At 67.0% G+C, this 56,488-nt stretch carries 51 protein-coding genes and 2 pseudogenes (2 of these 53 only partly in view); 19 read left to right on the top strand and 34 right to left on the bottom strand.

From position 1 onward, the window contains the following. From BJ959_RS12415 to BJ959_RS12405, 3 genes are all read left to right on the top strand, one after another. A protein-coding gene (locus BJ959_RS12415; RefSeq protein WP_153982348.1) for a DUF2510 domain-containing protein crosses the window boundary here: on the top strand, positions 1–81 show its end. The gene continues 765 nt to the left of window position 1, outside the view; only the last 81 of its 846 coding nucleotides appear in the window; its start codon lies off the left edge, out of view; it ends in the stop codon at positions 79–81. Positions 82–144: 63 nt separating this feature from the next. Then, positions 145–444: a tryptophan synthase subunit alpha gene (locus tag BJ959_RS12410; RefSeq protein WP_153982349.1), complete on the top strand. Its 300-nt coding sequence runs from the start codon at positions 145–147 to the stop codon at positions 442–444. Between the two features lie 155 nt (positions 445–599). Beyond that, positions 600–1,340, top strand: coding sequence for a DUF2510 domain-containing protein (locus tag BJ959_RS12405; protein ID WP_183322001.1), 741 nt, complete (start codon positions 600–602; stop codon positions 1,338–1,340). On the opposite strand, the gene BJ959_RS12400 is transcribed toward BJ959_RS12405, so the two are convergent. After that, complete coding sequence (locus tag BJ959_RS12400; RefSeq protein WP_153982381.1) at positions 1,337–3,955, bottom strand: DEAD/DEAH box helicase; 2,619 nt, start codon at positions 3,953–3,955, stop codon at positions 1,337–1,339. The two genes, BJ959_RS12405 and BJ959_RS12400, sit on opposite strands and share 4 nt — an antisense overlap. A 231-nt stretch (positions 3,956–4,186) precedes the next feature. Beyond that, a complete protein-coding gene (locus BJ959_RS12395) occupies positions 4,187–5,005 on the bottom strand; it encodes a BtpA/SgcQ family protein (RefSeq protein ID WP_153982350.1) in 819 nt (272 codons plus the stop codon). A gap of 181 nt (positions 5,006–5,186) precedes the next feature. On the opposite strand from BJ959_RS12395, the gene BJ959_RS12390 reads away from it, so the two are divergent. From BJ959_RS12390 to BJ959_RS12360, 7 genes are read left to right on the top strand one after another with little or no spacing between them, the layout of a single operon-like run. Then, on the top strand, positions 5,187–5,987 hold the full coding sequence (locus BJ959_RS12390) for a DeoR/GlpR family DNA-binding transcription regulator (RefSeq protein WP_047565610.1): 801 nt from the start codon (positions 5,187–5,189) through the stop codon (positions 5,985–5,987). Next, complete coding sequence (locus BJ959_RS12385) at positions 5,984–7,471, top strand: FGGY-family carbohydrate kinase (RefSeq protein ID WP_153982351.1); 1,488 nt, start codon at positions 5,984–5,986, stop codon at positions 7,469–7,471. Before BJ959_RS12390 ends, BJ959_RS12385 begins: the two co-directional genes overlap by 4 nt. Beyond that, positions 7,468–8,238 carry an SDR family NAD(P)-dependent oxidoreductase gene (locus BJ959_RS12380; protein WP_153982352.1) on the top strand — a complete coding sequence of 257 codons (771 nt, stop codon included), beginning with the start codon at positions 7,468–7,470 and terminating at the stop codon, positions 8,236–8,238. The genes BJ959_RS12385 and BJ959_RS12380 overlap by 4 nt, the downstream gene beginning before the upstream one ends. Before the next feature lie 58 nt (positions 8,239–8,296). Then, positions 8,297–9,601: an ABC transporter substrate-binding protein gene (locus tag BJ959_RS12375; protein ID WP_153982353.1), complete on the top strand. Its 1,305-nt coding sequence runs from the start codon at positions 8,297–8,299 to the stop codon at positions 9,599–9,601. Between the two features lie 48 nt (positions 9,602–9,649). Further along, complete coding sequence (locus tag BJ959_RS12370; protein ID WP_153982354.1) at positions 9,650–10,501, top strand: carbohydrate ABC transporter permease; 852 nt, start codon at positions 9,650–9,652, stop codon at positions 10,499–10,501. After that, entirely contained in the window at positions 10,498–11,316 is an 819-nt protein-coding gene (locus BJ959_RS12365; RefSeq protein WP_153982355.1) for a carbohydrate ABC transporter permease, read from the top strand. The genes BJ959_RS12370 and BJ959_RS12365 overlap by 4 nt, the downstream gene beginning before the upstream one ends. Before the next feature lie 23 nt (positions 11,317–11,339). Beyond that, entirely contained in the window at positions 11,340–12,401 is a 1,062-nt protein-coding gene (locus BJ959_RS12360) for an ABC transporter ATP-binding protein (protein WP_153982356.1), read from the top strand. A gap of 19 nt (positions 12,402–12,420) precedes the next feature. On the opposite strand, the gene BJ959_RS12355 is transcribed toward BJ959_RS12360, so the two are convergent. Both BJ959_RS12355 and BJ959_RS12350 read right to left on the bottom strand, forming a co-directional pair. Continuing rightward, positions 12,421–13,263 (bottom strand): CPBP family intramembrane glutamic endopeptidase, encoded by an 843-nt coding sequence (locus BJ959_RS12355; RefSeq protein WP_153982357.1) that lies wholly within the window; start codon positions 13,261–13,263, stop codon positions 12,421–12,423. An 82-nt stretch (positions 13,264–13,345) separates the two neighbouring features. Continuing rightward, on the bottom strand, positions 13,346–14,023 hold the full coding sequence (locus BJ959_RS12350) for an alpha/beta hydrolase family protein (protein ID WP_153982358.1): 678 nt from the start codon (positions 14,021–14,023) through the stop codon (positions 13,346–13,348). Positions 14,024–14,185: 162 nt separating this feature from the next. On the opposite strand from BJ959_RS12350, the gene BJ959_RS12345 reads away from it, so the two are divergent. Continuing rightward, positions 14,186–15,478, top strand: a complete 1,293-nt coding sequence (locus BJ959_RS12345) for a DUF2510 domain-containing protein (protein ID WP_153982359.1) — start codon at positions 14,186–14,188, stop codon at positions 15,476–15,478. A gap of 14 nt (positions 15,479–15,492) precedes the next feature. On the opposite strand, the gene BJ959_RS12340 is transcribed toward BJ959_RS12345, so the two are convergent. After that, complete coding sequence (locus BJ959_RS12340) at positions 15,493–19,251, bottom strand: TM0106 family RecB-like putative nuclease (RefSeq protein ID WP_153982360.1); 3,759 nt, start codon at positions 19,249–19,251, stop codon at positions 15,493–15,495. Between the two features lie 374 nt (positions 19,252–19,625). Between BJ959_RS12340 and BJ959_RS12335 the strand changes: the two genes are divergently transcribed. Then, positions 19,626–19,832, top strand: a complete 207-nt coding sequence (locus tag BJ959_RS12335) for a dodecin family protein (protein ID WP_153982361.1) — start codon at positions 19,626–19,628, stop codon at positions 19,830–19,832. Between the two features lie 69 nt (positions 19,833–19,901). Here BJ959_RS12335 and BJ959_RS12330 read toward each other — a convergent pair whose 3' ends face one another. The 5 genes from BJ959_RS12330 to BJ959_RS12310 all read right to left on the bottom strand — a co-directional run bounded on the left by BJ959_RS12330 (position 19,902) and on the right by BJ959_RS12310 (position 22,540). Then, positions 19,902–20,366 carry a hypothetical protein gene (locus BJ959_RS12330; protein ID WP_153982362.1) on the bottom strand — a complete coding sequence of 155 codons (465 nt, stop codon included), beginning with the start codon at positions 20,364–20,366 and terminating at the stop codon, positions 19,902–19,904. Positions 20,367–20,409: 43 nt separating this feature from the next. After that, complete coding sequence (locus tag BJ959_RS12325; protein WP_153982363.1) at positions 20,410–20,802, bottom strand: PIN domain-containing protein; 393 nt, start codon at positions 20,800–20,802, stop codon at positions 20,410–20,412. Then, a complete protein-coding gene (locus BJ959_RS12320) occupies positions 20,799–21,047 on the bottom strand; it encodes a type II toxin-antitoxin system Phd/YefM family antitoxin (RefSeq protein ID WP_153982364.1) in 249 nt (82 codons plus the stop codon). Before BJ959_RS12320 ends, BJ959_RS12325 begins: the two co-directional genes overlap by 4 nt. Before the next feature lie 48 nt (positions 21,048–21,095). Then, positions 21,096–21,611: a hypothetical protein gene (locus BJ959_RS12315; RefSeq protein ID WP_153982365.1), complete on the bottom strand. Its 516-nt coding sequence runs from the start codon at positions 21,609–21,611 to the stop codon at positions 21,096–21,098. A 95-nt stretch (positions 21,612–21,706) separates the two neighbouring features. Continuing rightward, positions 21,707–22,540 (bottom strand): collagen-like domain-containing protein, encoded by an 834-nt coding sequence (locus tag BJ959_RS12310; protein WP_221234923.1) that lies wholly within the window; start codon positions 22,538–22,540, stop codon positions 21,707–21,709. A gap of 76 nt (positions 22,541–22,616) precedes the next feature. Between BJ959_RS12310 and BJ959_RS12305 the strand changes: the two genes are divergently transcribed. Next, positions 22,617–23,528: a M48 family metalloprotease gene (locus tag BJ959_RS12305; RefSeq protein ID WP_153982367.1), complete on the top strand. Its 912-nt coding sequence runs from the start codon at positions 22,617–22,619 to the stop codon at positions 23,526–23,528. Between the two features lie 50 nt (positions 23,529–23,578). Beyond that, positions 23,579–24,568: an NUDIX hydrolase gene (locus BJ959_RS12490; RefSeq protein ID WP_207949210.1), complete on the top strand. Its 990-nt coding sequence runs from the start codon at positions 23,579–23,581 to the stop codon at positions 24,566–24,568. Here the strand turns inward: BJ959_RS12490 and BJ959_RS12295 are convergent. The 3 genes and pseudogenes from BJ959_RS12295 to BJ959_RS13055 form a co-directional block, all read right to left on the bottom strand. Further along, positions 24,565–25,266: a vWA domain-containing protein gene (locus tag BJ959_RS12295; RefSeq protein WP_153982368.1), complete on the bottom strand. Its 702-nt coding sequence runs from the start codon at positions 25,264–25,266 to the stop codon at positions 24,565–24,567. The two genes, BJ959_RS12490 and BJ959_RS12295, sit on opposite strands and share 4 nt — an antisense overlap. After that, positions 25,263–26,834 (bottom strand): ADP-ribosylglycohydrolase family protein, encoded by a 1,572-nt coding sequence (locus tag BJ959_RS12290; protein ID WP_153982369.1) that lies wholly within the window; start codon positions 26,832–26,834, stop codon positions 25,263–25,265. The genes BJ959_RS12295 and BJ959_RS12290 overlap by 4 nt, the downstream gene beginning before the upstream one ends. Before the next feature lie 153 nt (positions 26,835–26,987). Then, positions 26,988–27,908 (bottom strand): annotated as a pseudogene (locus tag BJ959_RS13055) (ARPP-1 family domain-containing protein). 180 nt (positions 27,909–28,088) lie between these two features. On the opposite strand from BJ959_RS13055, the gene BJ959_RS12275 reads away from it, so the two are divergent. Continuing rightward, positions 28,089–28,835, top strand: a complete 747-nt coding sequence (locus tag BJ959_RS12275) for a hypothetical protein (RefSeq protein ID WP_153982372.1) — start codon at positions 28,089–28,091, stop codon at positions 28,833–28,835. Here BJ959_RS12275 and BJ959_RS12270 read toward each other — a convergent pair. Both BJ959_RS12270 and BJ959_RS12265 read right to left on the bottom strand, forming a co-directional pair. Then, on the bottom strand, positions 28,810–28,887 hold the full coding sequence (locus BJ959_RS12270) for a ribbon-helix-helix protein, CopG family (protein ID WP_343997737.1): 78 nt from the start codon (positions 28,885–28,887) through the stop codon (positions 28,810–28,812). The genes BJ959_RS12275 and BJ959_RS12270 overlap by 26 nt on opposite strands. A gap of 26 nt (positions 28,888–28,913) precedes the next feature. Continuing rightward, complete coding sequence (locus BJ959_RS12265) at positions 28,914–29,810, bottom strand: hypothetical protein (RefSeq protein WP_153982373.1); 897 nt, start codon at positions 29,808–29,810, stop codon at positions 28,914–28,916. 212 nt (positions 29,811–30,022) lie between these two features. On the opposite strand from BJ959_RS12265, the gene BJ959_RS12260 reads away from it, so the two are divergent. After that, a complete protein-coding gene (locus BJ959_RS12260) occupies positions 30,023–30,649 on the top strand; it encodes a Fic family protein (protein WP_153982374.1) in 627 nt (208 codons plus the stop codon). A 5-nt stretch (positions 30,650–30,654) separates the two neighbouring features. Here BJ959_RS12260 and BJ959_RS12910 read toward each other — a convergent pair whose 3' ends face one another. The 3 genes and pseudogenes from BJ959_RS12910 to BJ959_RS12755 all read right to left on the bottom strand — a co-directional run bounded on the left by BJ959_RS12910 (position 30,655) and on the right by BJ959_RS12755 (position 31,650). Then, positions 30,655–31,005: a DUF2130 domain-containing protein gene (locus BJ959_RS12910; RefSeq protein WP_341799969.1), complete on the bottom strand. Its 351-nt coding sequence runs from the start codon at positions 31,003–31,005 to the stop codon at positions 30,655–30,657. A 73-nt stretch (positions 31,006–31,078) separates the two neighbouring features. Then, positions 31,079–31,285: pseudogene (locus tag BJ959_RS12905) on the bottom strand (DUF2130 domain-containing protein); the annotation flags it as partial. Beyond that, positions 31,216–31,650, bottom strand: coding sequence for a hypothetical protein (locus BJ959_RS12755; protein WP_243738952.1), 435 nt, complete (start codon positions 31,648–31,650; stop codon positions 31,216–31,218). The gene BJ959_RS12755 and the pseudogene BJ959_RS12905, both read right to left, overlap by 70 nt. Before the next feature lie 225 nt (positions 31,651–31,875). On the opposite strand from BJ959_RS12755, the gene BJ959_RS12250 reads away from it, so the two are divergent. Further along, positions 31,876–33,108, top strand: coding sequence for an IS256 family transposase (locus BJ959_RS12250; protein WP_183321997.1), 1,233 nt, complete (start codon positions 31,876–31,878; stop codon positions 33,106–33,108). Here BJ959_RS12250 and BJ959_RS12245 read toward each other — a convergent pair. From BJ959_RS12245 to pglX, 6 genes are all read right to left on the bottom strand, one after another. Beyond that, positions 33,105–33,311, bottom strand: coding sequence for a hypothetical protein (locus tag BJ959_RS12245; RefSeq protein ID WP_243739089.1), 207 nt, complete (start codon positions 33,309–33,311; stop codon positions 33,105–33,107). The genes BJ959_RS12250 and BJ959_RS12245 overlap by 4 nt on opposite strands. Positions 33,312–33,355: 44 nt before the next feature. Next, a complete protein-coding gene (locus tag BJ959_RS12240) occupies positions 33,356–34,603 on the bottom strand; it encodes a serine/threonine-protein kinase (RefSeq protein WP_165879071.1) in 1,248 nt (415 codons plus the stop codon). Positions 34,604–34,605: 2 nt separating this feature from the next. Next, positions 34,606–36,819 carry a BREX system Lon protease-like protein BrxL gene (brxL, locus tag BJ959_RS12235; RefSeq protein WP_153983147.1) on the bottom strand — a complete coding sequence of 738 codons (2,214 nt, stop codon included), beginning with the start codon at positions 36,817–36,819 and terminating at the stop codon, positions 34,606–34,608. A 12-nt stretch (positions 36,820–36,831) separates the two neighbouring features. After that, positions 36,832–39,360: a BREX-1 system phosphatase PglZ type A gene (gene pglZ, locus BJ959_RS12230; RefSeq protein ID WP_341800064.1), complete on the bottom strand. Its 2,529-nt coding sequence runs from the start codon at positions 39,358–39,360 to the stop codon at positions 36,832–36,834. After that, positions 39,353–40,471 carry a Shedu anti-phage system protein SduA domain-containing protein gene (locus BJ959_RS13050; RefSeq protein WP_153983146.1) on the bottom strand — a complete coding sequence of 373 codons (1,119 nt, stop codon included), beginning with the start codon at positions 40,469–40,471 and terminating at the stop codon, positions 39,353–39,355. Before BJ959_RS13050 ends, pglZ begins: the two co-directional genes overlap by 8 nt. 152 nt (positions 40,472–40,623) lie before the next feature. Then, the gene (gene pglX / locus BJ959_RS12220; protein ID WP_153983145.1) at positions 40,624–42,663 is read right to left on the bottom strand and encodes a BREX-1 system adenine-specific DNA-methyltransferase PglX; all 2,040 of its coding nucleotides are present in this window, start codon (positions 42,661–42,663) and stop codon (positions 40,624–40,626) included. A gap of 126 nt (positions 42,664–42,789) precedes the next feature. On the opposite strand from pglX, the gene BJ959_RS12215 reads away from it, so the two are divergent. Then, the gene (locus BJ959_RS12215) at positions 42,790–44,022 is read left to right on the top strand and encodes an IS256 family transposase (protein WP_183321849.1); all 1,233 of its coding nucleotides are present in this window, start codon (positions 42,790–42,792) and stop codon (positions 44,020–44,022) included. Positions 44,023–44,037: 15 nt separating this feature from the next. On the opposite strand, the gene BJ959_RS12210 is transcribed toward BJ959_RS12215, so the two are convergent. The 9 genes from BJ959_RS12210 to BJ959_RS12170 form a co-directional block, all read right to left on the bottom strand. Continuing rightward, positions 44,038–45,432 carry a BREX-1 system adenine-specific DNA-methyltransferase PglX gene (locus BJ959_RS12210; RefSeq protein ID WP_207949382.1) on the bottom strand — a complete coding sequence of 465 codons (1,395 nt, stop codon included), beginning with the start codon at positions 45,430–45,432 and terminating at the stop codon, positions 44,038–44,040. Continuing rightward, positions 45,432–48,950 (bottom strand): BREX system P-loop protein BrxC, encoded by a 3,519-nt coding sequence (gene brxC / locus BJ959_RS12205; RefSeq protein WP_153983138.1) that lies wholly within the window; start codon positions 48,948–48,950, stop codon positions 45,432–45,434. The genes BJ959_RS12210 and brxC overlap by 1 nt, the downstream gene beginning before the upstream one ends. A 4-nt stretch (positions 48,951–48,954) precedes the next feature. Then, the gene (locus BJ959_RS12200; protein ID WP_153983139.1) at positions 48,955–49,554 is read right to left on the bottom strand and encodes a DUF1788 domain-containing protein; all 600 of its coding nucleotides are present in this window, start codon (positions 49,552–49,554) and stop codon (positions 48,955–48,957) included. Next, entirely contained in the window at positions 49,551–50,159 is a 609-nt protein-coding gene (locus BJ959_RS12195; protein WP_153983140.1) for a BrxA family protein, read from the bottom strand. Before BJ959_RS12195 ends, BJ959_RS12200 begins: the two co-directional genes overlap by 4 nt. A gap of 129 nt (positions 50,160–50,288) precedes the next feature. Further along, entirely contained in the window at positions 50,289–50,852 is a 564-nt protein-coding gene (locus BJ959_RS12190; RefSeq protein ID WP_153983141.1) for a hypothetical protein, read from the bottom strand. Beyond that, complete coding sequence (locus tag BJ959_RS12185; RefSeq protein WP_153983142.1) at positions 50,849–51,880, bottom strand: arginase family protein; 1,032 nt, start codon at positions 51,878–51,880, stop codon at positions 50,849–50,851. Before BJ959_RS12185 ends, BJ959_RS12190 begins: the two co-directional genes overlap by 4 nt. Next, on the bottom strand, positions 51,877–52,926 hold the full coding sequence (locus tag BJ959_RS12180) for a hypothetical protein (RefSeq protein ID WP_153983143.1): 1,050 nt from the start codon (positions 52,924–52,926) through the stop codon (positions 51,877–51,879). The genes BJ959_RS12185 and BJ959_RS12180 overlap by 4 nt, the downstream gene beginning before the upstream one ends. After that, positions 52,923–53,741: a vWA domain-containing protein gene (locus tag BJ959_RS12175; RefSeq protein ID WP_153983144.1), complete on the bottom strand. Its 819-nt coding sequence runs from the start codon at positions 53,739–53,741 to the stop codon at positions 52,923–52,925. The genes BJ959_RS12180 and BJ959_RS12175 overlap by 4 nt, the downstream gene beginning before the upstream one ends. Positions 53,742–54,107: 366 nt before the next feature. Then, a complete protein-coding gene (locus BJ959_RS12170) occupies positions 54,108–55,340 on the bottom strand; it encodes an IS256 family transposase (protein ID WP_183321849.1) in 1,233 nt (410 codons plus the stop codon). A 174-nt stretch (positions 55,341–55,514) separates the two neighbouring features. Here BJ959_RS12170 and BJ959_RS12165 point away from each other — a divergent pair, with 174 nt between their 5' ends. After that, a complete protein-coding gene (locus BJ959_RS12165; RefSeq protein WP_153982466.1) occupies positions 55,515–56,108 on the top strand; it encodes a hypothetical protein in 594 nt (197 codons plus the stop codon). Positions 56,109–56,243: 135 nt separating this feature from the next. Here BJ959_RS12165 and BJ959_RS12160 read toward each other — a convergent pair whose 3' ends face one another. Beyond that, positions 56,244–56,488, bottom strand: partial view of an exonuclease domain-containing protein gene (locus BJ959_RS12160; RefSeq protein WP_153982465.1) — the 3' portion only. Its footprint extends 982 nt past the window's final position; only the last 245 of its 1,227 coding nucleotides appear in the window; the start codon falls outside the window, past its right edge; the stop codon is at positions 56,244–56,246.

Raw genomic sequence — 56,488 nt, 5'->3', positions numbered from 1 at the left:
GCGCAGCTGTCAGTGCTGACCGTCTGGTTCGTGCTCGACCCCGCGACCGTGATCGAGATCGCCCGCACGCTGCTCGGCTGACGGCGCCGCCTCCGGCGCACTCAGGAGCCCGGCGCACTCAGAAGCCCGTCGTAGGCTCGAGGCATGACGGAAGGGCGACGGCGAGGCGCGAGCCTCGAAGTGCTCCGTGCCGAGGCCCACGACGAGCTCCAGACCGTCATCCTCGCCCGCGCCCGCGGTGGGGAGGACCCCTGGGAGTTCATGAGCGAGCTGCCGACCGTCGACGAGCTCGTGGTGTGGATGCTCCGCGCCGAGAGCATCCGTGACGACGACGGCCGGCTGCCTTCGGCGGCCCGCGACTACCGGCTCCTGCGCCAGATCGCGCTCGACCATCCCGCGCTCACGACGACGGTGTGGCGGATGCTGGACCGGCTCTCGGCCTGAGCTCGCGCATCCCGTCCGAAGGTGAATGAGCGAGTCCCCCATATTGGGGACCGCTCAGGTGTCGGACTGTACCCCGATCCTGGCTAGCATGGGCGAACCGGGAGAGCGCTCCACCCCACCCGAACCGCGCTCTCACGCACACCCGAGGACACCCGATGACCGACGCGCACACCCCTGCCGCAGGGTGGTACGACGACCCGGAGATGGCGCTGCGCCTGCGCTGGTGGGACGGCGTGCGCTGGACGACCCACACTCGCCCGAAGCCGGTCGTCGAGCAGCCGACCGACGCCTCCGGTGCCCTCGCCGTGCCGAGCGCCGCGGAGCCGTACAGCTACTCGGCCCCCTACTCGTGGTCTCCGGGCTCCGTCGGTGTGACGCCGGCCTCGCCGCTCGCGCCCGCGAGCGTGGATGCCCCCGTGCAGCCGCTCGGCACCTACGGCGCGCGCTCCCGCACGCCCGACGAGATCTGGAACACGCGCAGCACGACCATGGCGTACACGCCCGAGCGCACCACGACGCCCGCCGCCTGGGCCCTCGCGTTCACGCCGCTCGTCACGGTGCTCGCGCAGGCGGCGGCGGTGTTCCTCAGCGGCGTCGACTCGACGCCCTGGATCTGGCTCGTCGGTGCGGCGATCATCCCCGTGCTGTGGATCATCATCTGGGTGCGGCGCGACCGGCTCACCCTGAACGAGTGGGGGCACCTCCGGCGCGCCCACTGGGGGTGGGCCTTCCTGACCGAGGTCGGCTACCTGACCGCGCGCACCGTCGTCGTGCGGCGGCAGGCAGAGGGCAAGGGCTGGTGGCCGCTCGTGGTGTGCCTGCTGCTCATCGCCGTGCTCATCAACGTCGGAATCTTCACGCCGGTCGTCGGCATCGTGCTCGGCTCGCTCGTCTAGAGGCGGTTCAGTCCGAGGACCCGCACCACGGCGGATCCCTCGGCGATGCTCGCCTCGAGGTCGACGATCGCGTCGATACCCCAGTCGTGGTCGCCGGCCGGGTCGTCGATCACCTGCCGCACGCGCCAGGTGCGCGCCGCATCCGTCGCACCGTCGGCGTCGGGATCGCGGGTCGGATTCTCATCGATCTGAACCAGGGATGCGCTGCGCGCGTCGCCCCCCGTGCGCACCTCCTCGTGCTCGGCGTAGTAGGCGTCGAGCGCCTCGGGCCAGCCCGCATCGGGGTCGAGCGCTACGAGGTCGTCGTCGCGCTGCAGCGCCGCGAGCTGCACGCGACGGAAGAGCTCATTGCGCACGAGCACGAGGAATGCCCGGCGGTTGGTGGTGACGTCCGGCGGCCGGGGCGGCAGTACCGGCGCGCTGTCGGGCCCGGCGGCCGCCGCGCCGGAGGCGAGCTGCTCCCACTCGTCCTGCAGGCTCGAGTCGACCTGCCGCACGAGCTCGCGCAGCCACTCGATGATGTCGCGCAGCTCGTCGGTCTTCGCCTCGTCGGGCACCGTCTGCCGGATCGCGCGGTCGGCGTCGCTGAGGTAGCGCAGCAGCAGGCCCTCGCTGCGGGCGAGGCCGTAGAAGCTGACGTACTCGGTGAAGCTCATCGCGCGCTCGTAGAGGTCGCGCACGACGCTCTTCGGCCGCAGCTCGATGTCGCGCACCCAGGGCTGGCTGGCGGCGAAGGTCTCGAACATGGCGTGCAGAAGCTCGGCGAGCGGCTGCGGGTGCTCGACCTCCTCGAGCGCATCCATGCGCGCCTCGTACTCGACACCGTCGGCCTTCATGGCCGCGACCGCCTCGCCGCGGGCCTTGAACTGCTGCTGGGCGAGCACTGGGCGCGGGTTGTCGAGAGTCGATTCGATGACGCTGATCACGTCGAGCGGGTAATCGGCGTCGGTGTGGTCGAGCACGCCGATGACGGCGAGGGCGAACGGGCTCAGCGGCTGGTTGAGCGCGAAGTTCGGCTGCAGGTCGACCGTGAGCCGCACCCGCGCCGGTCTCCACAATTCAGGAGCCGCTGCCTCGGCAGGGGCATCCGGATGCCCGCTCTGGGCGTGTCGCGGCTCGCCGGTGTCGCCAACTCCTGAATTGTGGAGGCCCGCTCCGGGCTCAGCGCGGTCGATCTCGACGACGCCCGCGCGCACGAGGGTCTTCGCGATGCCGAGCGCACGGCGCACGAGCTCGCGCCGCCGGTGCGGCGGCTCATGGTTCTCGGTGAGCAGGGCGCGCGCGTTGGCGACCACATCTCCCCCGCGCGCGATCAGGTTGATGAGCATCGCCGCCGACACCTGCATGCGGCTCTCGAGCGGTTCGGGTGCCCCGCCGATGAGCCGCTCGAAGCTGCCTTCACCCCAGGTCACGAAGCCGGCGGGTGCCGACTTGCGCACGATCTTCTTGCGCTTCTTCGGGTCATCGCCGGCCTTCGTCGTCGCGAGGTGGTTTTCCACCTCGTGGTCGGGGGCCTGCACCACGACGAGGCCCGCGGTGTCGTAGCCGGCCCGACCCGCTCGCCCGGCGATCTGGTGGAATTCGCGCGCCGTGAGCTGGCGCATCCGTTCGCCGTCGAATTTGCTGAGCGCCGTGAGCAGCACGGTGCGGATCGGCACGTTGATGCCCACCCCGAGGGTGTCGGTGCCGCAGATGACCCGCAGCAGCCCGCGCTGGGCGAGCACCTCGACCAGGCGCCGGTACTTGGGCAGCATGCCCGCGTGGTGCACGCCGATGCCGGCGCGCACGAGGCGGCTGAGGGTCGAGCCGAAGCCGCGCGCGAAGCGGAAGTCGCCGATCGCCTCGGCGATCTCGTCGCGCTGCTCGCGCGTGATGATGCGGATGCTCGTCAGGGCCTGCGCGCGCTCCATCGCGGCCGCCTGGCTGAAGTGCACGATGTAGATCGGCGCTTGGCGCTCGTCGAGCAGCCGCTCGACGGTCTCGTGCACGGGGGTGCGCACGTACTCGAAGGTCAGCGGGATCGGCCGCTCGGTGTGCGTCACCTCGCTGACGGGGTGCCCGGTGCGGCGTTCGAGGTCGGCGGCGATCGGCGTGATGTCGCCGAGCGTCGCGCTCATGAGCAGGAAGCGCGCGTTCGTCAGCGTCAGCAGCGGCACCTGCCACGCCCACCCGCGCTCGGGGTCGGCGTAGTAGTGGAACTCGTCCATGACGACGATGCCCGCCGCCAGCTCGGGGCCTTCGCGCAGCGCCTGATTGGCGAGAATCTCGGCCGTGCAGCAGATGATCGGCGCATCCCCGTTGACGCTCGAGTCGCCCGTCACCATGCCGACGTTCTCCGCGCCGAAGATGTCGACGAGCTGGAAGAACTTCTCGCTCACGAGCGCCTTGATCGGCGCCGTGTAGTACGTGCGCTGCCCCTGCGCGAGGGCGATCGCGTGGGCGGCGACGGCGACGAGGCTCTTGCCGCTTCCCGTGGGGGTCGCGAGCACGACGTGGGCGCCGGCGACGAGCTCGAAGATCGCCTCCTCCTGCGCCGGGTACAGGTTCAGCCCCTGCCCGACGGCCCAGTTCTCGATCGCGTCGAACGCCGCGCCGGCCTCGTAGGGGCGCGGCATCGACTCGAGAAGGCTCACCCCCCGAGTCTGCCCCACCGGACTGTCTCCACCATTCAGAAGCAGCAACCCCGCGCGGCATCTCCACACTTCACGAGATCATGAGCCGACGACAATCTCCACAATTCAGGAGCACTGGCTCAGAAACGGCGGTTCGGGATGCTCGCGCGGTGTGTCGACCGGGCGCGAGCATCCCGAACTCCTGAATTGTGGAGATGCGGAGCGGGGCTCTGGTTAGGAGAGGGTCGCGCGGAACTCGCGGGCGGCCGTCATCAGCGTGACGACCCGATCCGGGTCGACCGCATTCTCGAAGCGGCCGTCGCGCTTGAAGAAGGTGCCGACCACCGCGCCATCGGCGATGGAGAGCTGGTCGCCGATGTTCTCGGCGCGCACACCCGTGTTCACGAACACGGGCACGGCGCCGGCGGCCTTCTTCACGATGGCGAGTGCCTGGCTATCGGTCGGAGCACCCGCGGTCGCACCCGAGACGCAGAGCGCGTCAGGGAGGGTTGCGAAGACGGTGGTCTTGGCGATCGACTCCAGGTCGCGGTCGGCGAGGTAGGTCGCCGATTCAGGAACGATGTTGAACAGCAGCTTCACCCCGGCGGCGCCGACGCGCGCACGATGACGGGCAACCTCGCCGACGTTCGTGTTCCAGAGGCCGAAGTCGCTGGCGTAGACGCCGGTGAAAATCTCCCTCACCCAGCGAGCACCGGTCGCCATGGCCAGGTCGATGGACGCGCGGCCGTCCCACAGCACGTTCACGCCGAACGGCACGGTGATCTCCGAGCGGAGCTCACCGATGATCCGGGCCATGGTGATGGCGGTGATCGGCTCGGTCTGCGTGAGGTACGGCAGGCTGAACTCGTTCGAGAACATGACGCCGTCAACCCCGCCAGCCTGCAGATCATGCAGTTCCTGGCGGGCGCGAGCGATCACCGCGTCAAGGCCGCCCTCCGCGTCGTAGCCGGGGTCACCCGGAAGAGCCGACAGGTGGAGCATCGCGATGACGGGCTTCTCCACCGCGAAGATGTCGTCCAACCAGGTGGTCATAGAGGCTCCTTCTTTCTGCTGCCCGACGGGGTGGTCGGTCGGGGGTATCGAGGGCGCGTGCGCACCATGGCGACGCGAGTGTTGTGAAATGTTCGCACACTTCCCGACCTACTGGGAACTTTTTACACAAATGTAATCAAAGGGGTGTTATCTACTCACACTTTGCCTCTACTGTGGTCGCATGTCAGTTCAAGGGCGACGAGCACTGATCGAGCAGCGTGTGCTCGACAACGGCGAGATCGACTTCGCCACGCTCGCCGCCGAACTGGGCGTCTCTGAGATGACGATTCGCCGTGACGTCGAGGCGCTCGAGCTCAAAGGCGTGTTGCGGCGCGTGATGGGCGGCGCGATCTCCGTCGGCTCTGCCGCCGCCGAACCCTCCTTCGACGCCCGGGCCGCCCTCGCAGCCACCGAGAAGGCGCACATCGCGTCGGCCGTCGTCGACCTGCTTCAGCCGAGCGAGACCGTGATCATCGACAGCGGGTCATCAGCCCTCGCCGTCGCCCGTGAGATCCGCGCCCGGCACCTGCCGCTCACCGTGGTGACGCCCAGCCTGCTCGTGGCCACCGAGCTCAGCAGCGAGTCCGACACAGACGTGTACGTGACCGGCGGTCAGCTGCGGCCCGGCGAACTCAGCCTGATCGGCCCCGGCGCCCAGGAAAGTCTCGAGCGTTTCAACGCGAGCACCTTCGTGATGGGCGTGGCGGGCGTGGACGGCACCGCGGGCGTCACCGATTACCACTATGCGGAAGCGCACGTGAAGCGCGCGGCGGCGCGCTCCGCGCAACGCATCATCGTCGTCGCCGACTCGTCGAAGCTCGGCAAGGTGCAACTCGTGTCGATTGCGGACCTGTCCGAGCTCGACACCCTGGTGACCGACGGCGAGCCGAACCACCCCACCCTTCGCAGTGCGCGCGCCGCTGGCGTGTCTGTGGTGTGCGTGCAGCCCCCGACCGCGACTGAGAAAGAACAACACGCATGACCGCGACCGTCAGCCTCGGCATCGACATCGGAACGACCGGAACGAAAGTGGTCGCCTTCGATGCAGCGGATGGTCGCCTTCTGGCGGTCAGCCGCAGTGTGCGGGCCCACACAGATGGGCCCGGTATCGCCGAGGCCGAGACCGCAGAGTGGATCGAGAACACCATCTCAGCGGTTGCTGACCTCATCGCTCACCACGGTGTCGACCCGAATCGAATCGCGGCGATCTCGACCACAGGCATGGTGCCTGCGGTGGTCGCCCTGGATGAGGCGCACCTGCCCCTCCGACGCGCGATCCTGCAGAGCGACGCCCGAGCGGTCGAGGAGATTGGTGCCGTTGCCCGAAAGCTCGGCTCCTTCGACCCGGTGACGACCACGGGCAGTGCCGTCAGCCAGCAATCGGTCGCGCCGACCCTCCTCTGGCTGCAGGCCAACGAGTCTGAGCTCTGGTCGCGAACCCGTCTGATCGTCGGCAGCTACGACTGGGTTCTCATGCGCCTGGGCGCCCGCCCGCACGTCGAGCGCAACTGGGCTCTCGAGTCGGGGCTGTTCACGGTCGGCGGCGAGCGTTTCGGTGAGGCCTTCGCAGTGGCGCAGATCGACGGCGGCATGATCCCCGAGGTCGTTGAACCGGGCACGATCGTCGGCGCGCTGTCGGGCGAGATGGCGGAGCGGATGGGTCTTCCTTCCGGAATCCCTCTCGTGGTCGGCGGGGCCGATCACGTGCTCTCCGCATACTCTGCTGGTGTCCGGGCCCCCGGTGACTGGCTGGTGAAGCTCGGGGGTGCGGGCGATGTGCTCGTCGCCAGCGAGTCCCCGCTCGTGGATGAACGTCTGTACCTCGACGCCCACCCCGTCCCTGGTCTCTGGCTCCCGAACGGGTGCATGGCGACATCGGGGAGCCTCATCCGTTGGTTCCAGGCACTGACCGGCGGGGCCGAACTGCTGAGGCTCGACGACGAAGCCGCCGCCGAACCGGCGGTAGGCGTGTACTGCCTGCCGTACTTCCTCGGCGAGAAGAGCCCCCTGCATGACCCCGACCTTCGGGGCGCCTTCGTGGGTCTCCACCTCGGCACCTCCCGCGGGGCGATGTACCGCGCGGTGCTGGAGTCGATCGCTTTCGGCTTCCGGCACCACGCAGAAGTCTTCGGTGAGCTCGGCCTCCCGCTGACCCGCGCGATGGTGACCAATGGCGGCTCGAAGTCGAAGCTCTGGAAGCAGATCCATGCCGACGTGCTGGGCACCGACTTGCACCCGATCGTCGACCACCCCGGCGCCTCTTTCGGTGCGGCCGTGATCGCGGCTATCGGCGTGGGTCTGATGGATGCGTGGACCGACGTCGACCGTTACATCTCGCTCGGCCCCACCGTGCACCCCGACTCTGACGCGGCCGCGACCTACGACGCGGCTTACCGAGAGTGGCGTGAACTGGGTGCGGCCCTCGAACCGTTCTCCCACTCCCTCTCCCGAAAGGCACATGCATGAGCACCGTCGTCATCACTGGAAGCGGGTCCGGCATCGGGCGCGCGATCGCCGTCATGTTGGCAGACCGCGACTGGACCGTTGTCGCCACCGACGTCAACGAGGTCGCAGCGGCCGAGACCCGCGAACTGCTCTCCACCGCGGCCGGTCAGACCCACGTGAGCCGCCAGCTCGACGTCACGAACGGTGACGCCGCCCAAGCAGTTGCCGACGAGATCGCCGACAGCCTCGGCCTCGACGCCTGGGTAAGCAACGCGGGCATCTCATTCATGGAGCGGTTCGTCGACATCCCACGCGAGAAGCTCGACCTCACGCTCGACGTCAACCTCAAGGGAGTCTTCCTCTGCGGCCAGGCGGCCGCGCGCGCAATGATCCGCAACGGCACCTCCGGACGGATTGTGAACACCGCGTCGATGGCGGGCAAGCAGGGCCGTGTGCCCTTCCTGGCCGACTACGTGGCCTCCAAGTTCGGCGTCGTCGGGCTGACGCAGGCGATGGCCTTCGAACTCGCCAGCCACAACATCACTGTGAACGCGGTCTGCCCCGGCTTCGTCGCCACGGCGATGCAGGAACGGGAGCTGGCGTGGGAGGCGGCACTCAGCGGGTCCACCCCCGAGGCCGTGCGCGGCTCGTGGGTCGCCGCCACGCCGCTCGGGCGGCTGCAGACCCCGGAGGATGTCGCCCGCGGCGTCTCGTTCCTGCTCTCCGATGACGCCGCGTTCATCACCGGCGAGTCGCTGTCGGTCAACGGCGGCGCCTACATGGACTGACCGCTCACCAACGAGCGGTCCGACCCTGCACCACCCAACACAGAAAGGAAGTGACCCCATGAGTACTCGACGTCGAGGACTTCTGGCCTCCATGGGCCTCGCGACAGCGCTCGCTCTCACCATCTCGGGATGCGCGGGATCCGGCGGAACGGACGCTCCGGCCTCGTCGGGCCTGGGCGACATCCCCACCGACACGGAGGGCACCGTCCGGATCCTGATGGAGAGTGTTCCCGACACCGACATCGTCATTGATCTGGTCGCCTCGTTCAACGAGACGTACCCCGGTATCGAGGTCGAGATCGAGACGCTCGCGTTCGACCAGATGCGCGACAAGCTGATCGCGTCGTTCCAGTCGAGCGAGCCCGCCTACGACCTGATCGTCGTTGACAACCCCTGGATGGATGACTTCGTCGACGCGGGCTTCCTCGAGCCGCTCGACGCTCGCATCGACTCGACGACCGACTACCAGGCGGAGGACTTCTTCCAGCCGCTGGTCGACATCACCGAGGTCGACGGCGTGCGCTATGGCGTGCCGTTCTACAACTACGCACTCGGCTACCTCTACCGCACCGACCTCTACGAGGAGGCGGGGCTGGAATTGCCGAGCACCCTCGACGAGCTCGTCGCGAACGTACAGCAGCTCACCACGAGCGATCGCACGGGTATCGCGATGCAGCCGCAGCGCGGATACAAGATCTTCGAGGAGTGGGCAAACTGGCTCTTCGCGGCAGGTGGCTCGATCTACGACGAGGAAGGCAACCCCACCCTCGACACGCCGGAGGCCGCCGCTGCCCTCGATGCGTACATCGAGGCCTTCACGACCGCGGCTCCGGCGAACAGCTCGAACTGGGCGTTCGACGAGGCTTTCCGCTCGGTGTCCAGCGGCCAGTCGGCGTCGATGATCAGCTACAACTGGAACCTCCCGGGCCTCAATAACCCCGAGGGCGCTTCCGGAGACCTGGCTGGCTCGTTCGCTCTGGCCCCGATGCCCGGCGGCAAGCAGGTTCTCGGTTCCTGGAGCTGGGCGATTCCGGCCAACTCCGCCGCGTCCGACGCTGCCTGGGCATTCGTGGCGTGGATCACCTCGCCGGCCGTCGACGTCGAGCGCGTCGTCGCTGGCGGTGCCGCGATCCGTGAGAGCACGCTGAGCAACCCGACGGTTCTCGAGTCGGGCTACGGCGAGGACTACTACGCGGCGATCATCGCCATCCTCTCCGACGCGGCCCCGCTCTCGCAGGGTCTTGGTGGCGAGGAGATGATCCAGGCCGTCGGCACTGAGCTGAGCGAGGCCGTCGCTGGCACGAAGACGGTCGAGCAGGCCCTGGCCGACGCCCAGGCTGCCGTCGAGCGCATCCAGCGCTAGGCGACGGCGAACCACATTGAGAAAGGGAACCCGGCAGTGACACCAACGATGACTTTCCGCTGGGCGATGCTCGCTCCGGTCTTGACCATCACCGGCGTCGCTGTCGGGTTCCCCCTCGGGTACGCGCTGTACCTGAGTCTCACCGACTACCGACTGACAAGTCGCGGAGCCCCCGACTTCGTCGGGCTGGATAACTACTTCTTCGTGCTCACCGACCCGCGGATGTGGAACGCGTTCTCGAACACCGCCATCTACGTGATCGTCGCCGTTGCCCTTCAGACCGTGCTCGGCCTCGCCATCGCCCTCGCCTTGCAGAAGCAGAAGTGGGCGCGTGATCTCACCCGCGCGATGCTGCTGGCACCAATGTTCATCACGCCGATCGCCGTCGGGCTCACTTTCCGGTTCCTGCTAAACGACCAGCTCGGAGCCATACCAGCGGCCCTGCGCACGATCGGTATCTCCTACGACTTCTTCGGCCCGAGCAACGCGCTGGTCACCCTGGCCTTCATCGATGTCTGGCAGTGGACACCATTCATGGTGCTGCTGCTCCTGGCCGGGCTCGAGTCGATCCCCCGGCAGCCGCTCGAGGCCGCCCGGGTGGACGGGGCGAGCGCTTGGTACACCTTCCGCCGTGTCGTGCTGCCGCTGCTCACTCCGGTGCTGACCGTTGCCATTCTGCTGCGGTCGCTCGACGCACTCAAGGTGTTCGAGTACGTCTACGCGACGACCCGAGGCGGGCCGGGCACCGCGACCGAGACCATCCAGTACTTCACCTACCAGACCGGTATCCAGTTCTTCCGTCTCGGTGAGGCCTCGGCGGTCGCATTCGTGCTCCTGGCGATCGTCATGACCCTCATCGTCATCCTGTTCCGTCGACTGCAGAGGAGCGCCGCGCGATGACTCGAACTGTGAATCCGTGGAGCGTCGCCCGGGCTCTGCTGCTCTGGGTCGCCGCCCTGACGGTCACTCTCCCCCTGCTGTGGGTGGCCCTGGCCAGCGTCAAGTCGCCAGCGCAGCTCAATGACCCCGGCCTCGTGCTGTTCGTCCCTAACCTCGACAACTGGGCCCGCGTCTTCGAGGCGGGAATCCTTGAGGCGGCAGGCCGTAGCGCCATGGTCGCCGCGGTCACCGTGGCCATCAGCGTCGTGGCGGGTTCTATGGGCGCCTACGCCATCTCCGCCTACAAGGCGGGGGGTGCCGCCACGCGGTTCGGCATCCTGGCCGCGCAGGTGCTGCCACCCGCGGTGCTGGTCTTCCCCTTCCTGACCATGGCCTATGCACTGCGGCTCGACAGCACCTACATTCCGGTGATCTTCGCCCATCTCAGCTTCGTGCTCCCCGTCATCACCTGGTTCCTCATCGGATTCTTCGACGCGGTACCTCGATCGCTCGAAGAGCAGGCGCGGGTCGACGGCTTCTCACGGTTCGCCGCATTCCGGCTGGTCGTTCTGCCGCAGGTGCTGCCTGGAATCGGCGCGGCCGCGATCTTCGGCTTCACCCTCTCGTGGAACGACATGTTCTACGGGCTGATCCTCGCCCCGACCCAGGAGACGATCCTGCCGGTGGCGATCGCCGCGTTCAACACCTTCCGCGGGGTCGAGCTGGGCGCGATGAGCGCGGCGATCATCATCGCGGTGGTACCGGTGGTCATCGCGAGCTTCTTCATTCAGCGTCGCCTGGTGCAGGGCATCAGCGGCGGCGCCGTCAAGTTCTAGTTTCCACGAGAGGTTTCGTCGTCATGGCAGAGGTTCGTTTCAACAAGGTTCGCAAGGAATACGGCTCCACGGTGATCGTCGACGACGTCGACATCGTCTTCCCCGATGGCTCACTGACCGTGCTCGTTGGCCCGTCGGGCTGCGGCAAGTCGACGTCATTGCGGATGCTGGCCGGCTTGGAGGAGATCAGCGGCGGCGAGATTCTGATCGGCGGCCGGGTCGTCAACGGGCTCGAGCCGAAAGATCGCGACGTTGCGATGGTCTTCCAGAACTATGCCCTGTACCCGCATCTCAGTGTTCTCGAGAACATCGCGTTCCCGCTACGGGCCACCAAGAGCCGCCGGGCGGATGCCCTCCGCCGAGCACAGGAGGTGGCCGACTCGCTCGGTCTCGGGGCCCTGACCTCCCGCAAACCCAAGGATCTATCGGGCGGGCAGCAGCAGCGCGTGGCAATCGGGCGGGCGATCATCCGTCAGCCGGCCGTGTTCCTCTTCGACGAACCGCTGAGCAACCTCGACGCGAAGCTGCGGGTCGAGACCCGCTTCGAGCTCATGCAGATTCAGCGCCGCCTCGGCATCACTGCCGTGTACGTCACGCACGACCAAGAGGAGGCGATGACGATGTCCGACCGGATGGTCGTCATGCGCGACGGGCGTGTGGCGCAGACCGGCCGCCCGGACGAGATTTACGCGCGACCCAACAGTGTCTTCGTGGCCACCTTCGTCGGTAGCCCGAAGATGAACATCGTGCGGGGCGCCATCAGCGACGGCGCGTTCATCTCCCCCACGGGTAGCCGCCTCGCCGTCGCGCAGGCGCCCGCACGCGACGCCGTTGTGCTCGGTGTGCGCCCCGACGATCTGCTGCTCACGGCAAACAGCGGCGGAACGGCCCGGGTCGCGCTGATCGAGTTGCTCGGCCCGAGAGCGATCGTGCACCTCGATGCCGGAGAGGACCGTCTGACCAGCGTGGTGGAGGCGGACCGCCTGAGCGAGCTCACGGTCGGCACGAGCGTTGCCCTCGCGGTGCGCCCGGGTGCCCTCCACCTGTTCGATCCGCAGACCGAGCACCGACTGCCAGAGGTCTAGCCGCTCCGCGGCGCACGCCCTAGGACCCCGGGCTCTCGATGAGGAAGAACCCGAACACGCCGGGGTTGTGGGCGTGCACGATGGCGAGGAAGACGACGAGGTCGAACAGCAGGTGCACGATGATGACGTAGGTGAGCGACTTGGTGCGGTGGAAGATCCAGCCTTGGAGCAGCGCGAACGGGATCGTCATGAGCGGCGCCCAGGCCTGGTAGCCGAGCTCCCAGAGGAAGCTGACGAACACGATCGCCTGCAGGATGTTCGCCGTCAGCACCGGGAAGTGCCGCAGCAGCAGCACGTAGACCGTGCAGATGAAGAACAGCTCGTCCCAGATGCCGACCGCGTTGACGCCGATGAACAGGCGCAGCACCTCGCTGGGCTCGGAGACCGCCGGCCAGTTCTGGTACGAGCCCGACTGGATGAAGTAGAACGGCAGGATCAGCCAGCCGAGGAAGGGCACGGCGAACAGGTACGACTTCTCCCACGGCTGCCACTTCTGGCCGCCGCGCCACGGGAACCGGATCACCTTCCGCCGGAAGACGAACCGGTCGAGCACGAACGGCACCGCGACGGCGAGGCTCAGCACGAACCCGAGCAGGAAGAAATTGGGCCACGAGATGTCGGCCTTCACGCTCACCGTGCTCACCACGATGAGGCCCGCGGCGATGATGCCGAGGTCGCGCATGAGCTCGCGATCGACGAAGTAGGCGACGATCAGGCCGACCAGCAGCCACGGGTAGCCGACCAGGCGCTCCTCGAAGCCGAACAGGGGTATTGCGCTGGTGACGACGATCGCGGCGGGCAGCAGCTTCAGGCTGATCGCGGGGGGAGCATCCGTCGGGGCAAGGGAGGCGGCGGCGGGCATGCGCGCATTTTGTCAGGTCTCGGCCATGAATCCGCTTCGCGCCAGGCGGCAGCGGCGACGGATGCGGGCCGCGCCCGCGCGGTCAACCGAGCCAGGCGACCACGCGGTCGATGACCTCGCGCAGCCCGAGCACCCGGAAGTGCCCGATGTGCGGCATCGGCACGTTCTGCGCGCCGCCGAGCTCGGCGCTCGCGGCCGGCACGTACTGGTCGTAGCTGCTGCGCAGGGCGGTGATGCGGGCATTGACCTGGGGCGAGCTGGCGAGCTCCTGGATCACCGGGCGGGTCGGCTGGAACTCGCGGAACGGGCCGACGCCGAAGCGGGCGAGCGGGCTGCCGCCGTAGGGGGTGTTGATCGAGAGCATCCGCTCGAGCCGGCCCGCTCCTCCCGAGGCCGGGTCGTCGGCGACGAGGAGGCTCTTGCCGATGAGCCCGCCCTTGCTGTGGGCGACAATGCGCACACCGTGGAGGTCGTGCTCGTCGAGGTAGGCGGCCGCGCGCTCGGCCATCACCGGGATGGGGTGCCGGTTGAAGCCGAGCGCGGGCACGCTGTGCACGGGGATGCCCAGGCCGACGAGGCGGTCGCGGATGGGCTTCATGTAGTGCCAGGTCTCGAAGACGCCCGGCAGCAGCAGAACAGGAGGCGGAGCATCCGGACCCGCCTCGAGCGGCGCCGGCGGGCGCGACCCGTAGCGCCAGTAGCGCAGGCGCGAGCGGCCCACGTAGGTGTAGTCGGCAACGAGCCCGGCGATGCGGCGCATAGGGCGAGTATGGCCCACCGCGGGCGCGCGATGGTGCGGCCACGGGCGGGGTCAGCAGGGCGGTGCCGGGCTGCCGTTCCGGCGTGGATCTCACCGTCGCTCTGAGTCGCGCTCAGGACTACACTGGCACTCTCAGACGCGACGCCGGGAGGGGGCACGCAGATGACGACCGGGTCGACTGCCGCCGGCTGGTACACCGATGCCGCGGACCCGCGGCTGATCCGCTGGTGGGACGGCGCCGCGTGGACGGAGCACACGCAGCCGAATCCGGATGCCGCGCCCGCACCGATTCCGGCCGCTCCACCGCCGGCCGCCGCGGCTCCGGTCGTCGCGCCGCCGCCGTTCGCCGCATCGCCGACCGTCGCACCGCCGCCGTTCGCCGCGGCTCCCCTCGCCGCCGCTCCCCTCGCCGCCGCTCCCCTCGCGGCCGCTCCCCTCGCCGCGGAACCGGAGCCCGGCCCGCGCCGCCGGGGAACCTCCATGCCGATCTCCGAGCCGGTGCGCCTGGTGCCGCCGACCTCCGGCTCGGTACCGGTCACGATCCCCGGATTCGACGAGCCCCTGCCGCCGCCGCGCACCGGCCCCGAGCCGCTCGCGGTGCCGACGTGCACCGGCCCGTTCAGCGCCGCCCCGACGGGCGCCCCGCTGGGCGGCGTCGCACCCCTTGCCGTGCCCCCCGGAGCGGTCGTGCGGGCGCCGCAGCCCGCGTCGGCGAGCACGCCGTGGACGTCGACGGGAACGTTCGCGCAGCCGACGGGCAGCGTCGACCTGGCGAGCGTCGACTATGAGCCGATGACGCGCTCCTGGGGTTCTGGCCGCGGGTCGACGCCGCAGCGCACGGTGAGCGGGGTGACGACGGCGGGCGGCTGGATGCTCGCGCTCTCCCCCGTGCTGCAGCTGGGGCTGGTCGTGCTCGGGTGGGCGATCACCGAGGGCGGAGCATCCCCGTTGAGCGGCGTCATCGGCGCCGTTCTCGGCGTCGTCGCGCTGGTGTGGATCGTGCTGGCGACGATCCTCGACTACCGGCGCCTGGGCGCACTGGGGCACGAGTTCCGGCCCTCGGTGGCGTGGATTCTGCTGGGGCCGTTCTTCTACCTGATGGCGCGGGCGATCCACGTGTACCGCACGACGCGGCGCGGCACCGCGCCGACCTGGGTCTACCTGGCGCTCGCGGTCACGGTCGGCGCGGCGGCGAGCCTGGGCGCGCTGGCGCTGCCGCGCGAGGCCTCGGCGGCCGACCTGCGGCAGGTCGAGCAGCGGCTGGAGCAGGAGCTGCAGGCGCAGGGCATCGCCTACTCGGTGCTGTGCCCCTCGCAGGCCTCGGCGTCGCTGGGCAGCTCGTTCGTGTGCACGGCGTCGGACGATGTCGGGCCGGCCGCGCTGATCCGGGTGACGTGGACGGGTGTCGGCGACTTCAGCTACGCCTTCGAGTCGACGGTGGCCGTCACGGGCTGAGCCTGGCGGCGTGCTCAGTTCGCGATGCCGCCCTCCTCGGTGAGGCGGATGAACGCGCTGAGCTCGGCGACTCCCTGCGGCGTGTGCGGCAGCGCGTCGGTGAGGCCGGGCGAGTGCACGAGATAGGCGGCCCACTGCGCGCGGGAGATCGCGACATTGAGCCGGTTGCGGTTGAGCAGGAAGTCGAGGCCGCGCGGCACCTCGTGCGCGCTGGAGGCGGCGAGCGACACGATCGCGATCGCGGCCTCCTGCCCTTGGAACTTGTCGACCGTTCCGACGCGGGTGCCGTGCAGACCGGCCGCGTCGAGCGCGTGCCGGATGGTCTGCTGCTGCGCGTTGTAGGGGGTGACGACGATGACGTCGCGGTCGGCGAGCGGGCGGGCGTCGCGGTCGGCGCCGGGCTGCCAGGCGGTGCCGATGAGGCGACGGATGATCGCCACGACCTCGGCCGCCTCCTCCACCGACTCGGTCGCGTTGCCGGTGTGCGGCACGGGCACGGGGTGCAGCCCGGGCGCGACGCCGTCGAGCCGCCGCGCCGACGTGCTGGGGTGGGCGCGCAGCCGGCCCTCGTAGCTGAGCCGCGACACGGGCTCGGCGAGCGCGGGGTGCAGGCGGCGGGTCTCGGCGAGGAAGTAGCCGAGCTCGGCGGGCAGCACGTCGTGCCCCTCGCTGAGGTAGCCGAGCGCGGAGCCGTCGATCGGTTCGGGATGCGTGCCCTGGCTGACCTGCGGCAGCTGCTGCGGGTCGCCGAGCAGCAGCAGGTTCTGCGCGCTGACGCTCGCGGCGATGGTGGCGGCGAGAGAGAACTGGCCGGCTTCGTCGATGACGAGCAGGTCGAGGCTGCGACGGCCGACGCGCTGCGGATGCGCGAAGTCCCACGCCGTGCCGCCGATGACGTAGCCGCCGCGGCCGGCACCAGATCGGCCGGGCCCGGTGCGATCGGCCGCCCGTTCGGCGGCGAACGCGGCGAGCTGGTCGGCTTTGCCGAGCACGGTGTAGGGCGCGGTGGCGTAGTCGGCGGGGTCGGCCCCGGTCTTGGGGGCTTTGGCGACGAGGCGCGGGTCGAGCCCGGCCTTCTCGACGACGCTCGCGAGCACGTGCTCGACGGTGGTGTGGCTCTGGGCGACAACGCCGATCTTCCAGCCGTGGTCGCGGACGAGCGCAGCGATGACGTGCGCGCCGAGGTGCGTCTTGCCGGTTCCGGGCGGGCCCTGCACGGCGAGATACGAGCGGTCGAGGTCGAGCAGGCTCGCGGTGACGGCGCGGATTCTGTCGGGCTCGCCGTCAGCGTCGAGCGTGACGGGCGTGAGCGGGCCGCCGCTGCGCGTGCGCGGCGGCACGCGGCGCAGGAGGTCGCCGACGGGTTCGCGCGGCCACTCAGGGTGGGCGGTGACGAGGGCGGCTCCCCACTCTTCGATGGCGGGCTTCTGCTGGCCGGGGTCGGGCGGACTGCTCGGGGTGAGGGCGACCGGCAGCGCCGTGTACTCGTCGGCCTCGGAGTGCAGGGTCTCGCTCAGCACGACGTGGTCGTCGTGCACTGCCTCGAGGGTCACCGACCGCGCGGCGCGGGCCAGCGGGTCGCGACTGCCGGTGGGGATCGGCGCGGGCTGCTCGTAGACGGCGTAGGGGCCGCTGCGGCCCCCGACACTCGGCCGCGAGCCGGCGGCCCACTGGCCGTACAGCCGCACCGTGCGGCGCAGCGACCGCTGGCGGCCGGTCTTGCCCCACGGGGACTGGTCATGCTGAACATCCCGGTCGACGACGAAGACGTCGCGCACGTCGGCCCACTGGTCGAGAGGGGCGGCGAGGCGGTCGAAGTGCTCCCACCAGAAGGTCTTGTGCTCGCGGCGGTGGTAGTCGATGGCGGCGGCGGCGTAGGCGTAGGCGCGCTGCTCGGGGGTGCGCTCGGTGTCGGCGACGGGCAGCCCGTCTGGGCCGGCGGCGAGCGCGAGCAGTGCGGCGCGCAGGGGTGAGTCGTCGATCTCGGGGCCGCGCGGGTCGGCCTCCGCATCCGCGCCGCCGCTGTCGTCACCGTCGCTGCCGTCGCTGCCGTTCCCGAGGTGCGCGGGCGCCGGATGCTCGGCCGCGAGCCCTCGAAGCCACGCGGCGAGGCGGGCCGTGCTCTCGCAGTCGACCCGGTTGTAGTCGCCGATGTCGTCGATGATCTGCTGCCAGCCAGCGGTGTCGCCCTGCTCGCGCAGCTCGCGGGCGCGCACGTACTCGGCGACGGAGTCGTCGCCGCGCGCGACGGCGGCACCGTCGCGGGCCTCGCGCCAGTAGAGCGGCTCGAGGTACTTGATCGAATAGCTGGGGCTGCCGATGCGCAGGGCTTTCGTGACCACCGGGTACAGGTCGACGAGCAGGCCCGAGCGCAGCCAGTCGTCGACGATGTCCTCCCCCACCCCGTGCCGGGCGGTGAGCGAGCGCAGGTGGGTGCGCTCGTAGGCGGCGTAGTGGTAGACGTGCATGCCGGGGTGCTCGCGGCGGCGGGCGTCGATGTCGGCGAGGAAGGCGAGCAGCGCCGTGCGCTCCTCGGCGAAGGAGTGTGCCCAGCACGGCGTGAAGGCGCCGACGCCACCCTCGGGCGCCGTGTCGACCATGCCGAACAGGTAGTCGAGCCCCCAGCGCGTCGGATCGTCTTCGGTGTAGAGCGGGTCTCCTTCGAAGTCGAAGTACACGTCGCCGGGGCTCGGCGCGGGCAGCGCGTGCAGGGCTGCGGCGTCGCGCACGTGCACGGGCGGTGGGGTGCCGGCGGGGGCTCCGGCGGCCTGGGCCTGCAGGTCGCCCTGCAGCCGCAGGGTGTCGAGTGTTGAGCGCGGGATGCCCGACAGGCGCGTCACCTCGGCCGCACCGGTGTCGTCGAGGGTGGCGAGCTGCCCGAGGGTGGTGATGCCGGCGACGCCGAGCTTCTGCCACTGCGCGCCGGTGAGCCCGGCGACCTGGCTGACGTCGTCGTGCGCGGCGATCTCGCTCGTGCACCACGCGCAGCTGCGGCAGTGGGTGACGCCCTCGCTGCGCCAGGCGAGGGGCGCGTCGGCGGCCATGCGCTCGCGCAGCAGGCGGTGCAGCCGGGCGCGTCGGGCGCGCAGCACGGGCGCGATGTCGTCGAGGCGGTGGATGCTCTGCTCGCGGGTTCCGAGGATGAGCGCGACCTCGGGGTCGACGGCGATGCCGAGCCGCTCGAGCTGCTCGGCGTAGGCGGCGAGCTGCAGCAGCGCGGTGACTTTCGCGCGGCGTGCGAGCTTGCTGTCGAGCACGCGGTAGGCGCCGGAGGGCATCCGCTCGAGGAAGTCGGCGTAGCCGACGAAGGCGATCGCGACGTCGGCGCCGGGCGCGCCAGCTGCCGCATCAGAGCCGGTGGATGCGGGGCTGTGGTCGCGGTCGACGAAGGTGCCCTGCACGATGACGGGCACTCCGGCCTGCAGGGCCGCGACCGTCTGCTGCTGCGCCTGCTCGACCTCGGCGAGGTCGCCGTGGATGCGCGGGATCTCGAGCAGAGCATCCGTGCCCGCGAACGGCGTGCCCGCCGGGCCCGTGATGCCGGCCGCGGCCAGCCGCGCGCGGTAGTCGGCGATGATGGCGGCCTCGTGGGCGTCGCCGAGGGCGGCGGTGCGCGCGAGCATCGCGTCGGGCTCGTCGTCGACGGCGGGCACCCGCCCGAGCTTGGCGTCGAGGTCGCGCGCGACGGCGAACTCGCACGCGGCCGCGCGCGTGAGGTCGCTCGCCGAGGTGACGAGCAGGCGCTCGCCGCTCTCGGTGGTCGTCAGGTACATGGCCCTCCCTCACGGCGGCGCGAACTCGCTGCCTCGCAACTGAGGCTTCCTTCAGCGTAGGGCGCACCACCGACACTCGCGGAGGCGCTCTCGACGGTGCTCCGCGAGGGACGCCGAGAGACACTCGTGAATCCACGGAACTCCGGTGCGGGAACGATCCGTGGATTCACGAGTAGCCACGAGCCCTCCCCGTTCCGTGGATTCGCGAGTCACGATCAGGCGAGAGCATTCCGTGGATTCGCGAGTCGTGTTGCGGTGAACCCGCGCCGCGTGGCCCGGAGGCCGTCCGGTTGCGCACCCCGCCTCTCGACACCAGCCGCCGGAGGGAGTTGACTGGCCGCCACGATCGACCGCGCACCCCGAAGGAGACCACCATGTCGAGCGTCGCCCGCATCACCACGATCACCGCCCGTTCGGAGAAGAGCTTCGAGGATGCCGTGCACGTCGGCATCAACCGCGCCAACAGCACGTTGCGTGGCGTGAGCGGGGCGTGGATCAAGGAACAGAAGATCGCGATCGAGAACGGCCAGGTCACGGCCTACCAGGTGACGATGGAAGTCACCTTCGTTCTCGACGACTAGCAGCCGCGGATGCGAGCTCGGGTGGCGGCCGCCGCTCGAGCTCTCGCGGTCGCGCGCTGACGCGGGCGGCTAATCCCAGTCGTCGGGGGTGCGCAGGGCCGTGCCGTCGAGGCCGAGCAGGCCGCGCTCGAGCCACGAGCGGATGAGCGCGTGCGCCTCGGCCGCCGTGAAGAGATCAGAGCGGCGCGCGTCGACGAGGTAGCCGAGGGCGGAGGTGATCGTGGAGTGGCTCTGGTCGCCCTCCGTGCGATAGACCCGCATCGGCGCGTCGGGCAGGCCGAGCTCGACCGCCATCTGCTCGGGATGCCCGATCACCTGGGCCCACCGCTCGCACCCGTCAGACCGGTCGATGATGAGGAAGTAGTAGGTGCGCTCGAGGCCGAGAAGGTGCAGGAGGTCGTGCAGCGCCTCCCACGACGGCAGCGGCCGAGTCGGGGTGCCACTCATGCGGTAGCGGTACGGGAAAGGCTCGGCAACCGGGCGGACGTCGAGCGCGAGACGAGACTCGATCGTGGGGGCTTCTCGGCGGCTCATGGCTCCAGCATGACCGGGAGCTCCGACACCAGAGCCCACGACGTCAGCCCCATCGCGTCGACAGCCCGGCGACCCCCGAGAACGCCGGATCAGCAGTCACGAGCTCAAGGCCGTCGCTCATCGCCTGTGCCGCCAACATGCGGTCGAAGGGATCGCGATGCGCCCAGTCGAGCGAGCCCGCCGCAATAGCATGCTGCGCACTGATCGGCAGCGGATCGGCCCCGAGTCGCTCGACCTGCTGGTCGAAGTGGTGTATGAGCGCCGAGGCCTCGGGTAATCGCCCGAGCCGGTGCTTGGTCGCGATCTCGAAGGCGCTCGCCGCCGAGACGAGCAGGGGCGTACGACGGTCTGCGAGGGCAGAGCGCACCGGCTCGGGCAACCGACGCGGAGCACCGAGCGCCCAGAGCAGCACATGTGTGTCGAGCAGCAGCGTCACGGGGCATCGCCCGCTAGGCCATCCCAGGCCATGAGTTCGCCCTCCGGCAGCGGATCGAAGAACGACGACGGCGTGTCGAGCCCCGGGAGGAAGCCAAGCTCGCGCTCGGGCACCGCAGACACCGCCGTCAGCCGCGCGACGGGCGCCCCGCCGCGCGCGATGACGATCTCCTCACCGCGCTCGACCCGCGCAAGCAGCTCCGAGAGCCGCGTCTTCGCTTCGTGCACGTTCACCTGCTCTCCCATGTGAACTAACCATAGTGGACTAACCACGACATGTCACCGGCGAACTGGTCACAGCTCGAGCGGCAGCGCCGGGCTGGGGGCGGGATGCTCGCGCACGCCGCGCGTGTGGCTGATGAGCACCGAACGCAGGGTGAGGTCGGCCTCGTGGGCGGCGGTGCTGAGGGCGAGCATCCACTCACGATCGACGCGGGTCGGGTCGGGGCCGCCCGTGCGTTCGAGGCCGACGATGAGTGTGCGGGCTCCGGCCTCGTGCAGGCCATGCAGCAGCGGCACGAGAATCGCGCCGGCGTCGGGCGGGCAGCGCAGCGGCAGGTCGTCGCACGGCATCGCCAGGCCGGTGAAGCCGTCGTCGGTGGGCGGCAGAAACAGCCAGAGCTGCCAGCGCAGCGCCGGGCCGAGCGCGTAGGCCAGCTGCGCCTCGGGCGACTCCAGCTCGGCCTCGGTCAGCGGATGCTCGGGCGTGATCACGCGCGTGCGGCCGGCGCGGTGGCCTACGCGGTGGCCAGAGCGGTGGCCGACGTCGGCGAGCGGGGCAGGTCGGTAGCTGCGGAAGGTTCCTGTCATGCGGGCGAGATTGCCCGCACGTGGCGCCGCCAGCCCAAGAGCGCTGGGTTTGCGAGCGAAGCGATGCTGCCAGCGCCGGTGTGCAGGAGGTGTGGTTACCCCAGACGCTCGACCATCAGCCAGCCCCGGCTCACCTGGACTCCACCGACAGAGCCGAGCGCGATGAACTCCAGCCGCACGCTCGTCGAGTACTCGAGCTGAATCGTGAGGTCAGTCGAGGCGTACTGGAAGACATTGGCCGCAGAAGGCGTGAACTGCGACAGAGAGATGTTGTCGAGGGGTTCCGCCGGAATACCCGAGGCACCCTGGTAGAAGGTCGTCAGTCGGAGCGCCACAGGAGAGGCATTGTCCACTGACAGGTACCGCACGAGCGAGGAGAATCGGTAAACCCCGGGGTCGAGATTGAGTGTGCCGCTGCCGAACTGGTTGACCGTCAGACCGCTGTCGAGAGCACCCGACGTCTGCGCGATCGGGAGAGCAATGCCGGTGTTGGGCGGCACGAACTGACTGGAGACGGTGAAGTAGCCGTAGTCGACGACCCCGGCCGGGCCCTGCGGTCCGGTCTCCCCCTGCGGTCCGACCTCACCCTGCAGCCCCGCCGCGCCGGTCTGACCGGGCACGCCTGCCGTGCCTGCCGGCCCCGTCGCGCCCGGTGCCCCGGTCGCGCCGCGCGCGCCCGCCGGCCCGCTCGGCCCCGCAGCGCCATCGCGCCCCGCCGCACCCGGTGCTCCGTCGACGCCGTCTACTCCGTCCGAACCGTCCAGGCCCGAAGCTCCGTCAGCGCCATCAGCGCCCGGTTCGCCCGCGGGCCCCTGGGCTCCGGCCGGGCCGCTCGCCGCGCCCAGCAGGCTCGCCCCGAGCATCCCACCCCCGGCACCGACGAGGGCAGTGATGAGGCAGGCGATGAGAAGGGTGCGCAGGGAGACCACGAATGCTCGCTTTCGTCGGGTACGTCGACTGTACCGATGGTGAGCCTTGGTCGGCACTACCCGGTAGATTCGCCGCATGTACCGGCAGATCGCGCGCAACAGGCGGTTCAGCATCCTGCTGATCGCGATCTTCTGCCTGGCCGTGCTGGGGCTCGGACTGTTCACGTCGTGGGTGTTCGAGTCGTTCTGGCCGCTCGTGCTGCTCAGTCTGTTCTGCCCGCTCTACGTGTGGTGGCAGCTGAGCCACGCGACCGAGCACGCGGCGAAGGCGGCCGGCTGGGTCGCGGTGGGCCCGGATGCGGAGCCGCGGCTGCACCGCATCGTCGAGACCACGGCCATTCGTGCGGGCATTCCCCTGCCGCAGGTCGGCGTCATCGAGGATGCCGCGCCGAACGCCTTCGCGGCCTCGCTGCGCCCGGAGAAGGCCGTCATCGGCGTGACGCGCGGCGCGCTCGACCTGCTCGACGACACCGAGCTCGAGGCGGTGATCGCCCACGAGGTGGCGCATATCGTCAACCAGGACGGCCGCGTGACCCTCACGACCTTCGCCCTCGTCGGCTCGATCGCGGCGGTCGCCGCCGGGCTGCTCGGCCTCGGCTGGGCGATGCTGCAGGTGACGCCGAGCGGTCTGCGCAACGGCATCGGCCTTCTGATCGGGATGCTCGGCATCGGCCTGCTCCTCCTGGGCGGCATCTTCTGGCTCGTGGCGACGGTGCTCGGCCCGGTGATCAGCGCGGCCGTCTCGCGCCGCCGCGAGTTTCTCGCCGACGCGAGCGGCGTCGAGCTCACCCGTTTTCCCGACGGCCTCGTGCGCGCGCTCGAGAAGCTCGCCGCCCACCCCGCGGGCCCCTCGACCGCGACCGGAGAGGTGCAGGCGCTGTTCATCCACGACGGCGCCGGCGCCTCGTGGCTCGAGCGGTTGCTCGGCACGCACCCGCCCGTCGCCGAGCGGGTCGAGCGGCTGCGGGCGATGGGGCGGTCGTTCTAGGCGGGCCTCCGGGCGCGCGGCATTAGCGCGATCGTGCGAGAATATGACGCATGGATGCTCAGCCCTCGCGCCCGCTGACCGACTACCCGCGCCCCTCTGTCGCCGTCGACACGGCCGTGTTCACGGTGCGCGGCGACGAGCTGTGCGTCGTGCTCGTCGAGGGCCGCGACGGCCGGCGCCGCCTGCCGGGAACGTTCCTGCACGAGGGCGAGCGCCTGGTCGACGCGGTGCGGCGCTCGCTCGCCGCGAAGGCCGGCATCGGCGGCGGCGAGCCGCGGCAGCTGCAGGTGTTCGACGAGCCGCACCGCGATGACCGCGGCTGGGTGCTCTCGGTGGCCCACGCGATGGCCCTCCCCGCCGATCGCCTGCCCGACGAGGCGGGCGTGCCGATCGACCTCGCCGACCCGCTCGACTTCGACCACGCGCGCATCCTGGCGATCGCGGTGGAGCGCATCCGCACCGACTACGCGACGATGCCCGACCCCTGGAACCTCATGCCGCCCGCCTTCACACTGCGCGAGCTGCTGCTGCTGCACACCGCCGTCGACCCGTCGACCCCGCAGCGCGACACCTTCCGCCGCATGATGGAGCCCCTGCTCGTCGAGACCGGCGAGTACACCTCGGGCACGGTCGGCAAGCCATCGCGACTGTTCCGCAAGCCGACTGCCGCCGAGGTCGCCGCGCGGCGCGCGAAGCACGAGGAGGCCGTGCGCACCGGTGCCCGGCGCACATCACGCTCGCGCAGCGACGAGGTTCCCGCCGACCGCCTGCTCACGACGTCGGCGCAGCGCAAGTCGCGCGACGGCTGGATGCCCCTCGAGAAGATCCCCTCGGATGCCCGCCACACCATCCGACTCGACCGCGGCCCCAGCGGCGTCGTGGCGCGGGTGCTCGCCGACGAGCAGTCGGCGCTGTGGACCTACCGCGGTCTCGTCACGACGTACGAGCGCCCCGAGAACCGCATCGGGCCGGATGCGCAGCTGCAGTCGATCTCGATGCACGGCCCGGGCGGCCGCGAGCTCTCGATGGTGCGCTTCTAGGCCCCGGGCTCGGAGCCGGGCTTCTGCCCGCCCGATTTCTCGGCGCTGACCCTGTCGGCATCCGCGGCACCGCGACTCGGTGCGGCCATGACGCGCTCGCTGCGGTCGAACTCCTTCTTCTCGCCGCGTCGCACGTCGCGGAGGTAGCGGCCGACGGAGAGGCTGCTGGCGTGCACGGCGTCGGCGTCGACATCCCAGGCCATCGAGCTGCCAGGGTCGAAGCCGAGGTCGCGGCCGACGGCGATCGCGTCCTGCCCCGCACCGAGGTAGACGAAGTTCCAGCCGAGCTCGTCGGCGAGCCCGGTGATGAGCTGGTTGACGCGCTGCCCCGTCCATCGCTTGCTGGCGTTCTCGTGGCCGTCGGTGACGACGACGACCTGCACGGTCGCGGGCTGGGCGTGCGCGGGCATGGCCGAGAGCGCCGAGCGGAAGCCTTCGAGCGAGTCGCCGAGAGCATCCAGCAGGGCGGTCATGCCGCGGGGCTCGAGCTGCACGCGCACCGAAGCGGGGTCGGCGAAGGTCGCCTGGTGCTCGACCTCGTCGTCGAACGCGACGATGTCGACGGTCAGACGTCCGGGCAGGGCGGCCTGCTGGGCGAGCAGGCTCTCGAGCCCGCCGACCATGTCGTCACGGATCGCCTGCATTGAGCCGCTGCGGTCGATGATGAGCAGCAGGGCGGTGTACGTGGGGTCGGTCATGATGCCTCCGTGTCGTCGGTGGTCGTGTCGTCGGTGGTCGTGTCGTCGGTGTTCGCCGGGTCGGGGGTCGCGCGTGCGGCCTGTTCGGTGATGCGGGTGAGGGCTTCGCGCAGGAAGCGCTTCGGCGACGCGGCGGGGAGCGCCGCCACGACGTCGGCGAGCGCCTGCTCGATCGGAACGCCGCGGTGGAGGGCCGCGTAGAGCGCGGCGACGGAGGGGGTGCGGCTCTGGGCGGCGACGCAGTGCAGCAGCACGGTCTTGCCCTCGGCCCGCAGGGCGGCGATCGCGTCGACGGTGTCGCGCAGCACGAGGTCGAGGTTCGGGTTCGCCTCGGGCTCGTCCTTGTCGATGAGCCACACCTCGACGTGGTCGGCGGCTCGTGACGTCGTGACCCGTCGCTGCTCGGTGCCGATGCGGCACAACGAGACGACCGCGTCGGCGGGCGACTCCTCGAGGTCGACGATCGAGCCGAGCAGCACACCGGGGTCGTGCGGGTGCGGGGTGAGCGATCGCTCCGGATACCAGCCGAGGTAGTCCATGCGGGGGCCGGTCGGCCAGCCCGTATCGTCGGGCTCGCCGCCGCGCACGGCCAGCGCACCCAGAGCGACGAGGTCGTGGGCGCGCAGTCCGGGGTGGCCGTGCAGCACCCGACGCCAGGCGCTGGGCACCGCGCTGGCGCCGAACGCGGCACCGAGCAGCACGGCGGCGATGGCGGCGACCGTGTCGGTGTCGCGGCCGCCGCGCACGGCGCGCTCGAGCGCGTCGACGAGGGCCGCCCCGCCTCCGGCACCGTGGGCGGCAACCGCCCCGTGGATGCTCGACCACGCCCCTTGCAGCGCTTCGACCACCCAGCCGTTGCGCGCGAAGTCGCGCGGCTGGCGCTGCTCGGCGTCGTCGAGCAGCGCGGCCCAGCGGGCGCGCCGCGCGGCGGGGAGGGCGGGCAGGCCGGTGCGAGCATCCAGGTCGCCGGTGAGAACCGCGTGGCGGATCGCGAGGGTCCAGAGCACGCACGCGTCGCCGGCGTCGTCGTCCCAGTGGGTGAGCGAGCTGAGGGCGCGAGCGGCTTCGGCGGCGGCCGCTTCGTCGTGCAGGTATGCCAGGGCGACGGGCGCGGTGCGCATGAGCGATCCGTTGCCCGCCGACTTGCCGGTGCGCTCGTGCAGGGCCTGCGCGGCGGCGCGCGCGGCAGCCGCGGAGCCGCCGTTCCGCTCGGCCTCGGCGAGCACGGCGCGGGTCTGCACGCCGACGTCGGCGGCGTCGCGCGCCCACACGATCCAGGCGGCGACGATCTCGTCGAGCACGGCCTCGTCGCGCAGGTCGGCGCCGCGGGCGGCGGCCTGGGCGATGGACACGGCCATGGCGGTGTCGTCGGTCCACTCCCCCGGCGCCCAGCCGAAGCCGCCGCCGCCGATCATGGCGACCGGCGCGTCGTCAGGCAGCGGGTCGCCGAACTCGTAGCCGGCGCCGAGGGCATCGCCGGCGGCGAGGCCGAGCAGCACGCCGGCGGCGCGGTCGGTCGAGAGAGGCTGGGCGGCCTGCGCTGCGGTCGGGGACGTGGAAGGGGTCATGCGGTCTCCTTGGGGTCTTCGAACGGTAGTGGTGAGGGCTGACATTGGCGGCGTCGCTCGGTCGGCATGGAGCGGCCCGCGCACGACGGGTGATGTGTCGCTCTTGTCATGTGACATCGACGACACATCAGCCTGAAGAAGCTCCGTCCCGGCTCAGACGCCGGCGAGCAGGGGGTGCGCGCGGTCGAGGGCGGTGAGGTGAACAACCGCGCCGATGCGGTGCAAACCCGCGATGCGCGAGCCGAGACCCGTGACCGCAACGCGGTCGTCGTCTCGCCGCAGCGAGAACCAGCGCGGCCCAGCATCCTCGGGGTCGCCGATAGTGCCCCCGAGCAGCGGTCGGCCCTGCAGGGCGCGGGCGAAGGCGCGAGCCCGCTCGGCGCTGGTGGCGACGGGGTCGACGAGGCGAGCATCCACCGCCGCTGACTGCACGATGCCGGCGTAGCGCGAGCGCAGCCCCGAGCCCGAGCAGAACAGCTCGAGGCCCATGATGCGCCCGCCGATGCCGATGATGACGCCGCGCTGGCCCTCGATCATGCGGGGCACACGGATGCTCTGCCGATCGAGCTGGTGCGTGAACGAGCGCGTCTCGCTGCGGCCGAGGCGCTGCTCGATCGCGTCGATGCGGCGCCAGACTCGCGACTGCCGATCGTGCCGCTGAAACTCGTCCGAGATGCGGTGCTGGGCGGCCTCGTCGCCTTAGCGCACGACGAGCGAGGCGCGGCGGCCGCCGGCGCTGTGATCGGCACCCCCGCCCCAGCGGCCCTGCTCGACGCACAGGGCAGGCAGCGGGCGGCGCTCGCGCGGGGCGAGCACGAGGCTGCGAGCGAGCATGCGGTTCTGCCAGCCACCCTCGAGCAAGTCGCCCTCGAGGGCGACGAGTGAGCGGTCGGCGAGGTTCTCGGCCTCGAGGGTGTCGACAGCCGCTCCCTCGGCGCGCTCGGAGATGCGCAGGGAGGCGGGAGCCCAGTCGAGCATGCCGATGCGCGGGGCGTCGACCCAGACCGGGAAGACGGTGAGGCCGGCCTGGTGGGTGCCCTGGCCGACGTGGAGGGCGGGGATCGTGGTGTGCATGGGGGCCTCCTGGGGATGCCGAACGAGGTGTGGGGCGGTGGGTTCCGACTTGTCGCACTTTCGCTCAAATAGACTGTAGCACATGGTTAGCGCGAAACAGCGATTAGTCATCTGATACTGTCTCACCACGCTCCGACACGAGCCCCTGCACGCCCACCACCACCCCGGAAGGACCACCCCGTGATCGACGACCAGCTGCTCATCGACCGCATCCGCCGCCCCCGCCCCGACGGGCTGTCGATCGTGCGGGGCTCCGCGCCGGTGACGAGCTTCGGCGACCCGCGCTCGGCCCGCGTCGCAAGCGTCGGCATCAACCCGAGCGTGAGCGAGTTCTGCTCGAGCAAGAAGGGCAAGCCGCTTCTCGAGCCCGCCAAGAAGCGCTTCGTCGACCTCGAGACTCTCGGTCTCGGCGAGCACGATGTGCTGACCGAGGAGCAGGCGCTCCGTGTCGCCGAGAGCTGCGACCGCTACTTCGACGTCAACCCCTACTGGTCGTGGTTCTCGCCGATGCAGACCTACGTGATGGACCCGCTCGGCGTCTCGTACAAGAGCCGCACGGCGGTGCACCTCGATCTCGTGCAGTGGGCGACCGACCCGGTGTGGTCGCGCATCGCGAGCCCGGCCGTGCAGGACCGCCTCGTCGACGACGACCTGCCCTTCCTCCGCGCGCTCATTGCGCAAGGCGGCTACGACCTGATCGTGCTGAACGGCAGGACCGTGGTCGAGACCTTCCGCCGATTCGGGATGTTCGAGGTCGAGCACGAGGAGAAGCGCGTGCTGGGCGGCACGACGCGCACCACGCTGCTCACCGGCACGGTCGGCGGACGCCGCGCGCTCGGCTGGACGCTCAATGTTCCCGGTCAGAACCTGAAGGCGCAGAAGCAGGGCCTCGCGGAGTGGCTCAGCAACTCAGCGCCTCGCGGATGATCTCAGACCGCGTCTTGCCCTCGCGATCAGCCCGGGCGTCGAGCGCAGCGATCTCGTCAAGCGTCAGTCGCAGAGCGGCTACCGAATTGGCCGGTAGGCGCCCCGACGAAACGCGGCCCCCGCCTCCGCCTCGTCGGGGTCAACATCGGGGTCGGGTACGACCTCGAACAGCGCGTCTCTGATCAGCGCCCGCGCCGCCGCGCTCGGGATGCGCGGAAGAAACTCGCCGCGCCCTGCCTCTGGGTCGGGCGTGCCAACGGCCGACAACCTGGCCCAGAGCTCGTTCCACACCGGATACACGTCGCGGTCTCCGAGCGGCTCACCGCCACTGTGTCGCCACCCGTGCGCGCTCAACACGCGCGCGATGCGTTGCGGACGAATTGTTCGGTCGGCGGTGGCCGCGTAGACGGCAAGCGTCACGGAGCAATGCCCGCCGAAGATGGCCGGGTCACCGATCAGGGTGTCGGCACAGTGCCGCCACAGTCGCTCCGGGTCGGCCAGGCACTCCCGACCGAGCGGCGTGAGGCGCAAGGTGCCCTTGTACCGCCGCACCAGTTTGATGTCGCGCAGGTACTCCCGAAAGGCCAGCACCGGGTGGGCGTCGATCTCGCGGGTGCCCGCCCAGGGGTAGTCGCGCATCTCCGGCAAGAGCTCGGCGAGCTCGCGTGCATCGACGGGCTTCAGGTACCCCGCGGCGGTCAACGGCAGGCCATCGCCGGATGCCCGCTCGAGCATCCACCGGTGTGGCACGAGTGCCTGCCCAGGGTCGGGGCGCGGCTGCGTGATCAGCTGGGTCGACAGGGTCACGGCATTCTGTCGAAACTCGTCGCCGAACTCGGTGTCGCCGAGCCCGTTCAGCATCGCGGTCAATGCCGGGTGCAGTCGCAAGGCTGCTTGTCTGCGCATGGCGTTGCTCTCTCTCGTCGGTCTCACGCTACCGAGCGTGGTCAAGGCCCTGAAAGCGGTGTAGCCCATGACCCTGAGCTTCAGACGCTCGGGCGGTACCATGAGAGCGAGGAAGGGAGCGAACTCATGGAGCAGCGCAAAGTCGACGCAGAAGTCGTCAAGCGTGCCGTGTCGCGCTCTACCGCTGACTCTGCGCGGCTTGAGCGCCGCGAAGTTCCTGCTGGATTCGTTCGGTCTGCTGCGGCCGAGAAGTTCCTGGCCGAGCGACGCAACGGGCGCTGATGGCGCTCTCGCCTGGGTACGGCGAGACGCCGCTCGACGGCGATGAGTTCGATGCATTGTTGCCGTCGATTCGCGAAGCCCTCGGCGTAGACGTCACCAAAGCGGCAATCTTCGACCTCGAACAAGCCGTTCAAGATGAGGTCGCAGCAGACCTTCTCAACCGCGTCTTGGCCCGCGAGATCGGGCTCGATGAACTCCTCAACGATCACTTCATTCGAGAGCTTCATCGACGGCTCTATGCCGACATCTGGTCGTGGGGCGGCAAACTGCGCGTGCGCGAACTAACACTCGGCGTCGCACCCGAGCTCGTCGCCGTAGAGCTCAGAACATCGCTCGACACGCTCAACTACCGACGCACGATGACGAGCGACTTGACCCCCCGGCAACTGGGTGTCGCGGTGCATGCTGAAACGGTGCGAATCCACCCATTCGCCGATGGCAACGGCCGCACGACACGCTTGCTCGCCGATCTCGTCTTCGTGGCCGCTCAAGAGCTTGACGAGCCCGAGCTCTACGACTGGTCACTCGACAAGACGCGGTACATCTCTCTGCTCCGCGAGTACGACGTGCATCGAGATGCGACCGACCTGGCGGCGTTCATCGGCGTGCGACCGCTGTCTGCCTAGCCGGCCTACTCCCCGCCACCCTCCCCCAACTCCGCGAACTTCTGCGCCATCGTCGGGTTCCCGCGCGTCAGCTTCTTGATCGTCACGTCCTGCGCCTTGTCGTTGGCCAACCGCAGGTTGCGCTCCGACCCGAGCAGGGCATCCTTGACCTTCTGCAAGCGGTCGATCACCTTGTCGATCTCTGAGATCGCCTCCTGGAACTTGCGCGAGGCGAGATCGTAGTTGCGCGAGAACCCGCTCTTGAAGCTCTCGAGCTCGTTCTCGAAGTTGGTGATGTCGACGTTCTGCGCCTTCACCAGTTCGAGCTCGCGCTTGTACTGCAGCGATCCGAGGGCGGCGTTGCGCAGCACGGTGATAGACGGACAAGAAGAACTGCGGCCGCACCACGTACATCTTCGAGTAGCGGTGCGAGACGTCGACGATTCCGGTGTTGTAGAGCTCGTTGTCGGGCTCGAGCAGCGACACGAGCACCGCGTACTCGCAGCCCTTCTCGGTGCGGTCCTTATCGAGCTCTTTGAAGAAGTCCTCGTTCTTCTTCTTGGTCGCGGTCGCGTCGCTCTCGTTCTTCATCTCGAACATGATCGACACGATCTCGGTGCCGGCCCCGCCATCCGCCGAAGCACCGTCGCCCGACACCGTGCCGGCGTAGTCGCGGAAGATGTAGTCGCCCTTGCTGCCCGTGCGCGCTGGCCCGCCCCACCCATCTTGGTCGACAGCTTCGCCTTCATGTCGCGCAGCCGCTCGATGGCGTCGTCGCGGTCTTTGATCTGCTGCTCGTACTTCTCCTGCAGCGCCTTCTCGCCGAGCGCCTTCTGCGCTTCGGCCAGCTCGAGGTCGGCCTTGAGCCGGTCGCGCTCCTTCTCAACGCGCGTGGTCGCTTCGATCACGGCCAACTGCTTCAACTGCTCTGACGCCTGGATGCTCGCCTTCAGCTTCTCGACCTCCGCCGCCTTCTCGGCCAGCTGGTCCTGCAGCTTCGCCGCCAGCTTGGCCTCAGCCAACTCAACGGCGGATGTCGTCTCGGCCTTCGCCTGCTCGAGCTCGCTGAGCAGCTTCGCCCGCTCGGCCTCTGCGTGTGCCTGCGCGAGCTTCAGCTCGTTCTTCTTGTGCCTGAGTCCCGTGGGGTGGTGGACTTTCCGGTCCTGAGCGTCGTGTCGTTGACGTGAGGGGCCACCGTGCGATGGTCAGTGAGAACGACCAAGTTACTCACGACAGGAGATCGCACGATGGCCCTCAATCAGTCTGCCCTGCTTCAGCTGCTCGCCGAGCTGAAACTCACCGACACCACCGACCGCATCCGTCAGATGACCGAACGGCTCTACCAAGAACTGATCGACGCCGAAGCCGCGTCGGTGATCGGCGCCGGACCCTACGAGCGCACCGCCGAGCGCGTTGCGACTCGCAACGGGGCGAGGTTGCGCACCCTGTCGACCACTGCGGGAGATCTGGAGTTGCGGATCCCGAAGCTGCGGGCCGACAGTTTCTTTCCGTCGTTGTTGGAGCGGCGCCGCCGGGTCGATCAGGCGCTGTTCGCCGTGGTGATGGAGGCCTACCTGCACGGCGTCTCCACCCGCAAGGTTGACGATCTGGTCAAGGCGCTCGGCGCCGACACGGGCATCTCGAAGTCCGAGGTGTCTCGCATCTGCGCCGGCCTGGACGCGACGGTTGCGGCATTCCGCGACCGATCCCTGTCTCAGATCGCCTACCCCTACGTCTTCTTGGACGCCACCTATTGCAAGGTTCGCATCGACGGGCGGGTGGTGTCTCAAGCGGTTGTGGTCGCGATCGGGATCACCGCTGACGGGCACCGTCAGGTGCTCGGCTTTGACGTGGGCGACAGCGAAACGGAGGAGTTCTGGAAAGCGTTCCTGCGATCGTTGAAAGCTCGAGGGCTTTCCGGGGTGAAGCTGGTGATCTCCGACGCGCACGCGGGTTTGAAAGCAGCTATCGCGGTGGTGGTGCAGGGAGCGGCCTGGCAGCGGTGCCGCGTGCATTTCATGCGCAACGTGCTCACCGTCCTGCCTAAGGGTCGGCAGGAGATGGTGGCCTCGATCATCCGCACGATCTTCGCCCAACCCGACGCTGAGCATATTGACGCGCAGTTCGAGGAGGTTGCTCGCATGATCGACCGCGTTCACCCCAAGGCTGCCCAGATGCTCCACGATGCCCGAGCCGACGTGCTGGCGTTCAAGCACTTCCCCGCCCGGCATTGGCGGCAGATCTGGTCGACGAATCCGCTGGAACGGCTGAACCGTGAGATCAAACGTCGCACCGACGTCGTCGGAGTGTTCCCGAACACTGCCAGCCTGCTGCGCCTGACCGGCGCCGTTTTGATCGAGCAGCACGACGAATGGGAAGCTGGCGACCGCCGTTACTTTTCCGAAGCGTCCATGGCCGAACTCACCGCCACCAGCTCGGTCGAGGACGCGGTGATGCTGCCCGAGATCACGGCCGCCTAGACTGCAGCCAGCTGATCATCGCGTGGAAACGAAAGACCACCACTCAGCGGGACGTGGCCCTTCTTGTCGCGCTCGGCGAGCTCGAGCCGCTCGTGCAACTGCTTCTCGAAGTCGCCGTCGCGCACCTGCTTCAGGATGTCGGCGTATCCGGCCTCATCGATCGTGAAGGCCTTGCCGCAGTTCGGGCAGATGATCTCATGCATTGGGCTTGCCTTTCAGGTCTCGTGCGTTGCTGAACACCGAGCGGTCACGCCAGAGGCCTGCCGCGGACGACCTGAGAAAGCGGATAGGAACGCACGTTGTCATTGCCCCGCGTCGCCTCGTGGCGGATCAGAACATGGCCCGGTCGCTTCTCATCAAGTCCGACGACAACGCCCGTCCAGTCAAGTCCCAGGCGGTCAACAACGACGACCTTTGCCCCGACATTGGCCTGACCCCGTACAGGCTTCGCGGCTGGCGCTGCTGCCGCCGGGTTGGCGCGAGCGGGGGCAACCCGATTCTGCGGAGGCGCAGGTCCTCGAGCGGGGGGAACAGCGTCCTGACGGCTCCCTTTAGCGTTACCGACCGGCAGAAGTCCGCGTACGCGCTGCAGTGAAGCGTCGGCGGATGGACGACGCTCGGGGCTGAACTCCAGCATCGGTTCGATCACCTGCCGAACAACAGGCTTGAGGTCTCCCAATCGGGGACGTTCCTTCATCGCGCGACGAACCACGTCGTCATCCCCGTACGGGTCTACAGCCCACAAATCCCGTAAGCGCACACCCGCGGCAATCGCGAGAGTCACTCCAAGCTTGAAGATGTCGGCCGCAGGAGCAAAGTCTCGTTCTTCGATCACATCGTCGAGCTGTTCGGGCGCGAAGAACCCGGGCGTTCCCCCGAAGCGGCCTCTTACATTCGCGCGCGAGACGAGACCGAAATCTATAAGGCGCGCTTTGCCGGGTTCCAGCATGACGTTGTCCGGCTTCAGGTCGAGGTGCACCAGCCCGACACCATGAATCGCACTCAAGGCGGCGAGGATGTCGTGGGCGAGGTCTAGCAACTGGTTCTGGTCAAGCGGGCCCTGCGATCCGACTTGCTCGCCAAGACTCCGACCGCTGATGAGCTCGGTCGCGAACCAAGGGACCTTCCAGCCCGCCTGTGTGGACTGGCGAGCTGCCTGATAGACCTTCGGAATGTAGGGGCTGTCGATCTTGCTGAGAGTCATCGCTTCATTGAGGAACTCATTGGCTTCGTGCTCGAGCCACTCGTCGAAGCGTTGGGCCGGGATAGGAACCTCTTCCGGCGCTGGGGGAAGCATCAGCTTGACGACGGCGCGTTCGAGTTGGCCACCGGCGACCGCCACGCGTGTGAACGACTGACCATCCTTCTTCCAGATGGCGCGCCACGTTGTGCCCTGACCGCCACGGCCCAGTGGTTCCGTCAACTCCCACTGTCCGACCTGGCGACCCCGAATCACCTCTTGGAGTGAAGCTTGACCAGCATGCAGCGCTGCCAAAGTCAGGCCTCTTCGCGCGGAATGCGGTTGTAGTGCACGGTGAAGGACTTAGCGATGGGACGAAACTCCTGACGCACTTCCGCGAAGGCGTTTGTCGGCTTCTCCCAGATGTCCAACCCCTTGCCGAGTTGAATCCGCCAGCCAAGATCGGTGACGATCCAACGGTCGTGGATCGTCGGATCCCACTTCACCAAGAGCTTTATCCCGAACGACTCCGCGGCGTTCCGGATCGCGAGGAGCATCTCGAGCTGCTTTCGCTTGAACTCGATCCTCTCCTCTTCAATCGTCTCCAGCGTCACTTCGAGCTCGTCTGTCGGGTCCTTCGTCACCGCGAGCAGACTGAGCAGATCGGTGAGGTTGCGACCTTGGTGGAACATACGAATGTAGCCGTCGACGATCGTGATCTTCCTCGCCCCGACGAGCCATGGCAGGAGCAGATTCTCATAGGAGACACCGGTCTGACCGGCCTGGAAATCGCGGAATCCTTCGAATAACTCGGGCGCACCCGGCGCGGTGGGTTCGACAACGACCGCGTTTTCGGGGACCGGGAGCGGTGGAGCGACCGACACCGCGCTACGTTGCTCGGTGCGTGGTACCGCTGGCGCCATGTACGCCGGCAGGCCTCCCCCGTCGATATCGCCGTCGTTGGATGCTGCATCCCAGTCGCGCCGATAGTGCTGCGGATACTGGATCTCCTCCAGGGACTGCACATCACGCCACGCACCGAGCGCATCCTGGTATCGGAATCGGGGAGGGTTCTCGCGCATCGTGGGGTCGATCCGGAGAATCTGATCCTTCACCCTCTTGCGACCTTCGATGGCGAAGACGAGAAGTTCCTCGATCTCGTCTTGCGTGGCTTCACCAGAGGGGTGGATCAGCTTCATGAGACCGGAAAACGTCTTGCGGATGCCGTCCTGATCGCGCGTCACGATCGAGGTGTCGAGCGTGAAGTGCTGCTGGTACTTGTCGGAGAAGTCCTCGCTCCGGAGCGAGTGCAGCACTTCGGCCAAGTAGTCGACAACGAAGCCGTAGCCGCTGGAGAACATCTCGGAACGGACTGGCGAGACCTCCCAGCCCGGGATGTAGTGGTGGATGCGGTCGAGCCAGGCCGGGTCGCGGTAGGAGGGCGGCAATTCGTCGAAGAGGTCAGTGTTCTTCAGCATGAACGGCACGGTGTGCGTCGTGTTGCCAATGAACGCCATCGATGCCTCTGCCCCGTAGACGCTCGTGCCGCGCGAGAAGGACTTGTTCGCCAGGTAGTTCTTCATGACATTGACGAGGTTTTGGTCCGTCTTCTTGTTCGATGCGAACTCGTCGAAAGCCACGCAGTCCCAGTACCCGACGAGACCGATCTTGCCGGAGGCGTTATTCACGAAGAGCTTGGCGACCGTCACCTCGCCGCCGGAAATGAGAATGCCGTTCGGCGAGAGTTCGCTGAACGTGTGCGACTTGCCGGTGCCCTTTGGCCCAAGCTCGATCAGGTTGTAGTTGCGCTCGACAAAGGGGATGAGGCGCGTAAGGGCGATGAGCTTCCCGCGCCGGCTGAACTGCTCAGGGTTCAGCCCGATGGACTGAGTTAGGACGTCGATCCACTCGTCGGTCGTGAAGGCCTTGCGGCTCTCGAAGTACCGGTCGAAGTCGATGCCGGAAATCTGAATTGCTTTCAGGCTGCCGAGCTGCCACGGGACGGATCCAGGGCTGTCGTTGTGGACGTACTCGATGTCGCAGATGCACCAGACGCCGCTCACGAGAAGCTTCTCGTTGGCCTTCACTGTCTGCGCGTCGATGACAACCTTGCTGATCTGGAGGTTCTCGAACGACGCCTCGTAGACGTCGTCCTTGTCGTTCAAGACGACCGAGACCCGGTCGATGATCCGGTACTTGCCCTTCTGCTGGATCTTCGCCTTGATGAGCATGTGCTCGTTTCGGTGGACGTAGTGATCAGCGAGAATCCGGCGAACGTTATCGATGCCCTCCTGGATTGTCGCCTCGTCGTCGGTCGCGGCGTACTGACCAAGCAAATACTCGAGGACATATCCCGGGACAACCGCATTGCCCCTGACAGCTTTGACCAGATCCTTACGGACGACGACCCCGTCGAAGTGCTGGTTGATCTTCCGGTCAAGCTCCGACTGCTCGGGGGCCTCCACCGGAACATAGATGTCCTCGTCGGGGAGCGAGGCGAGGCCGCTCAGGGCTGCATCGAGATCAGTCATGCTGCGCCCCTCCTAGAAGTCCGCCTGGAACGAGCGCTTCAGCTTGTACACGGCCTTGGTGACGAGGCGCCACTGGGTCGTGTTCGGAATCTGCTCCTCAAGCCTGAGTTCGACGTCCTTGTTGTTGTGTTGGTCCGCTTCGGCCCGCAAGGACATTCTGGCAGGGAGATAGCGCGCACTCGGGTCCGAAGACTCGGAGTTGAACTTGAGCACGACCTCGTTGGAAAGCAGCTCTTCACCGAGGTAGATGCCAGCCCGAAGCTCACGACCCTGCACCTTGTCGCTCACAGGTTCACTCTGGTGGATGTCGACCGCGAGAATGGCGGTGGTGATGTTCGGCGACTTCTGCTGGATGGTGACGTTCACGGGGCGCACGGCCGTCTTGCCCGAGTCTGCATACGTCACCGAGATGACCGGAACCACGATTTCCTGGAGCGTGGCACCACCGTGGACGTACCTCGCGCCGGAGCCCTGAAGCTTCATCCGCTTCGTCCCCTTCGGGATCAGCACCTCGTAGTCGCTAGAGAGCCCCAGTTGCGCCGGGGTGAAGTGCCGGAAGGCGGGATCAGCCTTGAGCCCACGGCCAATCACCCGGCGACGGTCACGATCGTGGATCTCGTCGCCCTGCGGCTCTGTGGAGAGGTAGCCAGCGTCGTCGAGTTCACGATCTTGAAAGAGGAATCCGTGATCCGCCGTGATGAAGATCGAACCCACCTCGGCCTTTGCGAATCGGCTCACGAGGAGCACGAGTTCGTCAATCGCCCGGGCGGCGGCGCCAAAAACCTGCCGCTCGGTGCCGATCTTGTCGCCGGTCGCATCGATGAGGTTGTGGTAGACGTACATGAGCTGCTGCTGCTGCGTCTTGGCGCGCAACTCTTTCACCGTCAGCCCCACCAAGTCCTCCGATTGAATCGCAGCCCCGCCGAAGGGTTCGAGAATCTTGCCGCGGTTCGCCGTGCCGTCGGCCTTCTTGCCGTCCACTTCCGTGAACGCTCTGACGCCGGTAAAGCCGATCGTCTGGTGCGGCAGCAGCGCAGCCATGCCGAGCTGTGTGTAGCTCGGCAGGACGCCGAGCGTCGGTTCGATGCTTGCGTCGAAGCCGAGCTTGGACTTGTCCTCCTTGAACCTGCGGAGGCGGGTGCGGAGTTCGTCGGCGATCTCGTACCGGAGCGCGTCGGAAATGATGACAATGACCCGCCTGCCCTTGTCGAGCTGAGGTTTGACGTACCAGGAGAAGAAAGCCGTCTGTGCGCGCACGGTCGACGACTTCCACTCCGCCACGGCGTCGACCTGGACCTGCCACGCGGTTGCCAGCGGGCCGACGTACTTGTTCGAGTAGAAGTTCTCCACCTGCTCGACGAGCGGCTCAAGCGGCTTGGTGTGCTCGGTGTTGCGCACCGCGTGGTTGAAATGCCGATAGAGCTGATCGATCCGCGACCAGTCGGCAGCGTAACGCTGCACGCCGTCGTCGAATCCGCTCATCGTCGGCGCGAAAGCGTCGATCGCGGTGAGCAGTTCGCTCGCGGCGAGGAGAGCGGTGTAGACGGCCTCATGGGCCCCGAACCAGAATGTCGTCTGACGCCGCCGAACCGCCTCGGCTACCTCGTGGGCGGCGATCGACTTGTCCGCGACCCCGGCGGCGAGGTCACTGATGATCTTCCTGTCGATCGACTCAAAAGCGTCCGACCCGAGCAGCTCACCCCACGCCCGATTCTCAAGCGAGGACGCGATCTGCAGGGCTTCCTCAGCCGTCTGCGCGAGACGTCCCATCTGGTCGCTGCTGGTCTTGGAGTCGCGCCAGCGAGAGTAGTCGATCGCGATATTGCGCCCAGCGGTGTCAGTGGCGAACCCTTCGTGCGCCGATCGGAACAGCCAGAGGACGAAGTCATCGATGGTCGGCGACTCGGAGGCGTATCCGTAGGTGGAGTGCACTCCGCCCCAGTAGAAGTCGAGAAGACCGAAATCGTTAAGTAGCTTGAGCCCGCCCCCCTCCCCTTCGGCTGCCTCGATGAGAAGTTGACGAGTGAGTTCGCTCAACGAGTGCTGCTCGGTCTTGAGCAGGACCGCACACATCTTCGCGAGCACGAGCGTCTTGGGGTCGTCGCTCAAGAGACGCTTCTTCAGTCGTTCACGCCGATCCGCGGCGTTGAAGAAGCCCGGGTACTCGGTGATGACTGCGCGGGCGGCCTGGTCCTTGAGACCGAGGTCGTCGCCCAGGAGTGCTTCCTTGTCTGCGGTGAAGCGCCCGTAAGCGAACTCGAGATCGAGGAGCCAGTTGCTCAAGTCTTCGCGGTACTCGTATGGCAGATAGACGATGAAGTTCTGCCTGCGCTCCTCCTGCAGGAGCCGGCTCTTGACGGCGAACTCGTCCCCGACGACCCGGATCACCTTCACGTTATCGAGATCTGCGGAAAGGTCGTCGAGGAGCCCGTCGTACTCCCCCGCTGGGTCGTGCCAGAAGACTACATGCCGATCGTCGATTTTCGGGCCGTTCGCGAAACGGGAGGCGAGGCTCCTAACGAGCGGATCTGCACTACTCACCGGGCGTCCCTTCTGTCCGCTGCCGAAGCGCGCTCAGGATGTTGTCGAGACGCCTGAGCAGATCGTCGTAGGTGATGATGTCGACGACGTTGGCGGAGTTCCGCCTTACAAACTCGAAGTCGGACGCCTGCTGTCCACTGAAGTTCTCGTCACGACCTGAGAGGACGAACGCCTTCGGGTTGGTGATCTTGACGTCAAGCCCTGCCGGAAGTTCGGCCTTGTGCCGCTCGGAGATCGCCTTCTCGCCGTCCGGTCCTGACTTGCTGAGGTAGAAGAGGTACTTCTCGACCTGCATGATCGTGCCGGACAGCTCGCGGACCGGAACGTGGTTGTCGCGATACTGTCTCACCGACATGAGTCCATTCGAGAAGGGCTTCTTGATCTCAAGAATGTCAATGGCTCCACTCGCCGCGACGAGTACGAGGTCGATTTCACGGTTTGTCGCTCGTGGCCTATTCGAGTAACGCTCCTTGACACGAACCTTCTGCAGGACGGCGATGTATTGCGGGAAGATCAGCAGGAAGAGATCCGCGACGGCCCGCTGCCAGTCCGCTTCGGAGTACGCCTCCACATCCGCGAGCATCTCCTCGATCCGATCTCGGACGTAGGCGAACTTCTCCAGTTCCAGTTCGTTGGCCGCCGGAAGTCGTTCGGCTGCAACTGTCGACACGGAGAGCGTCCGCTCTCGCCGCGCGAGGTGTTCCGCAAGCTTCTCCTCGGCGTCAGTAGTCGACTCGAAGTACTCACCGACGATGCGCGACACCCGCGACCAGGAGTACAGCCGAAGCTCCGTCGTGGTCGGGAACGCCTTGAGGAGACGTGCAAACTCCTGCTCGGGGATCGCGCCTTCATCCTCACCCCCGACCACTATCTGCTGGTCGACGAGATCGTCAATCCGAGCAAAGACCGAGATGTCGCGCTCGGCGACGAATGTCTTGCGGCTCAGTGGAACGCCTCTGCCGATCTTGAGGTCTTGTTTGAGGCCGAGGACATCGGCACGGATGACGCGATAGTCGCCTTCGATTCGGCCGACGACGAATTCGCGAACCGCGCCCTCCGGGTCCTCCCCGTTGTGGTTATCGGTGCGGTCGAGCAGATCAGCGCGCTGCACCGTAAGGACACGCGAAAACGTCGTGTGACCATCTTGCGCCAGCTTCTCGTCTACCCAATTCGGGGAACGCAAGTCGTCGGACACGTAGCTCAGAACAAGCTGGTCTCCGCTTTCACGAAAGGCGAACGGCACGTCGCCCCCATCCGCAAGGGCTAGTCATCAGCGCCGCCCTTCTTGAGGCCAATGTCCTTCAGAGCCGAGCCGAACTTCTGATAGTTGACCAGAACTCCATCGTCAAGGTCGATCGAGATCTGCGCTTGCGCGAGAGGGTGAAGTACGTCGCGTTCGTAGTTCTTGAGTTCGACGAGCTTCTTCCGGATCCCCTCTGCTTCTCGCTGCGCGGCGGCGACTTCACGCACCGAACCACGACCGCTTGTCGCGACGATTTCGTACTGCGGCAGTGCAGCCTCGAGTTTCGCAATGTACTCACGAAGATAGTCGTTCAACACCGTCGAGACCGTAGACGCGTTGTAGCGGTGCAGATAGACAAGCGCGTTGAACGATCCCTTAGGTGAGGAGAATAGCCAGTAGATTGGCCGCTTTTTGTACCGCTGGACGTGGTCCTTGTAGAACGACCTTGTGAAGTAGTCGCGGAGGTCCTTCACCCCGAGACTGTCCGTGACGAACTTCACGTTCTCGGCGAAGTGTTGCTCCCCGAAAGCGGCGCGCAAGAACTGCCGAAACTTGGCGACGATGTCGTCTTCGAACCAGTCCCCTTCCACGATTGGAATCACGTTGTCCTTGTCCGGCATGAACGACGGAGTGGGCACCTGTGTCAGGTAGCCCTCGACCGTGCCCCCCTGGGTAGCGAGGACGAGTCCAGTTCGATCCAGGCTGTACCGGCCAAAGATGCAGCCGACCGCAAACGAAACGAGATCGGACACACGTGAATTCGTGTCGGGCAACGCGCCATGCCATCCACGACGCGGAACGAAGTGCCCACCAGAAGGGAAGATGCCGTCAAGTTCGTGCTCCGCGTCAAGGATCTCTGCGGCAGCTTCTGCTGCCGTCGCAACAGACCATGCGACGGCGTCCGACACTTTGCTCCACTGTCCTCGCAGCACCGGCGGACCAGCAACGTCCGGGGCCGTTTCGTTGAAACCATCCAGAGTCCGTGATGCCGTGACGGCTCGGTCGGCAAGCGCGTGCACGTCTTCACGACGTAGGTCTAGCGCGTCAGGTATTGGAAGTTCTAGCACGTCCGTGACCCGGTTATTGATGGTCGGGTTTATCGCGGCAAGAATCTCAAGTGCAGCCCCGGAGTTCAGGTAGCCGAGGACGGCAAGCAAGTCTTCGTTTGGGTTCCTAGGGAGGATCGTCGGTGACGCAGAGTCGAACTCGTCGCTCGCGGCCTTCACCCGAAAGCTAGGTTCCCCAGAAATCATCGTCCAGGTAATGCCACGCTGGCCGCGACTCGAAGTTGGATACAGACCGCCGTGCGAGTCATATTCGGCGACTGATGCTGGCGACCAGTCCACCACGAAGTCCCGGTTACCAAACCATCGCCGAAACTCACCGCCTTTTACGAGAGGCAGCCAACGCTCGGAGCCTCGGCTCACTTCCCACCAGTAGCGGACGTACCTGGATGTGTCGTGGGTCTTGAGCCGCCCTCCGGAACGCCATTTCGACACGAGGTGCGGCTTTTTGAAGCGCTCGAGGTCAGAAAGCCAGTAGGCCATAGGGGCGCCTGACAGATCCGTGAAGCTGTTCGGCGCAACCCGGAAATGTACATCGCGCGCGTCCTTGGCCAGAGCCCTCTTGAAGAGCGCCGCTTTCCCAGCCTCAGACTGAGGATCGGTGAGCCTGAAGAAGTCCGCAAGTGCGTCAGGTGACTTACCGCCGAGTACATATGCCGCAGTTGACACCACCGCTCCTCCGATTGAGTCGAACGCGCCAGTGCCTAGATGCAGAAGATGCAATGGCGGGTTGAGATTCGTCACCCGAGTTCGAACCGCCGTGAATGACGCGAGGAACATCCAGGATTGGAGTGTGATCATGCCGACTAAGCCGCGACCCACGGCCAGCATGATGTTCCGGTACACGAATGCGATCCCAAGGTCCGCCTTCGCTTCTTTGTAGTGCCGGGTTACGTACTCCGATAGGCGATTGCCCATTGTGGCCTGGCCCATGTACGGGGGATTCGCGACCACCACGAGGTAACGCCGAGACAAGTAAGCTGCCTGCTCGAGCACCGTACCGGGCCTGAGTCCCGTGGGGTGGTGGACTTTCCGGTCCTGAGCGTCGTGTCGTTGACGTGAGGGGCCACCGTGCGATGGTCAGTGAGAACGACCAAGTTACTCACGACAGGAGATCGCACGATGGCCCTCAATCAGTCTGCCCTGCTTCAGCTGCTCGCCGAGCTGAAACTCACCGACACCACCGACCGCATCCGTCAGATGACCGAACGGCTCTACCAAGAACTGATCGACGCCGAAGCCGCGTCGGTGATCGGCGCCGGACCCTACGAGCGCACCGCCGAGCGCGTTGCGACTCGCAACGGGGCGAGGTTGCGCACCCTGTCGACCACTGCGGGAGATCTGGAGTTGCGGATCCCGAAGCTGCGGGCCGGCAGTTTCTTTCCGTCGTTGTTGGAGCGGCGCCGCCGGGTCGATCAGGCGCTGTTCGCCGTGGTGATGGAGGCCTACCTGCACGGCGTCTCCACCCGCAAGGTTGACGATCTGGTCAAGGCGCTCGGCGCCGACACGGGCATCTCGAAGTCCGAGGTGTCTCGCATCTGCGCCGGCCTGGACGCGACGGTTGCGGCATTCCGCGACCGATCCCTGTCTCAGATCGCCTACCCCTACGTCTTCTTGGACGCCACCTATTGCAAGGTTCGCATCGACGGGCGGGTGGTGTCTCAAGCGGTTGTGGTCGCGATCGGGATCACCGCTGACGGGCACCGTCAGGTGCTCGGCTTTGACGTGGGCGACAGCGAAACGGAGGAGTTCTGGAAAGCGTTCCTGCGATCGTTGAAAGCTCGAGGGCTTTCCGGGGTGAAGCTGGTGATCTCCGACGCGCACGCGGGTTTGAAAGCAGCTATCGCGGTGGTGGTGCAGGGAGCGGCCTGGCAGCGGTGCCGCGTGCATTTCATGCGCAACGTGCTCACCGTCCTGCCTAAGGGTCGGCAGGAGATGGTGGCCTCGATCATCCGCACGATCTTCGCCCAACCCGACGCTGAGCATATTGACGCGCAGTTCGAGGAGGTTGCTCGCATGATCGACCGCGTTCACCCCAAGGCTGCCCAGATGCTCCACGATGCCCGAGCCGACGTGCTGGCGTTCAAGCACTTCCCCGCCCGGCATTGGCGGCAGATCTGGTCGACGAATCCGCTGGAACGGCTGAACCGTGAGATCAAACGTCGCACCGACGTCGTCGGAGTGTTCCCGAACACTGCCAGCCTGCTGCGCCTGACCGGCGCCGTTTTGATCGAGCAGCACGACGAATGGGAAGCTGGCGACCGCCGTTACTTTTCCGAAGCGTCCATGGCCGAACTCACCGCCACCAGCTCGGTCGAGGACGCGGTGATGCTGCCCGAGATCACGGCCGCCTAGACTGCAGCCAGCTGATCATCGCGTGGAAACGAAAGACCACCACTCAGCGGGACGTGGCCCCGTACCGGCCTTGTCGAGGGACTCGGCCAACAACAGGTCACTGCTGGTGTGAGCATCCTGAATCATTGGCGCAAAGAGCGAGATGAACTCCTCACTCGACTGGATCAGTGAACCCAAGGTGTCGGCGTGCTCAAAGGCATTCCAGAACTCGTCAGCATCTGCACGAGAAACGTTCGCACCCTTGGTCAGCGACCACAGGTAGTCGAGCTCTGAGGGATCGAAGGACACGTTCTCGAGCACGCAGATGTTCGGTTGGAACGGACTCTTCAAGAACAGCTTGCGCCTGGCCGCTGCCTTCATCGTCAGAGCGAAGGCAGCGAGGGCACCCGCGCGCGGGTCGATCTCCGTGCCGTACAAGTTGTGCTGGAGGATCAGCCCCGGGATCTCCGAAGGGGTATAGCCCTCCTCTTCGTAGATCGCATAGAGCAGATCGAACGCGTAGGTGAGCATGTGTCCAGACCCAACCGCCGGATCGATCACCTTCAACTCCTCAGGCTTCGACACCTTGAGGAAGTTGGTCTCTTTATCGACCGGCGCGATGTAGTAGTCCATCTGCTCGGCCAGCCGGGAGTGCGGGTTGTTCAGTAGCCAGAGACGACCGAGAGTGTTCTCGACCAGGTAGCGGACGATCCAGTGCGGCGTGAAGAGCTGCGTCGCAGCCGGGATCTCGGCAGCGCCAGCCTTCTTGTTCTTTTTGAAACCGTCAAAGACCTCGTCCTTCCGCTCCGAGATGTAGAACTGGTAGAGCCACCCGATTACCTCGACGTCGGCACACACCTCCTCCGTGAGCACGGCAACAGCCCGGCCCCGCACCGAGTCGGCGGACAGCAGCCCGGTCGGCGTCAAGAGCTCGGTGTAGTCGCCTTCCCGCTCGAACATGAACGGCATCGCCTTGTTCCAGAAACGGCAGTACGCCTCCAGCAGCAACCCGTATGCAGCGCCCTGGGGATCGGCGCCGTGCGCACCCGGAGCCAGCAGAGCGGTTACCGCGGCCTGAGCCTTCGCTGATACGACCTCGCTGTCGAAGTCACCACCCTTCGCGTCGGAGAGCACCTGCGGCTGCCCCGTCGCTTTACCCGGCTCCGGTGAGACCACCCCGACGCCGGTGTAGCCGTTCGCGTCCATGAAACGCAAAGCAACAATCCGGTTGAACCAGGTGTATGCGACACGCTCGACGACCGCGTCACGACCGGCCTCCACAACCGCACGCTCCAATGCCGCAACCGAGCCAGGCTGCTCGGCTCGCGCATTCGAACCAGAGGCCAACACAACGTCGAGCCGCGCTGAGACCTCCTTCATCAGGTCGGTACGGGCCTTCGTAGCGAAGGACTTCAACGGTGCCGTTTCCATCAGCGCGTGATCCTCTTCCCCTCGGCGATGGCGGCGATTAGCACCGCGCGGAGCGCATCGACGTACTCGTCTACGTCGGTCTCAGACGCCAGCACTTGCTTACCCCCTTGCACCGGGATCTGTGTGATCTGGACGAACTGCGGGGCAGTCTTGGGCTGCGGCCGCTCTTCGTCTGCCGAGGTTCCCTCCCCATCCAGAATGGGGTTAACGAATGACAGCGGCCTTGCGGCGGCGAGCTCGGCGAGCAGGCGCGGGAAGGTCGTCTGGGCGAACATCCCCGGGGCGAGCCGCAGCTTCGCGATGCTCATCTCCTTCTCAAGCATCGCGATTTCCAGGTCGATCTCACCGATGGCCGCCTGTTGCGCGTCTTCCGGTGCCGCCCTGAAATAATCTGTATCCTCCAGGTCGCTCCGACGGGCGAGGATCGCGCCGGTCGCCTTCTTCTGTTCCTCGGCAATTAGGGCTTCAAGCTTCGAGCGGAGGTCGTCGACTGCGGACTTGAGCTGGTTCGCCTTATTGCCCCGGAAGATTTTGGGATCAGCGAGCAGCGACTCGGCGACCGAAGCGGGCCCGGTCGGCAGGTAGCTGAGGTTTCCGGACGCCTGTTGCAGGAACAGCTGCGCGGCGTCGAAGATGCCGGCCTGCGGCCCATTGATGAACTGGTCGATGGGCACGATGACGTCGTTCTTGGCTTCGATCAGCTCGTCACCGCCGACGAACTCGCTGACGTACCACGTCGGCGCCTTTCCGACGACGGCCTCGAGCAGATCGATCGGGCTCTGGAGGGCCGTCGTGAAGGGGTAGCGGGAAGTCTGAACGATGCTCTTCAACTGCTCGAGCTTCGCCTTGAGTCGTTCGGAACCGTGCTGGGCCAACTCGGTTGGATCCTTCGGTGGGTAGGGCTCATCGAAGAAGTCCTTCACGAAGTCGGCGAACACCTTCACCTTTGTGGGGTCGAAGGTGGCCTGCTTGCGGACGATGAGGCTCGCGTGCTTCTGCGAGTTGCGAAGCTGCTGTGCGACCTCCGAGCGCTTGAGCGTGACGTTGTCGAGCTCGACCGTAATCCGGCCCTTCCCGTACAGGTAGGCGATGGTGCACAGTACCGAGCCGTAGTCCCACCCGTAGGGCTTCGCCTGGAATTGGTCCACCAGCTTCTTGACGGTGACCTGTTCGCCGAGCTTGTCACGCTGCAGCACGCCGACCTTGTAGACCTCGTCGGCCGGGGTCTCGAGCTGGCCTCCGAGAGTGCCGAGCGTGTTGTCCTCGTGCTGGACGTACTTCGCGACGTCGGATTCGGAGAACGACTTACCGCCGAGCAGATCGAGCTGCGGGTAGGTCTTGGCAACCAGCGCATTCATGCCGTCCGCGACCCGTGACTCCGCCGAGGTGGCCGACGAGACCACGTCGACGGTGTCGACGATAAGGATCGCCTTGCCGACGGCCTCCCTAACACGCTCAGCGAGCTCCTTCTCGCGCATAGTGCTCTCCTGCGACTTCTGGTCAAGGATGCGCTTCACACTGTCGGTGACAGCGGTTCCCTGCTTGTGCTTGACGTACTTGGCTGTCTTAAGGAGCATCGTTAGCTCGCTGAGGAGTCGCCTGTCGGGGTCAAGAACCACCCGGAGTTCAGCCTTGCCGGCGCCCTGGAGTCGAATGTTGCCAAGCTCGTTCGGATTCGCCGGGGTGATGAAATGGACCGTCAACTCCCGCGGCTGACTCTTCGGCGCGTCGTCGAGCATGTAACCAAGCGGGAAATCCTGATTCGTCTTGGCGTAGTGAAACTTCGCTTGCTGCTTCATGACGTTGAGATGCAGGAGCTTGAAGAGGTGGTCCATTACCTCCGACGAGTCGACCTCAACTCCCTTGATCTCCTTCTCAATGTCCTGCTCTTCGTTCGTCAGATACGAGTACAGGTCGCCGCTGCGCTGGATATAGGTCTGCTGTTCCAGCAGCGCCAGCGCCTCCTTGACCGAGTCCTGAAGCGCCGGAAGGTTTAGCCCGAAGCGGTCGTAGACGAGGACGGTGAGGTTTCGCGCGGTCGCCGTGAAACCGTCGACATACTTCACGAGGAAGAGCGCCTTTAGGAGTCGAACAGCGAGCGGGTTGTCGAGGTGCTGTTCGGCAAGCTGCACCTGTTTCTGCGGCGCGGACTTGAGGGATGAGCGGATACCCTCGAACATCCGGTCGAAGCTGGCGAGGGTGCCCACCTCAGCCACCCCGAGGTCCTTCGCGACCTGCTGGACTACCCCGAGCATGGACCGCTCGCCGACAGCCGTGTTCTTCCCCTCGAATGCGTTGTGCTCAGACAGACCCTCGATTGCCTGCTGGAACAGTGGAAACTGGTAGGTCACAAACGGGTAGGTCCCAACGAAGAGGTCCTCCGTTGTGTAGTTCTTGTAGGTCTTTGCGCCGTCCGCGAAGTCAAAGAGCGTCTTGAAGTTGGCGGACTCGGCACCATAGACCGCCCCAAGAGCAGCCTGCCCCGCATCATTTTTCTCGAGAAGGCGCTTGCGGATGACCTCCTCAACGTCCTGACTTGTGAGCTTCACCCGCGCCTTGAAACGGCCCTGAATCTTCGAGAAGTCCTGCGCCTGCCTCTTCGTCTGATCGCCGATGATCTTCTCCATGTCCTCCTGCGAGGTCACAAAGACCCAGGAGCGACCCTTGGCTTTTGTACTCAACGACTCAGCGATCGTCTGGAGGTTGAGCATCAGCTTCGTGTCGTCACCGATGAACTGACCCACCTCGTCCACGAAGAAGTTGAGTCGGGTCCCAGCGGGCTGAGCATCGAGCCAGGCGACAACCTCGTCAGCGAAATCCTCGATCGAGACCGCGTAATCATTGCTGTACTGCTTCAGGATGTCGGTCGGAGCGTCGCCACCGATGACATCTGCATACGCCCGGTCGATGTTGCGGCCCTGGACGATGTAGTTCTTACGCTCTTCCAGCCATGGCTTGCCAGTCAGCCGCTGAAATGCATCCTGGAACTCCTGGTAGTGCCCGGCCTGGTCGAGGTCGCGCTCGAAGCGGGCTACGTGGCCCTGGTTGCCGAAGTAGCCACGGGACTCATCGAAGACCTTGACGAAGACCTTCAGCAAAGCGTCAGTGGCGTCCTTCGTGATGATCGTCGCCTTCTGATCGATATTGAACAGCAGGCTCTTCGCCGGGATCTTGTCCGCCTTGCTGATCAGACTCGGGAGGAAGGCATCATTAGACTTCGCGCGGAAGGACTTTGACACCTCATCACGAGGGAAGTCCTGGCCATCCACGTCGCCGAGCAGGTGGGCGAGCATCTTCAGCATGTGCGACTTACCGGAGCCGAAGAAGCCAGAGATCCACACGCCGTTCGCGGTCGTGTGGCTGACGTACTCCTCGAGAAGACGCTGCAATTCCTTCGCGGCCTCATTCGTGAGCACATACTCTTCGACCTCTGTGCTCAGGTGTTCCGCGTCGTCCGCCTTGATTACGCCTTCGATCGGGCGCTGAACGTTCTTCTCGAAGATGTCGTTGAGGATCATTGAGTCACGCTTCCTGTTCCCGGATGTCCTTGGCCCGGTAGTACTGGTCGTCTTTCATCACGCCGAAGAGCACGAGCGATGACCCGAGGGTCTGGGACTGCTCGTAGCGCCCAGGGAAGAACATGAGCATCGGCTTGTTGCTGGCGATGGTTTGGATGTTGTTCAGCACGTTGTGTGAACGGATGTAGGGAAAGACCTCGCCAATACCGGTGAGGAAAAAGATGTCGAAAGGCTGGGCGTTCAGTCGCGCTTGAATCGCTGGGGCGAGGTCGTCGCCAGGGTCGAGCATGGAGCGCAGGCCTTCGCGGAAGTCGTCCTTCGGTGTGTCCGGCTCCATCGCGATGAGGTCGTCCCAGACGCCGCGGTCCTTGAGCAGTTCGACCACCAGGTCGTAGAGGTTGACCTCGAGGACCTCGATGCCCTGTTGTGCAAGCTTCGTCTTGATCCTCTTCTTGGACTGGGCGATCTCGAGAGCGTCGGTGGGCTCGTAAGGGTAGATGAAGAACGGCACCTCGCCGCTGAGGCCTTCCATGTTGCGGAATCGTCTCCCGGACATCACGGCGACCAGGTGGTCTTCCCACTTCGCCACCTCATGGGTGCTCATGCGATCTCCCTCGTCGGAAAGAAGCGCACATCGCTCGGAGTGCGTCGAACTAGGTGCTCCTTGACACGAACTGACAGGACTGTGGGAATGATCGTGCCGCCCTCTGAGATCAAGTTGCCCTCGCGGAGCATCGTGAAGAGATTGCTGCGGAGCTTGCGAAAGGTGGCAGGCTCCAACTCGCTGAGCTCGTCATGCCACAAGCTCTTTCCGCTGACAAATGCGTCGAAGTGCTCGTGTGCCAGTTCAGTCTGCATGAGGAGGAAACGGTCGCGAAGCACCTCCTCGGCGAACTCCGCGATAAGCGCATATCGACGGCACGTTGCAGTCCACATTAGCTGCGCTAGCTCTTCGCTCGTTGCGTCGGCGAGAAGCTCTACTTCTTCCAGACTCAGGGTCTCCAAGCGCTGAACGAGCTCGCGCGACCACCTTGTTGTGGTAGCTGCGGTACGAGCGCGAAGAAGGTTGTCGGCGCGAAGAACCCCACGAACCTCAGCCCAGTTTCGAAGCCGAAGATAGAGTTCTGCCGCGATGGGTGCCCCCGCGAGGTAGAGAGCGCCCGCAGTGAACGAAAGCTGATATCGCTGCGGATCAGGTGCGAGGTTAATCGGCGCCTCCCCGGCGTGAATCTGACGGCAATCGATAGTTGAGACAGTCTATGAAGTAACGCCGACATCACCGCCCTACCGAGAAGGCACGGGGTGTCGGCGAAGAGTCCGCCCCGTGCACAAGGACGTTCATCGGTCCCGCCAGATCTGCTCCCACGTGTCCGCCGTGATCTGGTCGGTCGGGGTGACCACCAGCTCGGGGTTGTCGAGCATGTCGACGAACGCGGCTGCCGGCAGGGGCATCCACCCCGGGCGATGCGCGCGCTGCAGGAAGGTGCGCTCCCCCTCCACGCTGAACGACGTGACCAGGGTGACCTGGGCGGGGTGCACGATCGGGTCGATGACCAGGTACCAGCGCTGCAGGTCGGCGACGCGTCCGTAGGTCGCGCGCAGGTCATCCCGCGTCGGGTTCGGCGGCAGCCACCAGTCGGCGTTGATGCGCGGCGGCATCGAGAAGTACGGCGCCCCGGTCTGCACGTGCAGGGTCACTGTGTCGCGCGCCACTCGCACCTGCCGAGGGGTGAAGCCCGGCCAGGTCACGTAGTTGCCGTCTTCGATGACCGCGTGCTTGAGCAGCGGATGCTCGGCCGCGCGCCCGATCGGCACGTGGATCGGCTTCAGCGGGCCGCCCATGTTCAGGGCGTGGGTGATCTCCTCCTCGGTGAACTCCGGCTGCTTCTTCTCGGGGCTCATCGGGTCACCGCCTCGGCGCCGAGGTTGACAGCCGCATCGAGCCCGGCGTGCAACACGCCGACCACGTTCGCCCAGGCGCGCGGAGTCTCGGTGCGTGGCTGGTAGCCGCCCGCTCCGCCGACGAGCACGCGGCCCTCGCTGTGGCGGGCGGCCAGCTCGGCGACCACGCCAGCCGCGGCCACGAAGCCGGCCTGCGTGTAGGCGCCGGTGCCGAGCGGGCTGCCGACCAGCCCGTCAGCGCCGGCAGCGAGCAGGATCACTCCCGGCTGGTGCGCGTCGATCACCGCGCGCGCCTCCTCGAGCGCCCAGAGCAGGTGCTCGTCCCCGTCACCGACGTTGAGACCCCAGTTGTAGATCGCCCGCGCCGGGTCGTGCCGAGTGTGGCGACGCCCCTCCCCCGCCGCGGCGACGTCGATCGTCGCCGGGTCGAACGGATACGTCGAGTGCCCATGGATGCTCAGCGTCGGAATCGCCGTGTCAGCCAGCAGGTGCTGCACGCCATCGCCGGCGTGGATGTCCCAGTCGAGATACAGCGGCCGCAGCCCCTTCCGCTCGAGCTCGAGGGCCGCCCACGCCATGTCGTTGAACACGCAGAACCCCGCACTGCGGTCGCGCGCCGCGTGATGCTTGGCACCCTGCGGGTTGAAGCCGACGCGCGCCCGGCCGGCCACCAGCTCGTCGACGAGCGCCATCGTGCCGGCGAACATCGCGAGCGCCGTCAGGCCCAGTTCGGGGCGTTCGCCCAGCCACTCGCCGCTGACGCCGTCATCGATCACGCGCGCCACATACGCGGCATCGTGGATGCTCTCGATCGCCGCACGCGCCCGCTCCACCGGCACGCCCAGCGGGTCGAGAACTCGCACGCCGCCATCCACGGCCGCGCTCGAGCCGGCCCGCCCGAAGCGGGCGAGCAGGCGCTCGGTGGCGAGCTGCGCGCGCACCGGGTCAGTGGGGTGCTCGCCATCACCGGCGCCGAGCATCCAGTCGAGGTAGACGTCGCTGTAGGCGATCGTGAGGGGGGTGGTCATCGGGGGTCTCCTTCGGGGGTCTGGGCACGAGCGGTGAGGTGCGCGAGGGCGTCGCGCTGCTGGGCCATGACGGCCAGCCAGTCGAGCAGGGCGCCCTCGTAGGCGCGGCGCTCGTCGAGGTGCGTCAGCACGTCGCCGAGCGCCATCAGGCTGAGCTCGTCGTCGGCCTCACCCGCCTGCCGCTCGGCGTTGGCGACGGTGGCGCGCACGGTCTCGGTCTCGACGCGCGGGTCGGTCTCGGCCGGTGTCGGCACCTTCCAGTGCTCGCGCGGAATGCGCACGATCGCGCGGGCGATGCTGCGGTCGGCGGCCGGGTCGAGGCGCGCGAACGGCGGCTCTTTCAGGTGCCGCACGACGGGATGCCCGCGCAGCGTGTGCCGCAGCGCCACCGGCTGCCCGCCCACCGCGTCGAGAACCTGCACGACCGCGAGCGCCACGGCGGCCGCGATCAGCGCGCTCACGTCGGCGGTTGGCGCGGCCCATGTCTTGCGGAAGATCGGCTTGTGCGGCGCCGCCGTCGGAATCGTCCACCACGAGGCCAGGCTCAGCAGCGCCGAGTTGAGGCCCTCGCGCGGCACGACGTCGGCGTAGTCGGTGACGATGCTCGCCACGACCTCGCCGTTCTGCCAGCGGTCGATGCAGAGGTAGAGGCCGCCCGGGTGGTGCCCCTGATCGCCCGGCTCGCCGAGGCCGCGGTCGAGCACGATCGTGGTCGATCGCTGGGTGGCGATCGCAGTGTCGACGAGCAGGCTCAGCGCGAGGTCGACCGCGCGGCGGCGCGCGGCCGCCTCGGTGCTGCGGTGCACCTCGAGGGTGAACCTCCGGGTGGCGAGGTCGACGGCGGCCTCGTCGCCGCGTGCGACCAGCTCGAGCAGCCGGCTGTAGCCGGGCGACTCGAGGCGGTCGGCGAGACGGAGGGCGGGCATCCGCACGCCGTCGCTCTCGATGAGCGCGACGCCCCTCTCGATGCGCTGACCGAGAGCCTTGAGGCGGTTCCAGAGCTCGAACGATCGAGTGACGATCGGCATCTCGTCGGGGGCGCTCATCGGGCACCGCCCGCGGTGTCGGCGTCGCCCTGCTCCTGCTCGGCGCGGCGGCGGTCGGCCTCTTCGGCGGCGGCGCGGCGCTCGGCCTCGAGGAAGAGCTGCTTCTTGCTCATCCGCACGTCGGTGACGTAGCGGCTGAGTGCGTCGGACATGCCGCCGACCTGCTCGCCCTTCGCGGTGTAGGTCATGCTGCTGCCGGCGTCGAAGCCGAGTCGCGTGCCGGTGAGCACGGCGTCTTGCCCCGCGCCGAGGAAGACGAACTCCCACCCGTGGTCGCGCTGCTGGCGCTCGACGAGCTCGCGCACCTGGGCGGCGCTGTAGCGGCGGCTGGCGTTCTCGTGCCCGTCGGTGACGACGATGACCTGCACGACGTCGGGTCGGGCGATCTCGGGCAGAGCGTCGAGCGCGGTGCCGAAGCCGGTGATGGCGTCGCCGAGGGCGTCGTGCAGGGCGGTCGATCCGCGCGGTTCGAGCCGGATGCGGGCCTCGCTGATGTCGGCCATCGAGCACTGCAGCTCGACCTCGGCGTCGAACGTGACGATGTCGACGGTGGCACGACCGGGCAGCGCGGCCTGCGCGTCGAGCATGCCCTGCAGCCCGCCGATCATGTCGTCGCGGATGCTCTGCATCGAGCCGCTGCGGTCGATGCAGAGCAGCAGGGCGGTGCGGGCGACGACCTCGTCGGTCGGCTCTGCCGAATGAGCCTCATCCTCGTCGTACCCGGCGAGACCGCCGACGACGAACGGGCGGATGATCCGGTCGATGTCGATCGAGTCGTCGCCGTTGCCAGCGCGGGGAGAAGTGGCGTCGGTCATGAATCCTCCTGATTCGTGGGATGCGAGTCGGAGGCCTGACTGACCTCCCGGGTTTCTCCGCCTGAGGCGGAGCAGGTCGTTGGAGCACCGTGCCCGGGAGCCGGTTGCCGGTACCGACCGCTACTGCGGCCGGCCCTTCTGAAGACCTGGTGTTGAGTTGTGCATTACTGAGGTAACGTTAGCGCGCAAGTGCGTTATTGTCAAGATGGGTGGCGGCGGCGCACTCTCTGCCACTGACTGAGTGTGTTGCAGGCACCACCGACATTCGCTTTGGCGTGCGTCCTTCGGTCTCAGAAAGCTCGCCCTCGGCCACGTCCCGCTGAGTGGTGGTCTTTCGTTTCCACGCGATGATCAGCTGGCTGCAGTCTAGGCGGCCGTGATCTCGGGCAGCATCACCGCGTCCTCGACCGAGCTGGTGGCGGTGAGTTCGGCCATGGACGCTTCGGAAAAGTAACGGCGGTCGCCAGCTTCCCATTCGTCGTGCTGCTCGATCAAAACGGCGCCGGTCAGGCGCAGCAGGCTGGCAGTGTTCGGGAACACTCCGACGACGTCGGTGCGACGTTTGATCTCACGGTTCAGCCGTTCCAGCGGATTCGTCGACCAGATCTGCCGCCAATGCCGGGCGGGGAAGTGCTTGAACGCCAGCACGTCGGCTCGGGCATCGTGGAGCATCTGGGCAGCCTTGGGGTGAACGCGGTCGATCATGCGAGCAACCTCCTCGAACTGCGCGTCAATATGCTCAGCGTCGGGTTGGGCGAAGATCGTGCGGATGATCGAGGCCACCATCTCCTGCCGACCCTTAGGCAGGACGGTGAGCACGTTGCGCATGAAATGCACGCGGCACCGCTGCCAGGCCGCTCCCTGCACCACCACCGCGATAGCTGCTTTCAAACCCGCGTGCGCGTCGGAGATCACCAGCTTCACCCCGGAAAGCCCTCGAGCTTTCAACGATCGCAGGAACGCTTTCCAGAACTCCTCCGTTTCGCTGTCGCCCACGTCAAAGCCGAGCACCTGACGGTGCCCGTCAGCGGTGATCCCGATCGCGACCACAACCGCTTGAGACACCACCCGCCCGTCGATGCGAACCTTGCAATAGGTGGCGTCCAAGAAGACGTAGGGGTAGGCGATCTGAGACAGGGATCGGTCGCGGAATGCCGCAACCGTCGCGTCCAGGCCGGCGCAGATGCGAGACACCTCGGACTTCGAGATGCCCGTGTCGGCGCCGAGCGCCTTGACCAGATCGTCAACCTTGCGGGTGGAGACGCCGTGCAGGTAGGCCTCCATCACCACGGCGAACAGCGCCTGATCGACCCGGCGGCGCCGCTCCAACAACGACGGAAAGAAACTGCCGGCCCGCAGCTTCGGGATCCGCAACTCCAGATCTCCCGCAGTGGTCGACAGGGTGCGCAACCTCGCCCCGTTGCGAGTCGCAACGCGCTCGGCGGTGCGCTCGTAGGGTCCGGCGCCGATCACCGACGCGGCTTCGGCGTCGATCAGTTCTTGGTAGAGCCGTTCGGTCATCTGACGGATGCGGTCGGTGGTGTCGGTGAGTTTCAGCTCGGCGAGCAGCTGAAGCAGGGCAGACTGATTGAGGGCCATCGTGCGATCTCCTGTCGTGAGTAACTTGGTCGTTCTCACTGACCATCGCACGGTGGCCCCTCACGTCAACGACACGACGCTCAGGACCGGAAAGTCCACCACCCCACGGGACTCAGGCTCGCCCTCTCGTGGAGAGTTCTCGCGCGACTGCCTGTCGACAACTAGGGTTCGCGAGTGCACGGCCCCGCGTCAACCTCACGCGTCATTGCTTTCGTCGATGAGGCGACGGCGTCGGTAGGCGGAGTGCCCAACACCTACCTCCTGGCCGCCGCGATCTGCTCGATCGAAGCTGCTGCCGACCTCAGTGCGAGCATGCTCGCCCTCAAGCCAACGGCCGCCCGAAAGCTGCATTGGCGTGACATCCCGAAGAGGTCACGGCTTCGAGCTGTTGCCCTCGATGAGCTCGACACGGCTGACGCTCGATTCGTCGTCGTCGTCCATCACGCGCTGAGTGGGGAGCGACTCGAGCGCCGCCGGAGACTGTGCATGGAACGCCTGGTTCAGGAGCTCACCGTGCGCGACGTCTCTGAGATTGTTGCCGAATCGCGAGGTGCAGCAGACGACCAGCGAGACATCGACCACTTCCTCGCCATGCGTTCGCGGCAGGTGCCCGGCAGCCGCATCCGCATCACTCACGAAGCCGGACCGACAAACCCCGCCCTGTGGGCCGCGGATATCGTCGCGGGAGCGGTGGCATCTGATCTGACCATGCCTGCGGCGAACTCATCTCGACTGTCGGCACTCACGATTGTTCGAACCAGACCATGACGCGCGAAACCCCGGGCCCTGTGACAACACAGGAACTCCCGGGGTTCACTTTCACTCCCGACGCATCGGGCGACGCCTCGAGTCTAGCCCGAGCCTGGACACAAGTCGAGAAGCGCTCCACACCCGCGTGCGGCGCTACAGGAGCCGGGCCAGGTGGCTCTCCCCCACCACGGGAATGCCGTACTCCCGCGCCTTGCGCGCCTTCCCCGACAGCGAGTCGGGGTCGGCCGCGATCAACAACGACACCTTCTTCGAGACGGCGCCGGCTACGCGGTAACCCGCCGCTGTGAGGGCCGACTCAAGCTCGGCGCGCGGGCGCGACATCTCGCCGGTCAACACCACCATGGCGCCGGGTGGCAGGGTGAACGCGCCGGGCGTGG

It is taken from the genome of Microcella frigidaquae (assembly GCF_014200395.1).
GTDB lineage: Bacteria > Actinomycetota > Actinomycetes > Actinomycetales > Microbacteriaceae > Microcella > Microcella frigidaquae.
The sequence above is the reverse complement of the archived record's forward strand: the minus strand, read 5'-3'. Positions and strand labels throughout refer to the sequence as shown.

What these genes read in the sequence shown, in the direction of transcription:
- BJ959_RS12410 (WP_153982349.1), top strand. Translation starts at nt 145, where the DNA reads ATGACGGAAGGGCGACGGCGAGGCGCGAGCCTCGAAGTGCTCCGTGCC.
- BJ959_RS12405 (WP_183322001.1), top strand. Translation starts at nt 600, where the DNA reads ATGACCGACGCGCACACCCCTGCCGCAGGGTGGTACGACGACCCGGAG.
- BJ959_RS12400 (WP_153982381.1), bottom strand. Translation starts at nt 3,955, where the DNA reads ATGCCGCGCCCCTACGAGGCCGGCGCGGCGTTCGACGCGATCGAGAAC.
- BJ959_RS12395 (WP_153982350.1), bottom strand. Translation starts at nt 5,005, where the DNA reads ATGACCACCTGGTTGGACGACATCTTCGCGGTGGAGAAGCCCGTCATC.
- BJ959_RS12390 (WP_047565610.1), top strand. Translation starts at nt 5,187, where the DNA reads ATGTCAGTTCAAGGGCGACGAGCACTGATCGAGCAGCGTGTGCTCGAC.
- BJ959_RS12385 (WP_153982351.1), top strand. Translation starts at nt 5,984, where the DNA reads ATGACCGCGACCGTCAGCCTCGGCATCGACATCGGAACGACCGGAACG.
- BJ959_RS12380 (WP_153982352.1), top strand. Translation starts at nt 7,468, where the DNA reads ATGAGCACCGTCGTCATCACTGGAAGCGGGTCCGGCATCGGGCGCGCG.
- BJ959_RS12375 (WP_153982353.1), top strand. Translation starts at nt 8,297, where the DNA reads ATGAGTACTCGACGTCGAGGACTTCTGGCCTCCATGGGCCTCGCGACA.
- BJ959_RS12370 (WP_153982354.1), top strand. Translation starts at nt 9,650, where the DNA reads ATGACTTTCCGCTGGGCGATGCTCGCTCCGGTCTTGACCATCACCGGC.
- BJ959_RS12365 (WP_153982355.1), top strand. Translation starts at nt 10,498, where the DNA reads ATGACTCGAACTGTGAATCCGTGGAGCGTCGCCCGGGCTCTGCTGCTC.
- BJ959_RS12360 (WP_153982356.1), top strand. Translation starts at nt 11,340, where the DNA reads ATGGCAGAGGTTCGTTTCAACAAGGTTCGCAAGGAATACGGCTCCACG.
- BJ959_RS12355 (WP_153982357.1), bottom strand. Translation starts at nt 13,263, where the DNA reads ATGCCCGCCGCCGCCTCCCTTGCCCCGACGGATGCTCCCCCCGCGATC.
- BJ959_RS12350 (WP_153982358.1), bottom strand. Translation starts at nt 14,023, where the DNA reads ATGCGCCGCATCGCCGGGCTCGTTGCCGACTACACCTACGTGGGCCGC.
- BJ959_RS12345 (WP_153982359.1), top strand. Translation starts at nt 14,186, where the DNA reads ATGACGACCGGGTCGACTGCCGCCGGCTGGTACACCGATGCCGCGGAC.
- BJ959_RS12340 (WP_153982360.1), bottom strand. Translation starts at nt 19,251, where the DNA reads ATGTACCTGACGACCACCGAGAGCGGCGAGCGCCTGCTCGTCACCTCG.
- BJ959_RS12335 (WP_153982361.1), top strand. Translation starts at nt 19,626, where the DNA reads ATGTCGAGCGTCGCCCGCATCACCACGATCACCGCCCGTTCGGAGAAG.
- BJ959_RS12330 (WP_153982362.1), bottom strand. Translation starts at nt 20,366, where the DNA reads ATGAGCCGCCGAGAAGCCCCCACGATCGAGTCTCGTCTCGCGCTCGAC.
- BJ959_RS12320 (WP_153982364.1), bottom strand. Translation starts at nt 21,047, where the DNA reads ATGGGAGAGCAGGTGAACGTGCACGAAGCGAAGACGCGGCTCTCGGAG.
- BJ959_RS12315 (WP_153982365.1), bottom strand. Translation starts at nt 21,611, where the DNA reads ATGACAGGAACCTTCCGCAGCTACCGACCTGCCCCGCTCGCCGACGTC.
- BJ959_RS12305 (WP_153982367.1), top strand. Translation starts at nt 22,617, where the DNA reads ATGTACCGGCAGATCGCGCGCAACAGGCGGTTCAGCATCCTGCTGATC.
- BJ959_RS12490 (WP_207949210.1), top strand. Translation starts at nt 23,579, where the DNA reads ATGGATGCTCAGCCCTCGCGCCCGCTGACCGACTACCCGCGCCCCTCT.
- BJ959_RS12295 (WP_153982368.1), bottom strand. Translation starts at nt 25,266, where the DNA reads ATGACCGACCCCACGTACACCGCCCTGCTGCTCATCATCGACCGCAGC.
- BJ959_RS12290 (WP_153982369.1), bottom strand. Translation starts at nt 26,834, where the DNA reads ATGACCCCTTCCACGTCCCCGACCGCAGCGCAGGCCGCCCAGCCTCTC.
- BJ959_RS12265 (WP_153982373.1), bottom strand. Translation starts at nt 29,810, where the DNA reads ATGGGCTACACCGCTTTCAGGGCCTTGACCACGCTCGGTAGCGTGAGA.
- BJ959_RS12260 (WP_153982374.1), top strand. Translation starts at nt 30,023, where the DNA reads ATGGCGCTCTCGCCTGGGTACGGCGAGACGCCGCTCGACGGCGATGAG.
- BJ959_RS12250 (WP_183321997.1), top strand. Translation starts at nt 31,876, where the DNA reads ATGGCCCTCAATCAGTCTGCCCTGCTTCAGCTGCTCGCCGAGCTGAAA.
- BJ959_RS12245 (WP_243739089.1), bottom strand. Translation starts at nt 33,311, where the DNA reads ATGCATGAGATCATCTGCCCGAACTGCGGCAAGGCCTTCACGATCGAT.
- brxL (WP_153983147.1), bottom strand. Translation starts at nt 36,819, where the DNA reads ATGACTGATCTCGATGCAGCCCTGAGCGGCCTCGCCTCGCTCCCCGAC.
- BJ959_RS12215 (WP_183321849.1), top strand. Translation starts at nt 42,790, where the DNA reads ATGGCCCTCAATCAGTCTGCCCTGCTTCAGCTGCTCGCCGAGCTGAAA.
- BJ959_RS12210 (WP_207949382.1), bottom strand. Translation starts at nt 45,432, where the DNA reads ATGGAAACGGCACCGTTGAAGTCCTTCGCTACGAAGGCCCGTACCGAC.
- brxC (WP_153983138.1), bottom strand. Translation starts at nt 48,950, where the DNA reads ATGATCCTCAACGACATCTTCGAGAAGAACGTTCAGCGCCCGATCGAA.
- BJ959_RS12200 (WP_153983139.1), bottom strand. Translation starts at nt 49,554, where the DNA reads ATGAGCACCCATGAGGTGGCGAAGTGGGAAGACCACCTGGTCGCCGTG.
- BJ959_RS12190 (WP_153983141.1), bottom strand. Translation starts at nt 50,852, where the DNA reads ATGAGCCCCGAGAAGAAGCAGCCGGAGTTCACCGAGGAGGAGATCACC.
- BJ959_RS12185 (WP_153983142.1), bottom strand. Translation starts at nt 51,880, where the DNA reads ATGACCACCCCCCTCACGATCGCCTACAGCGACGTCTACCTCGACTGG.
- BJ959_RS12180 (WP_153983143.1), bottom strand. Translation starts at nt 52,926, where the DNA reads ATGAGCGCCCCCGACGAGATGCCGATCGTCACTCGATCGTTCGAGCTC.
- BJ959_RS12175 (WP_153983144.1), bottom strand. Translation starts at nt 53,741, where the DNA reads ATGACCGACGCCACTTCTCCCCGCGCTGGCAACGGCGACGACTCGATC.
- BJ959_RS12170 (WP_183321849.1), bottom strand. Translation starts at nt 55,340, where the DNA reads ATGGCCCTCAATCAGTCTGCCCTGCTTCAGCTGCTCGCCGAGCTGAAA.